We start from the raw sequence: 55646 nt of genomic DNA, 5'->3' as shown, positions 1-55646 counted from the left end.
CTGGCCTTCATGACCTTTCCCAAGGAGCACCGCGCCAAGATCCACAGCACGAACCCGCTGGAGCGGCTGAACGGCGAGATCAAGCGGCGCACCGAGGTGGTGGGCATCTTCCCCAACGAGGCGGCGATCACTCGGCTGATCGGCGCCATCCTGCTCGAACAGAACGATGAATGGGCAGTACAGCGGGCGCGCTACATGACCCTGGAAACCATCGCCCCCTTGCGCGATGATCTCGCCCTCACGTTGCCCGCTACGGCTGCGTGACTGCCCCGGCTAGGCCTGCCGGAGACCAGATGAGCCCCCCGGCTCCTACACCACGCCTCGGGACACGACCGGCGGTGGTCGCGACGGAGATGGAACAGGTTGGCGATCGGGTCGTGAATGGCGAGGAAACGCTGGACTTGGCCGGGGTCTTTGAAGCGCTTTCTTTGCCGTTCGCGCCGACGGGTGGTTGGTGGGAGTTCTCGGCCCGGTTGTTCAGACCCTTGTGCTGGCGATGCTCCCCGCCCATTCCCAGTTCCCGCTTGGCAGCGGCATAGGATTTCAGCTTGTCGGTGCCAGCACGCGCGCCCGGCCCTGCTTCTTCAGCAGCTTGCGCAGCAAACGCTTGGCCGCCTTGGTATCCCGGCGGCTCTGAACCAGCACGTCGAGCACGAAGCCGTCCTGGTCGACGGCCCGCCACAGATAGTGTTTGCGACCACCAATGGTCAGAACCACCTCGTCGAGGTGCCATTTGTAGCCTCGCCGCGGCGCCCGCCGACGCAACCGGGTGGCGATCTCGGGACTGAACTTCCGGGCCCACTGGCGCACCGTCTCCTAACTCACCGTGATGCCGCGGGCCGCCAGCAGCTCCTCGACCATGCGCAGGCTGAGCGGAAAGCGGAAGTACAGCCACACACCGCCGCCGAAATGATCTCAGCGGGATATCGGTAACCGGCATAGCGGGGAACTGGGCGCGTCGTCATGCCGTCCCATACCCTGCCATCGCCGATCACGGCAACCACCGATCAACAAGTTGACGATGCCCTCGCGGCCCGTGCCGGATCGAAGGCGTAGGGTGCAAGGCCGAGGTCGGTGTAGGGGAAGTTCGCGGCGAACAGCGTGTCCGCCCGCGCTTGAACCGGAGTTCACCCCCCGTTGGAAATCCTTCCCGATTCCGTCAGTGCGGCAAATGCCCCCGCCTCGAAGTGGCGGGCGAAGGCGGCGCCATCGCACAGTGGCGAGGCTTGCAGACGCGCCCGCAGGCCGGCACGAATATCGGACAAGTCCCGGGGGACAGCCGTCAGCGCCACCGCTTTCGCCACGAAATCGTCGGCTCCGGCAGCGATCCAATCCGTCAGCCCGGCCGCCGTCAACAGGCTCGCCCCCACCCGCGCGGCATGGACGTTGCCGGGAAGGGTCAGCACCGGCACCCCCATCCACAGCGCCTCGCAGGTGGTGGTGGTTCCGTTGTACGGCATCGGATCAAGCGCAATGTCGATGTCGCCATAGGCGTCGAGATGGCCGAAATGATTGTTGATGTGGGACAGCAGCGTCAGCCGCTCCGGAGCGACGCCATGCCCGGCGAACAGAGCCGTCACCCGATCCCGGATAGCCGGATCGATCAGAACCTTGCTCTTCAGGACCAGCCTGCTGCCCTGTACCGCGCGCAGGACCCGTGACCACAGCGCCGCCGTGGCGTCGTTCAGCTTGCTCAACGCGTTGAAGGAGCCGAATGTGACATGGTCACGCTCCAGCATCGGCAGCGGCAGCGGGTCGGGCGTCGGCCCAAGCGGGCCGTAACAAAGGAAATGCTCCAGCCGCTCCAGCCGCTCGACATGCCAACGGTTGGTCTCTCCTGGAGGGTCGGCCACGGCGTCGGTGAAACGCACATCCACGGTCGCCAGCCCGGTGGTCGCGGGGTAGCCCAGCCAAGTCGCCTGCACCGGCGCCGGGCGCCGGGCGAACACGTCCAGACGGTTGCGTCCGGTGTGTCCCGCCAGATCGATCAGCAGGTCGATCCCGTCTTCACGGATCAGATCCGCCACCTTGTCGGCGGTCAGCCCGTTGATCGACCGCCAATGCTCCATCTGCTGCAGGATCTCCTCGGTGATGAAGTCCGTCTTCTCCACATGGGAATAGGCGAACAGCTCGACCCGGCTGCGATCATGGTTCCTCAGCAGCGGCAACAGGAACATCGCCACCGAATGCAGACGAAAATCGGGGGAGACGTACCCGATCCGCAGCCGCCGGCCCATGAGCAGCTGCGCCGGAACCACGGGCGCCGGCAGGCCACCGCGCCTTCGCAAAGTCTCGTCCCCCCAACGGCGATGACGATCGTAGATCTCCTCCGGGCTCAGAGTGTCTGAATAATTCAGCGACATCAGAATGTTGCTGTCGATCTCCACGAATTCCGGAACAAGGGCGCGGACCTGTTCGTAGGTCTCCAAGGCCCGCTGCTCCTGTCCGGCAGCCTGATAGCTGGACGCCATGCCGAACAGGGCATCGAGATAGTCCGGCCGGATCTCCACCGCCTTGGCGAAGGCTTCGATCGCTTCGCCCACCAACCCCCTATGCGCCAGCGTCAGGGCCAAGTTGTTCCAGGCCGCCGCATCGCGCGGCTGACGCAACAAGACCCGGCGCAGGTAGGTCTCCGCTTCCGGCAGGCAATCCGCCATCAGCGCTGCCGTGCCCGTCAGAAAGATCAAACGCTCGTTGCCGGGATCGCTGTCCAGCCAGTCCCGGTAGAGGACGAAGACTTCATCGTGACGCCCGCAGTTCGTCAGCATCGACGCCAGATTGTGCCCGGCATCGGCATGGCGCGGCTGTTCGGCGACCGCCCGCCGGAAGGCGGCGATGGCGTCCTCGACCCTGCCCACAGCGGCCAGCGTGACGCCCAGGCCATTGTAGGCATCGGCGAAACCGGGCGCCCGGAGGATGGCCGCCAGATAGGCGCGCTCGGCCCCGGCGTGATCGCCCGTACGATGCAGCGCCTGGGCTAGATTGTAATGGCACTCCGGCGTGCCGCCTCCGGCGGCGATGCTGGCCTGGAACAGCGCGACGGCGGATGCCGGATTCCCGGCCATGGCCGCCGCGGTGGCCTTCAGGTAAAGCGCCTGGGGCTGGCGCGACACCACAGCCAGCACGGCGTCGGCCTTGTGGTTGGCGGTCTCCAGCTCCCCGGCGATCAGCGCCCGGCGCCCGTCGTTCAGCAGGGTGTCGAGAGTGTCTGTGGAGGTCATGGCTGCGCTCGGTCGAAACGGGGAAGCCTGGACGGGTCGAGGTCCGCGAGCCTGGCGGCGATCTCCGCGATCACGCCGTCCCAATCGCCCGGCCGTTGTTGACGGAACAGGGTCATGGTCGGATACCAGGGGCTGTCGCTCCGCCCCAGCATCCAGCGCCAATCCGGGCTGAACGGCAGCAGCGTCCACACCGGAACCCCCAGGCCGCCGGCCAGATGCGCGGCCGCGGTGTCGACCGAGACGATCAGGTCCAGATTGACCGCGGCCGCCGCCGCATCGCCGAAATCGTGGAACAGCGATCCCAGCGGGACCACGCCCGGCGGATCGTCGGGTGGCCGTCCCGGCGGGTCCTTGTGCAGGGAGAAGAAGACGGCGCCCGGCACCGCCAGCAGCGGGGCCAGCCGGGCGGGAGAGAGCGATCGGTCGCCATCGCGCCGGTGGCTGGGGCGTCCGCGCCAGACCAGCCCGATCTTGAGGCGCCGCCCTGCGGCGGTATCCAGGCGGTCGCGCCACAGCCGCCGGCGCAGCGGGTCGGCATGGAGATAGGGAATGGCGGCGGGAATGCTGTCCGGACCGGTCGCGAACCGTTCGGGCAGGCTCATCAACGACACATGCGCGGCGAACGGCAGCTCGTCATGCACATGGGCGGGCGACAGCGAACGCGGCACCACGCGGACGCCCGAACCGCCCAGGCTTGACCACAGCAGGGTGAACAGGGGCGACTGCACCTCGAACGCGACGTCATGCCCCCGTTCGGCCAGCAGGGGCAGATAGCGGGCGAATTGCAAAGTATCCCCCAGCCCCTGTTCGGCCGTGACCAGGATGGTGCCGTTGACGGCGGCGGGCGGTTCGCCCCGCCAGACCGGCTGGGGGAAAGGCCGCGCCTCCTCGCCGAATCCCGGCCAACGCCAGCGCCATTCGTATTCCGCCCATCCACGCTCGAAATCGCCCGACAGCAGCAGGCACAGCGAGCGATTCCAGCGGGCCGCCGCGAAATCGGGCTGAAGGATCAGAGCCCGGCGATAGCAGCGTTCGACCGGCCCGGATCGGCCGGCGATCTCCTCTTCACCATCCTCGCCCTGCCAGGCCAGGGCCAGCCCCAGATTGCTCTCCGCCTCGCAATAGCCGGGGTCGAGCGCCAGCGCCCGGCGGAAGCTGGCAGCGGCGGCGCGGTAATCGCCGGCCCCCAGCAGGGCATTGCCCAGATTGCCGTGCAGATCCGGCCTGTCGGGATACTCCCCGACCAGGGCGGACAGGCGCGCGATGGACTCGGCATGGCGGCCCAGAGCCTGCAACATGGAGCCCAGGGCGATGGCCGCGGCGCGGTTGCCGGGAAACCATCCCAGCGCCCGGTCGAATGCGGCCAGCGCCCCGGAGGGATCGTTGCGATCGGACAGGATTCGCCCGAATTCCACGGAGCGGTCGGCCGCCTGCTCCATCAGCCCGGCGCCGGCCAGGGCGTGGGACAGGTTGTGGAGGGTCTCGGGATTGCCGGGATCCAGACGCAGGGCCTGCTCCAGAAAAGGCAGGGCCTGCTCCCCGCGCCCCATCTGGGCCAGCACCGTGCCGACCAGCGCGCTGAGATTGGGATCCTCGGGGCGGGCAGCCTGAAGCTGGCCATAGAGCGACAGGGCCTCGTCGAGTTGCCCCAGCCGGTGGCAGGCCGCCGCACGGCGGATGGCATCCTCGAAGGACAGGGTTTGTCGGGGGGCAGCGGTCACGGGCGGATGTGCTTTCGTCAATCAGTAGGCCAGGGTCAAGCCGACATGAAGACGGTCGCTGGCGCTGTTGCCAAGCCCGGTGCCCGGCATGGCGTGACCCCAGTCGAACCGGAGGGAGCCGTACGGCATCTGGTAGCGCATCCCCAGCCCGACGCTGGACAGGGTCCAGGAGCCCTTGGCCCCGGGAAGCGGACGCCGTTCGGCCACGTGACCGTAATCCCAGAACGCGAAGGGCTGGAGGCTGTCGTCCTCGGCGCTGCCCAGCCCCAGGAGTTTCGCAGGGGAAATGGCTGGGGCGTACAGTTCGTTGGACAGCAACACCCCGTTGTCGCCATTAGCCTCACGCTCGCCATAGCCGCGCACGCTGTCGATGCCGCCGGCTCCGAGCTGCTCGGACGACAGCAGGTTGGTGCTGGCCCATTGTCCCTGGAGCCGCGCCAGCCAAGCGAACCCCTCCGGCAGTTCGGTGCGCCGCTGCAAGCTGGCGCGCAGGTAGGCGTAGCGGGCGTCTGCGTCCGAACGCCCGATGTGGCTGGCGGAGGGGCGGAAGGCCGCGGTGGTGTTGTCGCCGGACAGGTCGCCGGGGCTGAACACCAGATTGACCGCCAGCCCGCTGGCTCCCAGCGAATCCGGGCGGGTCAGGACGTAGCCAACGCTCCCCTGGATGACATCGGTGAAGCCGGAGGACACGCTGTCGCCGCCGAACTCCAGGTCGTTGTTGGTGCGCTTGAAATCGGCGCCGAATTCAATGCTGTGGGTGATCTCGTCCAGCTTTGGCAGGCGCAGGGCGTAGCGTGCCGACATTTGCAGGCTCTTGCCATCCTGGCGCAGCCCGTCGCCCAGCGAGGGCAGGCTGCGCGAATGGCTGCCCATCAGCGTCAGCGTATCCCGCCAAGGCAACGGTATCTGATAGGTCAGGGCGTAGGCCGTATAGCGCCTGCGTTCGGGACGCAGCACGGCGTCGGGGCTGGCCGTGTACTGGACCGACATCTGATGCCCCAGCCCCAACACATCGCCCCAGTTGAAGCCGGCCAGCACCCGGTTCTCGCTGGTGGTCTTGGTGCCGGTGTTCTCATATCCGCCGAACAGCCGGAGGGGCATCCGGTCGCGGGTGCGCAGCACGATGTCGCTTTCGCCCGGATTGCTTCCCCGCTGATAGACCAGGTCGGTGCGGCGGAACGGATTTTCGTTGAGCCAGTTGATGTCCTCCAGCAGGCTCTGCGCGCTGATCGGATCGCCCCGCCGGGTGCGCACGGCGGAGAGCAGCAGGTCGTCGGAGAACCATTCGTTGCCTTCGGCGGTGATGGCGCCGGCGACGAACGGCACCACCACGATCTGTACGGTGCCGGACGCGATCTTCTGTTCCGGCACCACCACATCGACCAGCGGCCGGTCGTGCTCGCGGAAATACAGCACCGTCCGGCGCACGATCTCGTTGAGCAGGTCGAGCGATACCGGCCGCCCCAGATAGGGGGCCAACAGGGCGGCGAACGCCTCCGGTTCCATCACCGCGCCATCGGCGACGGTGATTCCGGGACGGGTCAGGCCGGTCTTCACCACCCGGTCCGCGGCGCCGACGAAGACCAGACCGTTCAAGGCCGGAACCAGCACCTTGCTCCCCTCGGGCAGCGCCGGAGCCACGGGGGGCGCCGGCAGGCTGGATTGCGGGACCGGGGTCGCGGGCTGCTGCGGGGCGATGCGGTCGAAGTTCTGGGACAGCCCTTCTGATGCGGAGCCGGTCAGCATCGCGGCGGCAAGAAGCAGGCGGCGCAACGGCACGGGGGCAAGCATGGTCGGTATTCCGATTGAAAGAAGACGTGACGGTGGCTGGTGATGGCCCGGATCGGGCCATCCGCTCAGGGCGCTTCCTGCCGGCGGGGGTCTCCGCTGTCCGCCCCCCCGGGCGCGCTTCCGGCGCCGCCGCTAACGACCACGCTGCTCCGAACCGCGTCGTCGGCCCGGAAGGTGGTGAAGCTGGAGGCGAAGCTCAGCGCCCCGCCATCGGTCGCTCCTGAGGAGGCGACGCTCGCCTGGCCACCGCTCTGGCCGCCATTGCCGACAGCTGGGGCCGGCTGACGGAAGACGACGGTCACGCCAGCGACCGGCAGGGTGTTCTCCATCACGCCCCCGATGGTCGACGCGGCGGACCCCACCACCACCGGCGCTCCGGACGTGGCGGAACCGCTCGGCCCAACCGTTGGCGCCGTCCGGGCCGTGGGCAGCCCTTGGGTGGCCGTGCCGGTCGATCCGGCCGGCTCGCCTCCCCGTGCCGACGGCAGCACCGCGTTGACCGGCGCCACTGGCGGCAGCGGAAGCACGACCGGCGTGACCGGCAGCTGGGGTGTCGTCGTGGACGGAGGCGCGACCACCACCGGCGGCGGCGTGTCCACCGGCGGAGGCGGCGGCGGAGGCAGCGGCGTGACCACCGGCGGAGGCGGCGGAGGCGGCAGCGGCGTGTCCACCGGCGGAGGCGGCGGAGGCGGCAGCGGCGTGACCACCGGCGGAGGCGGCGGCGGAGGCGGCAGCGGCGTGACCACCGGCGGAGGCGGCGGCGGAGGCGGCAGCGGCGTGACCACCGGCGGCGGAGGCGGCGGAGGCAGCGGCGTGACCACCGGCGGAGGCGGAGGCGGCGGAGGCGGGGGCGGAGGAGGAGGAGGCGGCGGCGGCGGCGGCGGCGGCGGCGTGGCGTCGCTGTAAAGCAAACGGTTGTCCTGCCCCTGGATCGAGGATGGCAGGTTCCCGGCGTAGTCGGTGCCGTACTGTTCAGTGCCGGTCAAGCCGTTCAGCGTGCTGGATGTGGAATTCTTGGAATAGACCAGCCAACGGCCGTTGGCGGCGCCGAGCGCGCCGGACCCCGCGTTGTTGACGAAGTTGCCGCCCGAGGCGGTGGCCAGCACAAGGGCGGCACCCGAACCGGACGCGGTCAGGACGGCGTTGGGGTTGAGAACGACGTTGCCCTTCCCAGGCCCCTGGTTCACCACCGAGATCTGGCCGGCGGTGATGCCGTCCAGCGTGATGTCGCCGCTGTCGCTGTTGGTGTTGTCGGCCCCGTCGTCGAGGATCAGGGTCACCGTGCCGGTACCGGCGTCGATGTGCGTTCCCGCCGCCATGGTGATCACCGCGGTGCCGGATTGGCGGTAGGCGTCCTTCACGCCGAATTGGCTGCCGGCGTTGGCGCGGATGATGAAATCGCCGTTGTCGGTGGTGATGCCGGCGTTCAGCAGCAGCGAGCGGCCGGCCATGAGCGTCAGGGCGCCGCCGTTGCCGGCGGGATTGTCGACGGCGATGGCGCTGTTCACCGTGATGTCGTTGCTGGCCTGCAACGTCAAGTTGGAACCGGTCTTCAGTACCGCCTCCAGCGCGGCGGGGGTCAGCGTCATCGTCTGGCTCTCGCCCCGGTCGAAAGTCAACGCGGTTACCGGAACCCCGACCGTCACCCGACCGCTGGTGTAGTCGTTCGAGGAGAAGACGGCGAAAACGCCGCCGCCGAGGTCAGCCAGGTTGCCCCCGAAAGAAGCAAACTCCTTGGAACCGACGATGCTGGTGCTGGACGACATCGCGCCGGTCACGCCCCGGCTCCCGTCGCCCCACGTCACCGCGCCGACGTAGAACGCCGTGCCGTTTGTCCAAGAGGTGCTCCGGATGACGTAGTCGCCATTGCTCAGAACCGTAACGAGCATTCCGACCCTATCGCCGGTCGATGTTCCGACCAGGCTGTTGCTCGACGACACCGCGCCGGTCACCCCGGCGCTCCCGCTGCCCCAGGTCGCCGCACCGGCGCTGCTCGCCGTACCGTTTTTCCAGGCGTAGCTGCCGACAACGTAGTTGCCGTTGCTCAGCGCCGTCACGCTCGATCCGACCTGATCGCCGGCCGAGGTTCCGACCAGGCTGTTGCTCGACGACACCGCGCCAGTCAACCCTGCGCTCCCGCTGGCCCAGGTCGCCGCACCGGCGCTTGTCGCCCGGCCGTTGCTCCAACCGCCACTCCCGACAACGTAGTTGCCGTTGCTCAACGCCGTCACGGTCCATCCGACCTGATCGCCGGCCGAGGTTCCGACCAGGCTGTTGCTCGACGACACCGCGCCGGTCACTCCGGCGCTTCCGCTGCTCCAGGTCGCCGCACCGGCGCTGCTCGCCGTACCGTTGTTCCAACTGCCACTCCCGACAACGTAGTTGCCGTTGCTCAACGCCGTCACGGTGCCGCCGACTCGGTCGCCGGCCGTGGTTCCGACCAAGCTGTTGCTCGACGACACCGCGCCGGTCACGCCCCGCGTCCCGTCGCCCCAGGTCGCCGCCCCGACATTGGCAACCGTACCGTTGCTCCAACCGCTAGTCCCGACAACGTAGTTGCCGTTGCTCAACGCCGTCACGGTGTTGCCGACTCGGACGCCAGTCGAGGTTCCGACCAAGCTGTTGCCCGACGACACCGCGCCGGTCACACCCAGCGTCCCGTCGCCCCAGGTCGCCGCACCGGCGCTGCTCGCCGTACCGTTTTTCCAAGTGTAGGTCCCGACGAGGTAGTTGCCGTTGCTCAACGCCGTCACGTTGGTGCCGACCAAATCGCTGGCCGAGGTTCCGACCAGGCTGTTGCTCGACGACACCGCGCCGGTCACGCCCCGCGTCCCGTCGCCCCAGGTCGCCGCACCGGCGCTGCTCGCCGTACCGTTTTTCCAGGAGGTGCTTCCGACGACGTAGTTGCCGTTGCTCAACGCCGTCACGTTGGTGCCGACCCGATCGTTGAGCGAGGTTCCGACCAGGCTGTTGGCGGACGACACCGCGCCGGTGACGGCCCGCGTCCCGTCGCCCCAGATCGCCGCACCGGCACTGATCACCGTGCCGTTGCTCCACGCAGGAGCTCCGACAACGTAGCTGCCGTTTGTCAACGCCGTGATGCGCGATCCGATCTGGTCGCCGGACGTGGTTCCGACCAGGCTGTTGGCGGACGACACCGCGCCGGTCACGCCCCGCGTCCCATCGCCCCACGTCACGGCACCGGCGGCGATCGCCGTACCATTGGTCCACATTGGAGTTCCGACAACATAATTGCCGTTGCTCAACGCAACCACGCCCGGTCCGACCTGGTCGCCGGCTTTGGTTCCGACCAGGCTGTTGCTCGACGACACCGCGCCGGTCACGCCGCGCGTCCCATCGCCCCATGTCGCCGCACCGGCGGCGGCGGCCGTACCGTTGCTCCACGGTCGACTCCCGACAACGTAGTTGCCGTTGGTCAACACCGTCAACTGCGTTCCGACCTGATCGTTGGCCGTGGTTCCGACCAGGCTGTTGCTCGACGACACCAGGCCGCTCACGCCCCGCGTCCCGTCGCCCCACGTCACAGCCCCGGCGCTGGTCGCCGTGCCGTTCGCCCAACTGTTGCTTCGGATGACATAGTTGTTGTTGCCGGTCAGCGCGATCACCGCCCTACCGTCGTACCCGCCATCGCCGACTTTATCGTTGGCCTGCCCCCCGGTCAGCGCGCTGAGGAGGGCACCGGTGGTGCCGTTGAACAGATAGACCGCGCCGGCGTTGGTGCCGCCGGCGTCATCCTGCGGGGCGTTCACCACCACATTGCCGTTGCCCAGCGCCACGACGTTGAGGCCGAACTGATTGCCCGCCGTGCCGGCGTTGGGATCGACCAGATCATATTGCGGCTGGCTGCTGCCCGCGGCGGCGATCACGATGTTCTGTGGATCGAGCAGCAGTGTCCCGGCCGCCCCGGCGGCGCTGCCGGCGTCGCCGCTGCCGCCATAGGTCAGCTGGCCGCGCGACGACAGCTCGATCAACCCGCCGGCCCCGCGACCCGCTCCGCGCGCCGAGGCGTCGCCGTAGAAGCCGGTCCGATCCTCCGACCACACAATGATCCGCCCGCCGTCCGCACCCGCACCGCCGCCATCGGTCCCGTCCGCGCGCAGGCTGGTGGTCGCGCCGACCTTCACCGACCCGGCCTTCAGCATGGCGCCGCCGCCCTGGTAGTCGCCGCCGATCCGGATCGCGCCACCGCGCGTCGCCCCCGACGCCGTCACCGCCGCATCGACCAGGTTGATCGTCGAGGCGAACAGGTCGACGCTCCCGCCGCTCCCCGCCGCGGAGTCCGCCCGCTGGCTGCCCGAGGTGAACAGCGACGATCCGGCCTCGCCGCTCGCCACCGTCACCGAACCGCCCGCCGCCGTCCCACGCGCCGAAACCTGCGACCCGGAGGTCGCGACATAGCTGCGCTCGAACCCGACGGCGACCGCGCCGCCGGACCCGGCCGCGCCATCGGCCGCGATCGTCCCGGCGTTCATCACGCTGCGCGCCGAAACGCCCACCGAACCGCCCCGCTTGCCGCTGGCCGACAGCGTGCCGGTGTTGACGACCATCCGGCCGTTGCCGGCCGTCACGCCAACCCGGCCGCCGCTGCCGTCCGCATTGACCGCGCTGACCGTGCCCGTGTTCTGAACATGGCCGTCGCCAGCCGACAGCCAGACCTCGCCTTCGCGCGTCTCGCTGCCCGTCGCCCGGATCACACCGCCATTGTTCCCGGCGAGCGCGTAGATGTTGCCGCCGGCCGCCTTCAGTTCCGCACGCGCCGCCTGGATCGTCCCCTGGTTGTCAGCCTTGCCCGGACCGACCCGCACCATCACCCGGCCGCCATCCTTGCCGCCGCCACTCTCGCTCAACAGAACCTCATGGCCGCCGGCCAGCGCCGCCGTGCCCTGCGGCGCCGACAGCGTGCCCTTGTTCGACACCTCCCGCGCCACCAGAAGAACGTCGCCCCCGGACGACGAGATCGACCCGAGATTCTCAACCGTCGCCGTGCTGTCGCCCTTGAAGGTCAGCGCCCGTCCGTTGAGAAAGTCGTCGTTGGTCACGTCGTGGGTGCTCGCCACGAAGCTGCCGCCGGTGTTCACCGTACCGGTCGGACCGACCACGATCCCGTTGGGATTGATCAGATACACCGAACCGCTGGCGCTCAGACGGCCATGGATCGCCGACGGATCGCCCCCGGTCACCCGGTTCAGCGTCGCCCCCGCCCCGTTCTCGAACCGTACCGTGCCGCCCTGCCCGATCGAGAAGCTGTCCCAGGTCACGATGCCGCGCGCCGAACTCTGGGTCACGGTCAGCCCCGATCCGCCGCCGGCGATGCTGCCGCTGCCGGCGACGAAGCCGCCGCCTTGCGGCAGGACCTGTCCCGACACCGGGGCCGCGGCCAGCAGCAGGCTGGTCAGGCAGGTCGTTCCAAGCACGGCTGTCCGCCAGATCATCGGCTTCATTCCGGTCATCCTCATTCCAAATGCGGCAACGGTCAGGCCCGCCCGAAAACGGCGAACCAATCAAGGTGCACTCTTCAGCGGTACACCCACAGGATCTCCCGGATCCGGCGGACCCGGTTCAACCCACAAATTTCTGATGAAATTCCGACATGATTCCGACATTCGCGGTCGCCACCATCGCCGGAGCCGTCTTGCGGGAGAGGCCGGCTCCGTGTTGAAGGTCCGGCTGTCGGAGAGGAAAACAGCAGACGAGCAAACTCAAGGCTCTCCCGGAACACACAGAACATCTCGAGACTTAATCGGAATTTTTGTAAGGTTGCTTTGGTGTGATTTCTCGAAAAACCGGAGATTATAAAAATATGCTGGATATTCTAACTCCGGACGTGCGCACGGTCATGACGGTGCAAATGGTGCTGCTGCTGCTGTTCACCGGCATCTTCGCCATCGTCTGGCGTCAAAGCGACGGAAACCGCGCGGCGGGTCTTCTGGCGCTGGGAGTTGGGCTCGGGGTCGCCGGAAACATACTCTGGGTGTTGCGGGGAGCGGCGTCACCGCTGTGGTCGATAATCGCGGCGAACGTCCTGATGCATTTGGGAACGCTGCTGGTCTGCTGGGCTGCCGGCCTGTTGGCGGGGCGGCGCTTTCCAGCCTGGATCATCGCTCCGGTCATTGCCGCCGATACCCTGTTCTTTGTTTATTTCACCCTGTTCCAACCGGATTTCCAGATACGCCTGATCGCCGCGAGCGGACTGTTCGGGATCATGTATCTGTCGGCCGGTTCGATGCTTTTCGGCGAGCGGCGGCCCTGGCGGCTGGTCGCCGTCCGTTGCGCCGCGATATCGATCTTCACGCTTGGCCTCATCCATTCGGCACGGGCAGTTCTCGTCTTGACCCAGGATGGCTCGGTCGCCGAGCAGAGCGAGGTTCAGCGCGGTGGTCTGTTGCTGCTGTTTCTCAGCCTTCTCATCGCCGGGCTGGTCAGCCTGCTGTGGGTGCACATGGCGGACGCGCAGAACGCGCTGCAGGAGGAGGTGGAGAATCGGCGGGCTTCGGAAGCGGCGCTCGCCCGTGCCAAGGAGGAGGCGGAACGGGTGGCGGACGCCAGAACCCGCTTCCTTGCCAACATGAGCCACGAGATCCGGACGCCGATGAACGCCGTCGCCGGTTTGGTGAACCTGCTGGGACAGACATCGCTCGACATCCGCCAGCGGACCCATGTCACCCGCATCGCCGCCGCCGCCGGCCTGCTGTTGCGGCTGACCGACGGCGTCCTCAACGTGACCCGCATGGAGGCCGGACAGAGCTCGCTCGACGAAAGCGATTTCGACCTTGGCAGATTGCTCGATGATGTCGCCGGGGCCATCGCCCCGGCCGCCGAGGCAAAAGGCCTGTGCTTCGCGATCGACCGCTCCGGCGATGTGCCGACCGCGTTGCATGGGGATGCCGGACGGCTTGCCCAGATTCTTCTCAACCTCGCCGGCAATGCGGTGAAGTTCACCGAGTCCGGTTCGGTCCTGGTCTCGGTCGAACCGCGCAGGACATCCGGCGGGATGGCGGGCCTGCGCATCACCGTGCGCGATACCGGTCCAGGCATCGCACACCATCATCTCTCGGACATCTTCGAACCGTTCCTGCAACCCGATGCGGCATCCGCCCGCAAACATGGCGGCAGCGGGTTGGGGTTGGCGATCGCGCGGCAGGCGGCGACCTTGATGGGGGGAACGATAGCGGTCGACAGCAAGCCCGGTCGGGGAAGCATCTTCACGGTCGATCTGCCCTTCGGGATCGCCGCACACCCCATCGTTCAGCAGACCACCTCGATCCGGCTGAACGGGGTTCGCATCCTTGTCGTCGACGATGACGAGATCAACCGCGAGGTGGCGCGGGAAATTCTGGAACAGGTGGGGGCTTCGGTCGAAACGGTCATGGACGGCCGCGAAGCGGTGGCCCGGACCATCGATCGCAGCTTTGGAATAGACGCGGTTCTGATGGATGTCCGCATGCCGGGAATCGACGGGTTTACGGCAACCGCCTTCATCCGGGAACAGCGCAGCTTCTCCGAATTGCCGGTGATCGCGGTGACGGCCCACGCCTTCGAAGAGGAGAGGCGGCAATGTCTTGCCGCCGGCATGAACGACTTCGTCACCAAGCCGGTCGCTCCGGAGCGGTTGCTGGCCATCCTCGCCCGTTGGCTGCCCCAGAGAGTGGGGGACTCCGCGCATCAGGCATCAAGGGACGCGGACAGGCTTCCCGAGGCGATCGACGGCTTCGACCTGGCGGCGGCGGTCGAAAGATTTTGCGGCAATACCGCTCTGGTCCGGCATCTGCTGGAAAGATTCTCCATACGCTGTGCAGAGGCGGTTGACGTGCTCGCGGCACCGGACGACAGTGGGTTGCGGCGCTATCTGCATCGCCTGCAAGGGGCCGCCGCCACGTTGGGCGCCGAACGGATCGCCGGTCATGCGGCTCACCTGATCCGGCTTCTGGATGAGCCGAATTCCGAGGCGATGAAAGCACAGATGACGATGCTGACGAACGAACTTTCGGCCGCCGCCGCCGCGATCCGGGCATCGGGCTTTGTCGCAACGCGGCTCGCCCCTTCCCATGGCGGCGACGTGGATGAGCGGAACATGGCATTGCAAGAGGTGGTCGGATGAAGGGGGATGCTGGGCTCACCGATCAGGTGCGGGCCGTCCTGGTGGAGGACGACGACGATCAGCGGGACGCGTTGGTTGTGACGTTGCGCCAACTCGGGATCTCGGTGGACGGCATCGGTGGTGTCTTGGATCTGTACCGCCAGCTTTTGGAACGGAGCTACGATGTGGCGATCGTCGATCTCGGTCTGCCGGATGGCGACGGCCGGGCGGTCGTGCGCTTTCTCGCCGAGCAGTCGTCAATGGGCGTCATCATCCTGTCAAGCGAGAGTGACGTCGAGGAACGTATCGGCGGGTTCAGTGCCGGAGCCGATCTCTATTTCGTGAAGCCCGTGGATTGCCGCGAACTCGCCTCGGCCATTCGCCGGCTCGCCGCCCGCCGTTCTCTCGGCAAGGTGCCGGCGCAGGTGCCAGCCAACACTGATCGGTCGGAGACTTGGCGGCTCATTCCCCCGCTGTTTCAACTGGTCGCCCCCAATGGCAGGGACATGATGCTGACACCGAAGGAATTGCTGTTCGTCGAAGCGTTCGCGAAGCAACCAGGGGGGATTGCCTCGCGCAATAGTCTCATCAAGCACCTGGGTTATCCGGATGACAATACCGGAAGCCGCCGACTTGAAGCTTTGATCCGTCGTTTGAGGGGAAAAGCCGACGAAGTTTTGGACTATCAGATGCCGATCGTCACGGTTTATGGCCTCGGCTATCGTTTCTCCCAGAAGCTGAAGATTGATACATCTGTTGAGAGTAAGGTTTTGCACCCATTTCCAGACGTCTAGCCCGGATCATCCGTCGTTCGGCCATGTCGAGCGGCACCGTCAACTTGTCGACAGCCGGGCAGAGCGAGGGCGCGGCGGGCGGCAGGGTTTGCGGATTACGCCGCCAGTGGCGCGCCGGTGACCTCGGCCCAGACCTGGAACGCCTGGGCGCGGGCCTTCCGATAGTCGGCGACGGGGCGGTGGTCGCGAACGGTGAGCTGGCCCCCGTTTCCCGGACAGTTTAGCGGCTGGAATAAGCTTGGTTCAGGTCCGTGTCATGCCGCCACTCCGATTCGGTCCGGTGTGCCCTCGTAGGCCTCCGCCGGGGTTCGGCCGCCGAGCGCCGAGTGCGGGCGGTCAATGTTGTAGTAATCGATCCACCGGCCAATCCCGGCCCTGGCCTCGCTGCCGGTTTCGAACGCGTGGAGGTAGACGCATTCGTATTTCATCGATCGCCAGAGCCGTTCGATGAACACGTTGTCCATCCAGCGCCCCCGCCCGTCCATCGACACCCGAATGCCGGCCGCGGTCAAGAGGCCGGTGAACCGTGGGCTGGTGAATTGGCTGCCCTGGTCGGTGTTGAAGATGTCCGGCCGGCCGTGGCGCGCCATCGCCTCCTCAACGGCCTTGATGCAGAAGTCGACGTCCATGGTGTTCGACAGCCGCCAGCTCAGGACCTTGCGCGTCGCCCAGTCCATCACTGCCACCAGATACAGGAAGCCTCGACGCATCGGAATGTAGGTGATGTCAGCGCACCAGACCCGGTTGGGTCGGTCGATGGTCATGTCACGCAGCAGGTACGGCCAGATCTTGTGCTCGGGGTGCCGCACCGTCGTCTTCGGGCGCTGGTAGACCGCCTGCAAGCCCCATCCGCGCCATCAGGCGGCGAACCCGCTTGCGGTTGACCTCATGGCCGTGCCGGCGCAGATGCCGGGTCATCTGCCGGCTGCCGGACCAGGGCGTTTCCAGGAACTGCCCGTCGATCAGCCGCATCAACTCCAGATTCGCGGCCGGCTCGCCCTTGGCCGCCCCGTAGTCGCTGGACCGGCCGATCGAAACCAGCTCGCATTGCCGCCGGATCGTCAGGCGGGGATGGTCCGGCTCGATCAGTTCCCGCCTCCGCCCGACACTCATCGACCGGAGGCCTTGCGCAAAAAATCCCGCTCCACCACCAACTGGCCGATCATGGCGTGCAGCTTTTCCACCTCCCCCTGATGGCTGGTTTCGGCCGCTTCCGCCTTGCCGGAGAACACACCGGCCAGTCCCTCCATCGCCTGCTTCTTCCAGGTGTTGATCAGCGTCTGATGCACGCCGTGCTCGGCCACCAGCTGCGACACCGTCAACTCGCCTCGGATCGCCTCCAGCGCCACCTTCGCCTTGAACTCCGCCGAATACCGTTTCCGTTTTCCCGTCATCGGGTCCGTCCTTCTTCCTGGGCGAACCAAGCTTATTCGACTGCGGGAAATGGGGACCAGCTCACTGGTGTCACGTCCCTCTCTGCCAGTGACATCATCCTTCGCTGAAACCGCCCTCCGTGCTCGGGCCCGCAATCGATTCCGGTTCCGAGCGATTCGATTTGGGATGGGGACATCGACAATCGATCGTCCCCCGTCCCAGGGCCACCCTCACACCCGCGGCGCGGCCTTGCGGGCGTCCTTCATCAGGGCGGCGCCGCGCTCGGCGATCATCACGGTGGGCGTGTTGGTGTTGCCCGAGGTCAGCGTCGGCATGATCGAGGCGTCGATCACCCGCAGGCCCCCCAGCCCCTTCAGCCGCAGTTCCGGATCGAGCACCGCCTCGGGGTCGTCGGCACGGCCCATGCGGCAGGTGCCGACCGGGTGGAAGATCGTCGTGCCGATGTCGCCGGCCGCCCGCGCCAGCTCCTCCTCGCTCTGGAAGGAGGGGCCGGGCAGATACTCCTGCGGGTGGAAAGGGGCGAGCGCCGGCTGGGACACGATGCGGCGGGTCAGCCGCAGCGCCTTGGCCGCCCGCGCCCGGTCGGCCGGGTCGCTCAGGTAACGGGGCGCTATGGCCGGCGCCACCGCCGGGTCGGCCGAAACGAGGCGCACCGAGCCGCGCGAGGCCGGGCGCAGGTCGCAGACGCTGGCGGTGAAGGCCGGGAAGGCGTGCAGCGGATCGCCGAACTTCTCCAGCGACAGCGGTTGCACATGGTATTCCAGATCGGGGGTCGCCGCCTCCGGCCCGGAATGAGCGAAGACGCCGAGCTGGCTCGGCGCCATGGCCAGCGGCCCGCGGCGGAACAGTGCGTATTCCAGCCCCATCATCGCCTTGCCGAACAGGCTGCCGGCCCGCTTGTTCAGCGTCACCACCCCATCGACCTTGTAGATCATGCGCAGTTGCAGATGGTCCTGCAAATTGCCGCCGACGCCGGGCGCGTCGAGCACCACCGGGATGCCCAGGCTGCGCAGATGCGCGGCCGGGCCGATGCCGGAGCGCTGGAGGATGGCCGGCGAACCGATGGCGCCGGAGGCCAGCACCGTCTCGATCCGCGCCGAGGCGCGGGCCGGCTGGCCCTTCACCGAGAACAGCACGCCGGTGACGCGGCCATCGGCGATCTCCAGCCGGTCGATCGACGCCTCGATGGCGAGCTTCAGATTTGGCCGGTCGAGCGCCGGGCGCAGGAAGGCCTTGGCGGCGCTCCAGCGGATGCCGTTCCTCTGGTTCACCTCGAAGGCGCCGACCCCGGCGTTGTTGCCGCGGTTGAAGTCGTCGGTCGCCGGGATGCCGGCCTGCTGGGCGGCCTCGGCGAAGCGGTCGAGCAGGTCCCAGTGCAGCCGCTGCCGCTCGACCCGCCATTCGCCGCCGGCGCCGTGCAGGGCGTCGGCGCCGCGCCAGTAATCCTCGCTGGCCTTGAAGACCGGCAGCACACGGTCCCAGCTCCAGCGCGGATCGCCGGTCATCGCGGCCCACTCGTCGTAATCGCGCGCCTGGCCGCGCATGGCGATCATGCCATTGATCGAAGAACAGCCGCCCAGCACCTTGCCGCGCGCGTAATGGATGCTGCGGCCGTTCAGGCCCGGCTCCGATTCGGTCTTGAAGCACCAGTCGGTGCGAGGGTTGCCGATGCAGAACAGATAGCCGGCGGGGATGTGCAGCCAGACCCAGTTGTCCTTGCCGCCGGCCTCCAGCAGCAGGACGGTGACGTCGGGATCGGCCGACAGCCGGTTGGCCAGCACACAGCCCGCCGTGCCGCCCCCGGCGATCACGTAGTCGAAGTTTCCGAAATCGAGCCTGTCCGCCATCGCCTGAACGTCTCCCGCCGGTTCGTTTTTGTGGGAGCATTAAATTGCCGGACAGGCCAGCAATTCAATGATTTATCGCAAGCGACCGGAAGATGGGGCCGGGCCGTCCGTCGCCGACCGCAACGCCGTCGACCGCCACCAGGGGACGCAGGCCGAGGCTGTTGGTCAGGAACGCCTCGTCGGCCCCGGCCAGATCGGCCAGGGTCAGAGGATGCTCCTCCACCGGCAATCCGGCGGCGCGGTTCTCCAGGACCAGGGCGCGGGCGATGCCGGGCAAGGCGCCCTCCGCCACCGGCGGGGTCAGCAGGCGGTCGCCACGGCGCAGGAACAGGTTGGCCGCGCTCGCCTCGGCCAGCCGACCGGCGGTGTTGAGCAGCAGCGCGTCGTCGGCGCCGCGCCGCGCCGCCTCCTGCCGGGCCAGGATGGCGTCGAGATAGTTCAAGGTCTTCAGGCGCGACAACGGGGAGTGCTCGTTGCGGCGGGTGACGGTGGCGACGACCGCCCGCACCGGCCCGTCGGGCGGCAGGCCGCCCCGGGTGATCAGAAGGCTTGGGCTGGGGGCCGCCGGCGGCAGCACGCCGCGCGTGGCGACCCCGCGCGTCACCGTCAGCCGCAGCGAGCCCTCGCGCGGACCGGTTGTGGCGGCCAGCAGCCGTTCCATCGCCGCCGCGAGTTCGGCGTCGCTCCAGGGCAGCGGCAGGTCGAGCAGCGCCGCCCCCGCGCGCAGCCGGGCGAGATGACGGCCGAGGTGGCGGGGGGTGCCGTCGGACACCCGCAGCGTCTCGAACAGCCCGTCGCCGAGCGTGAAGCCGCGGTCGGCCGGATCGACCCGCGCCGCGGATTCCTCCAGCAGCGCGCCGTTCAGCCACAGGATTGCCGACGTCATGGGCGGTTCTCTTCCGGTCGTTTCGCAGGGAATCATACAGTGCCTCACGATAGCGTCCGTCAAGGTGGTGGAAATTCTGTGAGTGAACCGCGCCGGTTTTCCCGGAGACTGATTTTGTTGAGTCACGCCGCCATGGCGACGTGCTCGGCTTGGGCATGGCAGCGTGCTTCGGCCTCGGCGGGGGAGTGTTGCCGATGGGTTCGAGCAGGCGCCGGTGGTTGAACCAATCCACCCATTCCAAGGTGGCGAACTCGACGGCTTCCGGGGTGCGCCATGGTCCGCGGCGCCGGATCGCCTCGGTCTTGCGGAGACCGTTGATCGTCTCGGCCAGGGCGTTGTTGCCGCGCTGCCCCTTCGGGGGCGTCGGAATCGCCGACGCTGCCGACCGACGGTTCGACGTCGGCGTCCGTGAGACGCTCGGTGCACCGGACAGCGACATATTGGGCGGATTCAAGCGGTCGGAATGGTGGATGAGGCCGCTGCCCTTGGCCGGCCGGAGGTTCGGGGCCTGCGGCCGGCGAACCGGGGCGGCGCATGCTGAAAACGGTCTCCCGCTCAGTGCCGTGCGTCTTCGCAGGAAGAACCTTCGCCTCACACCTCGATCAGGGCGTAGGGGCGGCCGGTGTCCTTCGGGATGGTCTGCGCCACGTTGTAGACCGGCGTGCCGCGCAGCGTGTGGCCGCTGTAGGTGCCGTGATGGGCATGGCCGTGCACCACCGCGCGGACCGTTTCGAAGCGATCGATCGTCTCGGCCAGCCGCGAGGAGCCGAGGAAGGGGAAGATCTCGGTCGGCTCGCCCTCCACCGTCGCGGCGATCGGGGCGTAGTGCAGCACGACGACGATGCGCTCGGTCTCCAGCTGGCGCAGCGCGCTTTCCAGCCGCATCGCCTCGTTCACCGACTCATGGACGAACTGCTTGATCGCCGGCTCGCCGAAGCTGTCGAGCATGCGGTTGCCGAAGCCGCCGCCGAAGCCCTTCACCCCGGCGAAGCCGACGCCGTGGATCTCCTGCGGCGCCCCGTCGAGAAAGCGCACGCCGGCCTGCTCCAGGATGCGCTGGCTCTCCTCCGACTGGCCGCACTCGTGGTCGTGGTTGCCCAGAACGGCGACCACCGGGATGCCGATGGCGCGCAGATCCTCGGCCAGGATCTCGGCCTCGCGCGGCTTGCCGTGGTTGGTGAGGTCGCCGGCAAGCGCCAGCACGTCGGCCCGCCCGGCGATCTCGTGGAACAGCTCGCGGTAGGGGTGGGCGGTTGTCTCGCCGACATGGATGTCGCCGATGGCGGCGACGGTCAGCCTCTCCTTATGCATGGCCCGGCTCCTCCCCGACGACGTCGGCAAACCCCCATTCGGTCACGTCGATCCGGTAATCCTCGCGCGAGAACAGGCGGCCCCGGCAGATGCGGGTCTGCGCCACCGGCAGCTTGGCACGCTCCTTCATGCGGTCGACCAGCTCGTCGATCAGCCAGTCGGGGATGCGGTCGCGCTCCGTCGGGTAGATGAAGCGGAAGTTCAGGGCGTGGATCAACAGGACCTCCCAATGCTGTTCCATGTGGGCGAGCAGGCGTTTCCAGTCGATCTGGTCGTGCTGCTTCAAGATCAGGTGGACGACGTCGGGGCCGTCGTACTTGTGGCGCATCTGCACGAAGGACTTGGAGAAGATCATCTCGGTCGGCGCCACCAGCTGCACGTCGGCGCCGCAGATCAGCGCGCGGTGCTCCTCCTTGAACCAGCGGTCGGTGACCGGGTTGATCGCGGCGGCGGAGTTGAAGATCACGTCGAAGAACAGGTCGCCGTGCTTGACCTTGCCGATCCAGCGCTCGTCCTCGATCTCGGTGGCGAAGCCATGGTCCTGGAAATGGCCGAGGATGCGCGGAAAGTCGCCGCCCCGGCAGAAGACGTCGATGTCCTTGGTCGGCCGGGTGATGCCGGTGTAGGCGCTGACCGCGTAGGTGCCGCCGAGCAGGAAGGGGATGCCCGACTCGACCAGCAGCCGCATGCTCTCTGTGTAGAAGGCCTCGGCCTCCGGGCTGACGGTGGCGCTTCCCACGCGGGGGTCGGTCATGGCGGTCTCCCTTGTTTCATCCCCTTGCACAACAGGCGAAACGGCAAAAAAGCCTCCCCGCAAGACGGTGGTACTATCCCGGAACGGAGAGACGGAAAGGGTGGGTTGCCGCGCGCGGCAAATCTGATCATCCTTTGTTCCCGGATTCGGTCCGGGCCGGCCGGCCGGAAGCCGGCGTGCGGGGGAGGGGATGATCGTGAACGGATGGGTGACGCGACGGGCCGTCGCTGCGCTGACGCTGGGCCTGATGCTGGGGATGGGAGTCACGACGGGACCGGCGCGGGCCGCCGACCCGGTGCGCGTCGGCTCCAAGCTCGACGCGGAGAGCGGGCTGCTCGGCACCATGATCCTCCAGGTGCTGGAGGCCAACGGTGTGGCGACCGTCAACAAGATCCAGCTCGGCCCGACCAAGATCGTGCGCGGCGCCCTGCTCGCCGGGGAGATCGACCTCTACCCGGAATACACCGGAAACGGCGCCTTCTTCTTCAACATCGACGGCGACCCGGTGTGGAAGAACGCCGGCGCCGGCTACGAGAAGGTGAGGCAGCTCGACCAGGAGAAGAACGGAATCGTCTGGCTGAAGCCGGCGCCGGCCAACAACACCTGGGCCATCGCCGTGCGCCGCGACGTGGCGACCGCCAACAAGCTCGCCACCATGGAGGATTTCGCCAAGTGGGTGGCGGGCGGCGCGGCGAAGATCGCCGCCTCGGCCGAGTTCGTCGAAAGCCCGGCGGCGCTGCCCTCCTTCCAGGGCACCTACGGCTTCGCGATGAAGCCGGAGCAGATCCTGGTGCTGGCCGGTGGCGACACCGCCGCCACCATCCGCGCGGCGGCGGAGGGGACGTCGGGCGTCAACAGCGCGATGGTCTACGGCACCGACGGCGCCATCGCGGCGCTCGATCTGGTGGTGATGCGCGACACCAAGGGCGCGCAGATGGTCTATGAGCCGGCTCCGACCGTGCGGGCCGCCGCGCTGGAGACGAATCCGACGATCCGCACGGTGCTGGAGCCGGTCTTCGCCTCGCTGGACGCCGAGACGCTGCGTGGGCTGAACGCGAAGATATCGGTGGAGGGCCAGGACCAGAAGCAGGTCGCCACCGCCTATTTGAAGGCGAAGGGCTTCCTGAAGTGAGCGGGTGGGGTGGGGCATGCTGTCCCTCTCCCGTCCCGGGAGAGGGAAGGGGCCCGCGAAGCGGGAAGGGAGAGGGGCGATCGGTGGCGGGACGCGATCCATGTCCCGATAGCCCCTCACCCTCCCCATGCTGACGCATGGGTCCCCTCCCTCTCCCGGGGCGGGAGAGGGACATGTCCGCAACCGGGTGGCGCTGCTGCTGGCGCTGGTCGGCGTCGCCGCCGCGCTCGCGCTTCCCTTTCTCGGCTTCGCGCCGAACCGGCTGCTGTCGGGGAAGCCCGTGCCGCTGTGGGATGTCCTGCACGCCGCCCCGGCCTCGGCCTGGACGGCACTGCTGCCCGGCGTCCTGCTGCTCGCCGCCCCCTTTCTGCCGCCGTCGCGCCCGGTCCTGACAGCCTCCGCCGTGGCCGGCGGGCTGTTCACCGCCGGGCTGGTCTGGCTCGCCGGAACCCACGCCGGGACGCTGGCCGCCACCGCCTCTCCCGCCGCGCGCACCTCGTTCGGGGCGGGGTTCTGGGTGCTGGCGGCAACCGGCCTGCTCGCCATGGCCGACGCGCTGCGGCGGCTCCACCTGGGCGCCTGGACCGGGGCCTGGGTGCGCTTCGCCGCCGGCGGGGCGGTCGCCGGGCTGGTGGCGCTGGAGCTGGCGGCCGGCCGGCTCGACCAGCTCTCGATCCTCAAGGAATACGCCAATCGCAGCGACGTCTTCGCCGACGCGGTGCTGCGGCACGGCGCGCTGGTGCTGGCGGCGCTGCTGCCGACGCTGCTGATCGGCGTGCCGCTGGGGATCCTGGCGCAACGCTCGCCGCGCGTCGGGCGGTTGGTGTTTCCGGTGCTGAACCTCGTGCAGACCATCCCGTCGATCGCCCTGTTCGGGCTGCTGATGGCGCCGCTCGCCGCCCTCGCCACGCTCCTGCCGGGGTTGGGGATCAGCGGGGTCGGGCCGGTGCCGGCGGTGATCGCGCTGACCGTCTATTCGCTGCTGCCGATCACCCGCAACATGGCGGTCGGGCTGGAGGGCGTGCCCGACGACGTGCGGCAGGCGGCGCGCGGCATGGGAATGACGCCGCGCCAGATCTTCCTGCGCGTCGAGCTTCCGCTGGCCTTGCCGGTGTTCCTGACCGGGCTTCGGGTGACGCTGGTGCAGGCGGTCGGGCTGGCGGCGGTGGCGGCGCTGATCGGGGCCGGCGGGCTGGGGGCGATCATGTTCCAGGGGCTGTTCGCCAACGCGCTCGATCTGGTGCTGCTGGGGGCCGTGCCGGTCATCCTGCTCGCCGTCGCCGCCGACGCGCTGCTGACGCTCGCCGTCGCCCTGACCGCTGGGAACCGGGACCGGGCCATGACCGGGGGAGCCTCCGCATGATCGCGCTGGAGCGGGTGACCAAGCGCTTCGGGTCCTGGACCGCCGTCGATGCCGTGTCGATGACGGTGGAGGAGGGCGAGTTCCTCGTCCTGGTCGGCCCGTCCGGGTCGGGCAAATCGACGCTGCTGCGGATGATGAACCGGCTGATCGCGCCGGATTCGGGGATCATCCGCGTCGACGGCGCCGACATCGCCGGGCTGCCGCCCGAGGCGCTGCGGCGGCGCATGGGCTACGTCATCCAGTCGGTCGGGCTGTTCCCGCACTGGACGGTGGAGCGCAACATCGCGACGGTGCCGGACCTGCTCGGCTGGCCGAGGGCGCGGGTGCGCGACCGCGTGACGGAGCTGCTGGAACTGCTGAAGCTCGACCCACGGCGCTTCCGCACCGCCTACCCGCACCAGCTCTCCGGCGGGCAGCAGCAGCGGGTCGGCGTCGCCCGCGCGCTGGCGGCCGAGCCGCGCGTCCTGCTGATGGACGAACCCTTCAGCGCGCTCGACCCGATCACGCGCGGCGCCTTGCAGGGCGAGATGGCGGCGATCCACCGGGGGACCGGGACGACGATCGTCTTCGTCACCCACGACATGGACGAGGCGTTGGCGCTGGCCGACCGCGTCGCGGTGATGGACCATGGCCGGCTGGTCCAGTGCGCGCCGCCGCTCGCCATCCTGACCGACCCGGCGAGCGGAATGGTGCGCGATCTGGTCGGGCGCGAGGAGTGGGGGTTGAAGCGGCTGGCGGTGGAGACCGTCGCCCGGCGCGTCCGGCCGGAACCCGCCATTCCCCCCATCCCCGGCCCGCCGGTGTCCAGCGCCACGCCGCTGCACCGCGCCCTGTCGGAGATGGTGGCGCGCGGCGCCGACCGCCTGCCGGTGGTCGATGGCGAGGGGCGCCCCGCCGGGGTGCTGCACCTTGCCGACCTCGTGCGCGATCCTTCGGCGCCGCCCCCCGTATCGCCCCCGGTGTCGCCCCCGGTGTCGCCCCCGGTGTCGCCGTGACGACCGGCGTTATGCGTCTCGATCCGCTGACCGGGCGGCTGATGCTGGCCCTGCTGGCGCTGGCCGCGCTGGTGCTGGGCATGCCGGCGCTGAAGCCGCTGTTCGCCGCGCTCTACCCGGCGCTCGACCGGCCGCTCTATGAGGCGGAGACCTTCCTCACCCTGACCCTCGACCATATGGCCTTGGTCGGCGCGTCGAGCCTGATCGCGGTGGCGGCCGGCGGCCTCGCCGGGATCGCCGTCACCCGGCCGTGGGGCGCGGAGTTCCGTGGCCTGCTGGAGGCGGTGGCGACCATGGGCCAGACCTTTCCGCCGGTGGCGGTGCTGGCGCTGGCGGTGCCGTCGATCGGCTTCGGCCCGCTGCCGGCGCTGATCGCGCTGTCGCTCTACGCCCTGCTGCCGGTGGTGCGGAACACCATCGCCGGGCTGGAAGGCGTGTCCGACGCGGTGCGCGAGTCGGCGCGCGGCCTCGGCATGGGGCCGTGGGAAACCCTGTTCCGGGTCGAGCTGCCGCTGGCGGCGCCGGTGATCCTGGCCGGGGTGCGGACGGCGGTGATCGTCAACACCGGCACCGCCGCCATCGCCTCGACGGTGGGCGCGAAGACCCTGGGGCTGCCGATCATCGTCGGGCTGAACGGCTCGAACCAGGCCTACGTCATCCAGGGCGCCCTGATCGTCGGCGCGCTGGCGCTGGTGCTCGACGCCGGTTTCGAGCGGCTGGCGGCCTGGAGCGTGCGCTGGCGGACGGAGGGCTAGGGGGAGCTACCGCCACTCCCCGTCGCGCGTCAGCCCGGCCAGCAGGTCGGTCAGGATGGCGTGGACGGCGCGCGCCGCCGCCGGCATCGGGCGGCCGGTGGCGTGGGCCAGCAGGATCTTGCGGTCGATTCGCGGATCGGCGATCGGCAACCCGGCGAGCCGCTCGGCGACCGGACCGTAGCGCGCCACCCGCTCCGACAGCACGGTGTAGCCGCAGCCCTCGGCGACCAGCGCCTTGATCTGCTCCAACGCGTCGATCTCCATCGCCACCGTCACGGCGCCGCGCGCCAGCAGTGCCGCGTGCTCGACCTCCTCGCGCACGCCGTGAGGGCGGCCGGGCAGGATCAGCGGCAGGGCCAGCGCCTCGCCGAAGGGGATCGACTCGCGCCCGGCGAACAGCGGGTCCTCGGCCGGTCCGACCAGATGCAGCGATTCCCGAGCCACGAACTCGGCGGTCAGCCCGCCCATGTCCTTGGCCCCGAACACCAGCGCCACGTCGAGCTGTCCCGACAGCACCCACTCCAGCATGTGGCCCGACAGCCCCTCGACCACGCGCAGGCGGATCTGCGGGTGGGTGCGGCGCACCGCCAGCGCCAGCGGCACCGTCAGCACCGGCCCCAGCGAGGTCGGGATGCCCACCGTCGCCGGGCCGGCCGGCACCGCCTCGACCGCGCGGACCTCGTCGCGCAGGCTGTCCATGGATTCGATCAGGGTGACGGCGCGCTGGGCCAGCCGCCGGCCGCTTTCCGTCGGCACCACGCCGCGCGCCGTGCGCAGCACGAGCTGGCAGCCGAAATCCTCCTCCAGCCGCTTCAGGTGCAGGCTCAGCGCCGGCTGCGCCACCCGCAGGACATCGGCCGCGCGCGAGATCGAGCCATGCTCGACGATGCCGAGGAAATAGCGGAGCTGCCGCAGATCCATCGCGCCTGATTCTCCCGCCGATCAAAAAAGCCCTATCGAATCAAACCTAACGATAGCTTGGCATTATGACCTATACCCCTCAATCTGGCCGCCCGCCACTCTTCATCCGTATCCCTTCCTCCCCCTCTTGATCGGGGCTTTTTCGTTAACCATTTGAGTCCCGAGGCGCCGGATGGCCGCGCATGAGGCGGGCCGGCAAGGGCGCTCCCCGCGCCTGTGGACAGGGCGGGACACTGGAAACGGAGTGCCGAATGGACTTCGGTCAATTCACCGACCGTGCGCGCGGCGTCATCCAGGCCGCGCAGATCGCCGCGCTTGCCGGGCGCCACCAGCAGCTTCTGCCCGAGCATCTTCTGAAGGCCCTGATCGACGACGCCAACGGCGTCGCCGCCCGTCTGGTGCGCGACACCGGGGGCGACCCCGACCTGCTGAAGAGCGCCACCGAGGAGCAGCTCGCCCATGCCGCCGTGCAGAGCGGCGACGGGCCGCACCCGATCTACATGTCGCCGGCGCTCGCCGCCGTGCTCCAGGGCGCCGTGGAATCCGCGCGCTCCGGTGGTGACCGTTTCGTCAGCGCCGAACGGCTGCTGGAGAGCCTCGCCCGCCAGAGCGGCCCGATGCGCGCCCTGTTCCGCCGCGCCGGGGTCGACGCGTCGGCCCTGGCCGACGCCGCCGACGCCCAGCGCAAGGACCATCCCGCCGCCGCGGAGACCGAGACGACCGGCGGTGAGGCGCTGGCCCGCTACGCCCGCGACCTGACCGAGGAGGCCCGCCAGGGCCGGCTCGATCCCGTCATCGGCCGCGACGACGAGATCCGCCGCACCATCCAGGTGCTGGCGCGGCGCACCAAGAACAACCCCGTCCTGATCGGCGACCCCGGCGTCGGCAAGACCGCCGTGGTCGAGGGGCTGGCCCAGCGGCTGGCGTCGGGCGACGTGCCGGAGGGGCTGAAAGACCGCCGGGTGCTGGCGCTCGACCTGACGGCGCTGCTCGCCGGGGCCAAGTTCCGCGGCGAGTTCGAGGAGCGGCTGAAGTCCGTTCTGGCCGAGGTGCAGGAGGCTGCCGGCCGCATCATCCTGTTCATCGACGAGCTGCACACGCTGATCGGCGCCGGCCGCACCGACGGCGCGATGGACGCCGCCAACATGCTGAAGCCGGCGCTCGCGCGCGGCGAACTGCGCTGCGTCGGCGCCACCACGCCCGACGAGTACCGCCGCTACATCGAGAAGGACGCGGCGCTGGCCCGCCGCTTCCAGCCGGTGACGGTGGACGAGCCGTCGGTCGACGACGCGGTGTCGATCCTGCGCGGCATCAAGGGCAAGTACGAGGTGCACCATGGCGTGCGCATCGCCGACGCGGCGGTGGTCGCGGCGGTGAGCCTGTCGGCGCGCTACATTTCCGACCGCCGGCTGCCCGACAAGGCGATCGATCTCGTCGACGAGGCGGCGAGCCGCCTGCGCATGGCGATCGACAGCAAGCCCGAGGCGCTCGACGCGGTGGACCGCCGCGTCGCCCAGCTCAAGATCGAGCGCGAGGCGCTGAAGAGCGAGCCCGACGCGGCCTCGCGCGAGCGGCTGGGCGTGCTGGAGCGTGAGCTGGCCGAGGCGGAAGGCCGCCAGACCTCCATGGAGGAGGAGTGGCGCGCCTCGCAGTCGCGGCGCACCGAGGGCCGCCGCCTGAAGGAGGAACTGGACCAGGCCCGCACGAAGCTGGAGCGCGCCCGGCGTGACAACGACTGGGCCAAGGCCGGCGAGCTGGCCTACGGCGTCGTGCCGGACCTGGAGAAGCGTCTCGCCGAGGCCGAATCGCGCGCCAGCACCGAGCGCGAGGAGGTGACGGCCAAGGACATCGGCGCCGTCGTCACCCGCTGGACCGGCATCCCGGTCGAGCGGATGCTGGAGGGCGAGCGCCAGCGGCTGAAGGGCATGGAGGACAAGCTGGCCGAGCGCGTCGTCGGGCAGTTCGACGCGGTGCGCGCGGTGTCCAAGGCGGTGCGGCGGGCGCGGGCCGGGCTGAAGGACCCGACACGGCCGACCGGCTCCTTCCTGTTCCTCGGCCCGACCGGCGTCGGCAAGACCGAGCTGGCGAAGGCGCTGGCCAAGTTCCTGTTCGACGACGAGACGGCGATCACCCGGCTCGACATGTCGGAGTACATGGAGAAGCACGCGGTCAGCCGGATGATCGGCTCGCCGCCGGGCTATGTCGGGTACGACGACGGCGGCTCGCTGGCCGACCGCATCCGCCGCCGGCCCTATCAGGTCGTGCTGCTGGACGAGGTCGAGAAGGCGCATCCGGACGTGCTGAACGTGCTGCTTCAGGCGCTCGACGACGGGCGGCTGACCGACGGGCAGGGGCGGACGGCCGACTTCCGCCACGCCATCCTCATCATGACCTCCAACCTCGGGGCGGATGCCTTGAGCGCCTTGGGCGACGACGAGGACGTGCGGGGCGCGACGGTCGAGGTGATGGACGCGGTGCGCAAGGCGTTCCGGCCGGAGTTCCTCAACCGGCTGGACGACGTGCTGGTCTTCCGCCGGCTGGGCCGCGACCAGATGGCGCGGATCGTCGACATCCAGCTCGCCCGCGTCAACGAGCGGCTGGCCGAGCGCGGCCTGACGCTGGTGGCCGACGAGGCGGCCAAGCGGCGGCTGGGCGATCTCGGCTGGGATCCCGCCTTCGGCGCCCGTCCGTTGAAGCGGGCGGTGCAGGGGCTCGTCGAGGATCCGATCGCCGAGCGGCTGCTCGACGAGGAGGTCGAGGCGCGGACCACGCTGGCCCTGTCGGTGGTCGACGGCCGTCTGGCGCTGGACGGCGTGCCGGTCGAGGAGGACCGCCCGCACGGCTTCAAGGCGCCGGAACGCCCGCCGCTCGGCTTCGCCCTGCCGGCGGCGGCTCCGGCGGCGGTGCGGCAGGAGGCGTCGGTGCATTGAGGGTGGCGGTGATGCGCTGACCCCTTGATGCGCTGAACGGAGTCCGCGAGGATCGGGGGGAGCGCGTCCGGCCGGGCGCGTTCCCCTTGTCGTTTGGGTGTTGTCCTTGGGGTGGTGGACGGGATGGACAAGCGATCCGTTGCGGCGATGAGCTTCAGCACGCCGCGCCTGGAGCTTCGGCCGTTGGCCCTGCCCGACGCCCCGGCGATCCAGCGCCATTTCCCGCATTGGGAGATCGTGCGTTTCCTGAACGACCGTGTTCCCTGGCCCTACCCGGCGGACGGCGCCCTCGTCTTCATCCGCGATGTCGCCCTGCCGGCGATGGAGCGGGAAGAGGCGTTCCACTGGACGCTCCGCCTGCGGGAGCGGCCGGAAGAGGTCATCGGCGTGATCAGCCTGATGATCGAGGAGGACAACAACCGCGGCTTCTGGCTCGGCCTGCCCTGGCAGGGACGGGGGCTGATGGAGGAGGCCTGCGGGCCGGTGACCGACGTCTGGTTCGACGCGCTGGGCCATGGGGTGCTGCGCGTGCCGAAGGCGGTCGCCAACGAGGGCTCGCGGCGCATCTCGGAGCGCAGCGGCATGCGCGTCGTCCGCACCGACGTGCGCGGCTATGTTTCGGGTCGGCACGAGAGCGAGCTTTGGGAGATCACGCGCGCCGAATGGCATGCGCATCGATCCGCTGGCCGGGGCGCGTGAGCACGGCTCAGCCCGCCCTCGCCCCCGGCCCCGCCCCCGCTGCCGTCCCCGCCGTTCAGGTTGCCGGTCGCCAGCCGGCCAGCGTTTCCAGCAGGGGGACCAGCACGCGTTGCAACCGCTCGGCCCGGTCGGGGCGGTAGGCGAAGGCGGGACCGTGCCCGGCGCTGCCCCCCTGGTCGTCCCCCTGGCCGTCCCCCTGGCCGTCCTCGTCCTCCTCGTTCATGTAGCGGTCCTGCGTCAGTTCCATTTGCAGGGCGTGGATGTTCTCCGCCGGGCGGCCGTAATGGCGGGTGATGTGGCCGCCGACGAAGCGGCCGTCGGCGACGCAGCTCAACCCCTCCCTCGCCGAGGCGCTCTCCATGACGGCGACCGTGCGGGCGATCAGATCCGGGGCGGCGCTGGCGCCGCGCGCGGTGCCGAGGTTGAGGTCGGGCAGCCGGCCCTCGAACAGCCGGGGCACCCGGCTGCGGATCGAATGGGCGTCGTAGAGGATGGCGAAGCCGTGGCGCGCCTTCACCCGCTCCAGCTCCGCCGCCAGCGCGTCGTGGTAGGGACGCCAATAGGTTTCGACCCGTTCGGCGGTCTCCGCCGCGTCCGGCGCCGTGCCGTCGCGGTAGAGCGGGCGGCCGTCGAACAGGGTTTCCGGGCACAGGCCGGTCGTCGCCTGTCCGGGATAGAGGCTCTCGCCGCCCGGCGGCCGGTTGAGGTCGACGACGAAGCGCGAGAAGCGGGCGCTGAGCAGCGTGGCGCCGAGCCCGCCGGCGAAGCCGTAGAGGCGGGGGATGTGCCAGTCGGTATCGCACAGGGTGCGCGCCTCGGGCGTCAGCCGCTCGGCCAGCCCCGGCGCCAGTTCCGTGCCGCAATGGGGCATGCTGACCACCAGCGGGCCGTCGCCGCGCGTCAGCTCGAAGACGGGAGAGCGGGCAAGGGCCGTCATCGCGCGGCCTCCAGGTCGAGCGGGATCAGGTCGTCGAGCGCGCCGCCGCGCACCAGCGCGCCGATGGCCGCCAGATCCGGGGCGAAGTAGCGGTCGACCTCGTAGCGTGGCACCACCGCGCGCACGGTGGCGATGGCGTCCTCCAGCCGCGCCGAGGTCTTGAGCGGCCGGTGGAACTCAAGCCCCTGGATCGCGGCCAAAAGCTCTATGCCGACGATGTCGGCGACGTTGCCGGAAATCTCGCCGAGCCGCCGCGCCGCGAAGGTCGCCATGCTGACATGGTCCTCCTGGTTGGCGGAGGTCGGCAGGCTGTCGACGCTGGCCGGGTGGGCGTGGCTCTTGTTCTCCGAGGCGAGCGCCGCCGCGGTGACGTGGGCGATCATGAAGCCGGAGTTCAGCCCCGGCTCGGCGACCAGGAAGGGCGGCAGGCCGCTGATGGTGGTGTCGATCAGCATGGCGATGCGGCGCTCCGACAGCGCGCCGATCTCCGAGGCGGCGATGGCGAGCTGGTCGGCGGCCATCGCCACCGGCTCGGCGTGGAAGTTGCCGCCGGACAGCACTTCGCCCGTATCCACCAGCACCAGCGGGTTGTCGGTGACGCCGTTGGCCTCGATCACCAGCGTGCGCGCCGCCTGCCGCATCTGGTCGAGCACGGCGCCCATCACCTGCGGCTGGCAGCGCAGGCTGTAGGGATCCTGCACCCGGTGGCAGTCGGGTCCCTGGTGGGCGGCGTTGAGCGGGCTGCCGGCCAGCGTGTCGCGGAACAGCGCGGCGACGGCGATCTGGCCGGGCTGGCCGCGCAGCGCGCTGATGCGGGCGTCGAAGGGGCGGTGGCTGCCCATGACGGCTTCGACCGACAGGGCGCCCGCCACCAGCGCCGCCTTGAAGCCGCGCTCGATCTCGAACAGCCCGGCGAGCGCCAGCCCGGTCGAGACCTGGGTGCCGTTGATCAGCGCCAGACCCTCCTTGGCCTTCAGCTCGATCGGCGCGAGGCCGGCGATGCTCAGGCCCTCGGCGGCGGTGACAACCTTGCCCTCGACGCGGGCATGGCCGATGCCGAGCAGGATGCCGCAGAGATGCGCCAGCGGCGCCAGATCGCCCGACGCGCCGACGGAGCCCTTGGACGGGATCATCGGCAGCACGTCGGCGGCGTAGAGCGCCAGCAGCGCGTCGACCAGCTCCGGCCGCACGCCCGACGCGCCGACCGCGAGGCTGGCCGCCTTGATGACCAGGATCAGCCGCACCACCGCGTCGGGCAGCGGCTCGCCGACGCCGGTCGCGTGCGACAGGATCAGGTTGCGCTGGAGCTTCTCCAGGTCGGCCGCCGCGATGTGGGTGTGGGCCAGCTTGCCGAAGCCGGTGTTCACGCCATAGACCGCCTCGTCGCCGCCGGCGATGGCGTCGATCAGGTCGCGCGAGCGGATCATGCGCGGGTAGGCCGCCGGGTCGAGCGTCAGGGCCGGGCGGTTCCGGTAGACCGCGCGCAGCGTGTCGAGCGGCAGCGCGCCCGGAACCAGAGTGATGGAGGCGGTGTCGCTCATCCCAGAAGTCTCCCCAAGGTGTGTGTGAAGCGTTCGGCGATCGCGTCCTCCCGCGGGTGGCGGCGGTCGCGGACGATCGTCCGTCCGGCGATCACCACGTCGCGCACGAGGTTGGCGTTGCCGGCGAAGATCCAGCCGTCGAGCAGCGCGTCGCCCTGGCGGGCGGCGAGCAGCGGGTGGGCGGTGTCGAGCACGACGATGTCGGCGCGCATGCCGGGCGCGAGGCGCCCGGCCTCGAAGCCGGTGGCCTGGGCGCCGCCGGCCTGGGCGTCCTCGACCAGCCGGCGGGCGGTGGAGCGGCGGGGGCCGCCGGCCAGCACGGTGCGCCGCCCGCTGGTCAGCCGCGCGCCGTATTCGAGCCAGCGCAGATCCTCGACCGGGCTGACCGAGATGTGGCTGTCCGAGCCGATGCCCCAGCGTCCGCTCCGCGCCATGTAGGATTCGGCGGCGAAGAAGCCGTCGCCGAGGTTGGCCTCGGTCGTCGGGCAGAGGCCGGCGACGGCGCCGCTGGCAGCCACGGCGGCGACCTCGGATTCCGTCATGTGGGTGGCGTGGATCAGGCACCAGCGGCCGTCCAGCGCGTGGCGCTCCAGCAGCCACTCGACCGGGCGGCGGCCGGAGAAGGCGAGGCTGTCGTCCACTTCCTTGCGCTGTTCGGCGATGTGGATGTGGATCGGGCCGGCCGGGCTGGCGGCGCGGTGGGCGGCGACGGTCTCGGCCAGCAGGGCTTCGGGCACCGCGCGCAGCGAATGCGGGGCGATGCCGAGCCGCACGTCGTCGGCCTCGCCGTAGGCGGCGCGCAGGCGCTCGGTCAGCCGCTGGAAACCCTTCCCGTCATGGATGAAGCGGCGCTGCCCGGCGGTCGGCGGCGTGCCGCCGAAGCCCGACGCGTTGTAGAGCACCGGCAGCAGTGTGATCGGCAGCCCGGCGGCGCGCGCGGCGGCGACGGCGCGGTGGCTCGTCTCGGCTGGATCGGCGTAGGGACGGCCGTCGCGGTCGTGGTGCAGGTAATGGAACTCGGCGACGGCGGTGAAACCGGCCTTCAGCGCCTCCACATAGAGCTGGGCGGCGACCGCCTCGAAATCGTCGGGGTCCATGCGGTCGAGCGCACGGTACATCACCTCGCGCCAGCTCCAGAAGCTGTCGGAGCCGTCGCCCGAGGACTCGCCCAGCCCGGCGATGGCGCGCTGGTGGGCGTGGGAGTGCAGGTTGGCGATGCCGGCGACGGCGGCGCCGGCGAAGCGCTCGGCGTCGGACGGGCAGGGGGCGCCGGTCCCGATCGCGGCGATGCGGCCCCGGCCGTCGAGGCGGACCAGCACGTTCTCGGCCCAGCCCTGCGGCAGCAGCGCCGAGGCAAAAAACAGGTTGCTCATGCAAGCGCCCTCGTTATTATAGACAACACTATACAAGTATAGGCAACCCGCTGCCAAGCGCCTTCGACGTTTCCGATGGCACCCGCTCTTCCGCCTCTCCCCCCTGGGGAGAGGTCGGCCGGCACCAGCCGGCCGGGTGAGGGGGGCGGACTTCATAACCCTCTCCTCCCCCGGGGAGAGGCGTGGAACCGACGGCCGCAGGCCGGCTGGGCACCGAAGGTGACCAGAGGTGGAGCGCGGTCGCGAGACTTGCGAGCGACCTCTGGCCCGAAGGGCCGGTGAGGGGGCGTTACGGCCGGAAGGCCGGAAAAAAAGATGGCTCAGCCATTGGCTTCCGGTTCGCGGCACGCCATGCGTCCCCCTCACCCTAACCCTCTCCCCGGGGGGAGAGGGGATGGGAGTCGGGACGGGTAGGGGAGGGACTGTTGGGAAAGGACACGCCGATGCCGACCGCCGCCGCAACGACGCCTTGGGACACCCTGTGGATCGACCTGTCCGTCGCCACCATGACGGCTCCCGAAGGCCATGGCGCCGACGGCTACGGCGCGATCACCGACGCCGCCATCGGCGTCAAGGACGGCCGCATCGTCTTCGTGGGCCCGCGCGCCGATCTGCCCGGCCCCATGGAGTCTTTGGCCGCGGATGTCCGCTCCGGCGGGGGCGGCTGGATGACGCCGGGACTGATCGATTGCCACACCCATCTCGTCTACGGCGGCAACCGGGCGCGCGAGTTCGAGATGCGGCTGAACGGCGCCAGCTACGAGGAGATCGCGCGGGCCGGCGGCGGCATCGTCTCCACCGTCGCGGCGACCCGCGCGGCGGACGAGGAGTCGCTGCTGGCCGCCACCCTGCCGCGCCTCGACAGCCTGCTGGCGGAGGGCGTCACCACGGTGGAGGTGAAGTCCGGCTACGGGCTCGACACCGAGACCGAACTGCGCATGCTGCGCGTCGCCCGCCGGCTCGCCAAGGTCCGTCCGGTCGCCATCCGCACCACCTTCCTCGGCGCCCACGCCCTGCCGCCGGAGTTCAAGGGCGACCCGGACGGCTACATCGACCAGGTGGTCGGCACGACGCTGCCGGCGGTCGCCGCCGCCGGGCTGGCCGACGCGGTGGACGCCTTCTGCGAGGGCATCGGCTTCTCGGTGGCGCAGACGCGCCGGGTGTTCGAGGCGGCGCGCGCCCACGGCCTGCCGGTGAAGCTGCACGCCGAGCAGCTCAGCAACCTCGGCGGGGCGAAGCTGGTCGCCGAGTATGGCGGCCTGTCCGCCGACCACATCGAGCATCTCGACGAGGCCGGAATCGCCGCGATGGCGGCGGCCGGCACGGTGGCGGTGCTGCTGCCCGGCGCCTTCTACGCCCTGCGCGAGACGACGATGCCGCCGGTCGACCTGCTGCGCCGCCACGGCGTCGCGATGGCGCTGTCGACCGACAACAACCCCGGCACCTCGCCGGTCTGCTCGCTGCTGCTGATGCTGTCGATGGGCTGCACCTTCTTCCGGCTGACCCCGGCGGAGGCGCTGGCCGGGGTGACGCGCCATGCCGCCAAGGCGCTGGGCTTGGCCGACCGCGGCGTGATCGCGCCGGGGATGCGGGCCGATCTGGCGCTGTGGGGGATCGACCATCCGGCGGAATTGTCCTACGCCATCGGCCTCAACCCCTGCCGGGCGGTGGTGAACGCGGGCGTCGCCCGCGCGCCCCGCGCCCTGTCCTGAAGACGAGTCCGCCGATGAGCGTCCCGTTATGACCGCCGTCTCCGTCGCGCAGCCGCGCTATGCCCAGATCAAGGAGACGATCCGCCGCCGCATCCGTTCCGGCGACTGGCCGGAGGGATTCCAGATCCCGTCGGAGCACAGGCTGCTGGAGGAGTTCTCGGTCAGCCGCATGACGGTCCACCGGGCGCTGCGCGACCTGACCGACGAGGGGCTGCTGACCCGCGTGCAGGGGCTCGGCACCTTCGTCGCCGAGCGGCCGCCGAGCATGGAGGTGGTGGAGCTGCGCAGCATCGCCGACGAGATCGCGGCGCGCGGCAACCGCCACTCGTGCAGCGTGGAGCGTTTGCTCGCGATTTCCGCCGATTCCGGCTTGGCCCGCCGCTTCAACCTGCCGGTGGGGGCCACCCTGTTCCATTCCGTGGTGGTCCACCGCGAGAGCGACGTGCCGGTGCAACTGGAGGAGCGCTGGGTCAACCCGGCGGTCGCCCCGGCCTATCTGGAGCAGGACTTCGCGCGCCAGACTCCCGGCGACTACCTGATCCGGTTGGAATCCGCGCCGCAGGTCGAGCACGTCATCGAGGCGGTGGCGCCGACCCCGGAGATCGCGGCGCTGCTGGAGATCCCGCCGACCGAGCCCTGCCTGCGCGTCACCCGCCGCACCTGGGTCAACACCCATGGGACGCACAATCAGGTCGTGACGGTGGCGATGCTGGTCCATCCGGGCAGCCGCTACCGGCTCGGCGCGCGCTTCCAGATGCCGCCGGGCCAGGACCGATGAGCAAGCCTCCCAACCCTTGATCCCGCCCACCAGGAGTCCATCGTCATGCCGTCCGCCATGCCGCCGTCCCGTCTCGACAACCAGCGCGTCATCCGCGCGCCGCAGGGCACCGAGCTGAGCTGCAAGAGCTGGCTCGCCGAGGCGCCGCTGCGCATGCTGATGAACAACCTCGACCCCGACGTCGCCGAACGGCCGCAGGAGCTGGTCGTCTATGGCGGCATCGGCCGCGCCGCGCGCGACTGGGACAGCTACGACCGCATCGTCGCCGCCCTGCGCGAGCTGAACGACGACGAGACGCTGCTGGTGCAGTCGGGCAAGCCGGTCGGCGTCTTCCGCACCCATGCCGACGCGCCGCGCGTGCTGATCGCCAACTCCAACCTGGTGCCGCGCTGGGCCAACTGGGAGCATTTCCACGAGCTGGACCGCAAGGGGCTGGCGATGTACGGCCAGATGACCGCCGGCTCCTGGATCTACATCGGCAGCCAGGGCATCGTGCAGGGCACCTACGAGACCTTCGTCGAGGCCGGGCGCCAGCATTACGACGGCGACCTGAAGGGCAAATGGATCCTGACCGGCGGGCTCGGCGGCATGGGCGGCGCGCAGCCGCTGGCCGCCACCATGGCCGGGGCCAGCATGCTGGCGGTCGAATGCCGGCCGAGCAGCATCGAGATGCGGCTGCGCACCGGCTACCTCGACCGCCACACCGTCGATCTCGACGAGGCGCTGGGCTGGATCAACGAGGCCTGCGCCAGGGGCGAGGCGCTGTCGGTCGGTCTGCTCGGCAACGCCGCCGACGTCTTCCCCGAACTGGCGCGCCGCGCCGCCAGCGACCTGACCGCCCGCCCGCACATCGTCACCGACCAGACCTCCGCCCACGATCCCGTCAACGGCTACCTGCCGCAGGGCTGGACGCTGGCCGAGTGGGACGCGGCGCGCGAGAGCCAGCCGGCCGCCGTCGCCGCCGCCGCCCGCAAGTCGATGCGCGTGCAGGTCGAGGCGATGCTGGCCTTCCACGGCATGGGCGTGCCGACCGTCGATTACGGCAACAACATCCGCCAGATGGCCAAGGAGGAGGGGCTGGACAACGCCTTCGACTTCCCCGGCTTCGTCCCCGCCTACATCCGGCCGCTGTTCTGCCGCGGCGTCGGGCCGTTCCGCTGGGCGGCGCTGTCGGGCGATCCCGACGACATCCGCAAGACCGACGCCAAGGTGAAGGAGCTGATTCCCGACGACGCGCACCTGCACAACTGGCTCGACATGGCGGCCAAGCGCATCCAGTTCCAGGGCCTGCCGGCGCGCATCTGCTGGGTCGGCCTGGGGCAGCGCCACCGGCTGGGCCTCGCCTTCAACGAGATGGTGCGGACGGGCGAGCTGAAGGCGCCGATCGTCATCGGCCGCGACCATCTCGACAGCGGCTCGGTCGCCAGCCCGAACCGCGAGACCGAGGCGATGCGGGACGGCTCCGACGCGGTGTCGGACTGGCCGCTGCTGAACGCGCTGCTCAACACGGCGAGCGGGGCGACCTGGGTCAGCCTGCACCATGGCGGCGGCGTCGGCATGGGCTTCTCGCAGCATTCCGGCATGGTCATCGTCTGCGACGGCAGCGACGACGCGGCGCGGCGAATCGGCCGCGTGCTGTGGAACGACCCGGCGACCGGCGTCATGCGCCATGCCGACGCCGGCTACGACATCGCCATCGACTGCGCGCGCGAGCAGGGCTTGAACCTGCCCTTCCTGAAGTAACGGCGCGCACGCGCGTTCTTCCGGTTGCGAAGGCCGCCCATCCGCCGTGGGGGATGGGCGGCCTTTTCATTTGAAAGATGACGCCGGTATCGTTGGTGTGCCTATGGATTGACCGCGTCAAAATTTATACCCGTGATGCGATACCCGGTTTTAATTTTGCCCTGCTAGACGGGATTTGGTGCAACCGTCCGACGAAGGGCAGAATCATGACCAAGTACAAGTACGGGACCAGCGGCGCCGATACCATCTTCAGCGACTCCCAGTATTACGACCTTGAAGCCACCTATGTGTTTGGCGGGGCGGGCAACGATTCCATCTTCGGAGGAACGGGGACCGATTACCTGTACGGCGAGGATGGAAACGATTACCTGGACGATCATTCCGGCACCGGCGCTTTGTTCGGCGGAAACGGGAACGACACGCTGGTCGCCGGAATCGGGCACACCACGCTGAACGGCGGGGACGGAAACGACCTTTTCGTCTTCACGAACGGCAGCACCGGCTACTTCCATCTTCAGGGCGGCGCCGCGGCCGACACCGACCGGATCGTCGCGCTGACGAGCAACACCCGGATCGGGCTGAAGTCGATCGCCAACATCGACAGCATCGAAGGCGGCGGCTACGGCAACGTCACCATCGAGACCTATTCCGACGGCGGCCTCTTCGATTTCTCCAACGTCACCCTGACCGGCATCGCGGCGATCAACGGCGGCAGCGGTTCCGACACCATCATCGGCTCGGCGGGCGACGACCTGATCTTCGGCGGCTGGGTGGGCGACGACGTCCTTCAGGGCGGGGCCGGCAACGACACCCTGAAGGGGGATGGCGGCACGGTCATGACCGGCGGCATCGGCGCCGACCTGTTCGTGTGCTCCGCCAGCGGGCTGGTCGTCACCGACTTCAACGCGGCGGAGGGCGACCGCATCGGGCTGCCCTCCGGCGCGGCCTGGACCGCCACCGACGTCGCCGGGGGAACCCGGCTCGTCGCCACCTTCGGCACCAGCTCGATGCGGTTCATGACGCTGAACGGCGTCACGGCCGATCAGGTCCAGTCGAGCTGGTTCGTCACCGCCACCTGACGCGGCGGCCGGGAATTCGCGGGTTCGCCGCAGAACGTCCTTGGCCCCGGCGGGCGGGTCCGCCACCCTGCACGGATCCGCCCCCATTCCGTCCGGCGCGACGATCATGTCCGCGATCTATCTTGACCATCTCGCTTCCACGCCGCTCGACCCGCAGGTGCTCGACGCCATGCTGCCCTGGTGGGCGCCCGGTGCGGCCGGCAACCCACAGGCCGCCCACCCCGCCGGCTGGCGCGCCGCCGACGCCATCGAGGAGGCGCGCGGCCACATCGCCGCCCTGGTCGGGGCCCGGCCCGGCGCGGTCGTCTTCACCTCCGGCGCCACCGAGGCGAACACGCTGGCCCTGCTCGGCACGCTGGCGCCGGGGGCGGCCTGCCTCGTCTCGGCGGTCGAGCATCCCAGCGTGCTCGGCTGCCTGCCCGAACTGCGGCGGCGCGGGCACCCCACGACCATCGTCCCGGTGGACGCGGACGGGCGTGTCGACCCGAACGCCCTGGAGCGGGCGCTGGCGGTGGGGGCGGCGGCCGGCACCGGCCCGGCCCTGGTCTCCGTCATGGCGGCGAACAACGAGGTCGGCACCATCCAGCCGCTGGCCGGGATCACCGCCCTCGCGCGGCGCCACGGCGCCCTTGTCCACAGCGACGCGGTGCAGGCGCTGGGCACGCGGGCGCTGGACATGCCGGCGTTGGGGCTCGACCTGCTCAGCCTGTCCGGCCACAAGCTGAACGGCCCGATGGGCATCGGCGCCCTGCTGGTGCGCGACGGTGTGCGGCTGGCCCCGCCCTCGGCGGGTGGCGGCCAGCAGGGGGGGCGGCGGCCGGGCACCTTGCCGACCGCGCTCTGCGTCGGGCTGGGCGCCGCCTGCCGGCTGGCGCGGGCGCGGGCGGAGGAGGACGGGCGCCGCATCGCCGCCCTGCGCGACCGGCTGTGGGCGCGGCTGGAGGCGGAGCTGTCGGGCATCCGGCGCAACGGCGCCGCCAATGGTCTGGCCGGCTGCCTGAACGTCACTATTCCCGGCATCGACGCCGCCGACCTGCTGCTCGGCCTGCCGGAGCTGGCGCTCGCCACCGGCTCGGCCTGCCGCAGCGGCGACGCGGAGCCGTCGCACGTGCTGCTGGCGATGGGCCGCTCGGCGGAGGACGCCCACGCCAGCCTGCGCTTCGGCCTCGGCCGCACCACCCGCGCGGAGGAGGTCGACGAGGCCGCCGCCCGGCTGGTGGCAGCGGTCAGAACAGCAGGCGGGTGCCCACCGTGACCACCGCCTCCGGTGATCCGCCGGCGGCGGCGATGTCGGTGTCGGCCACCAGCTGCCAGCGCGGGGTGAGCTGGTAGGCGGCGTCGGCCCGGTAGAGGCCGGCCACCGGCTCGCCCTCCACCCAGCTGCGCCGGAGGTTCAGAGACAGGGTGACGTTGCCGGCGCCATAGGCCAGCGCCGTGTTCCAGACCCGCGAGGCGGCGCCGTCGGCCGTCACCTGCTGGCGCAGGTCGCTGTCGAGCCGGACGGCCTCCCAGCCGATCTGCGCCCCGGCCATCCAGGATTGACGGGGAACCCGCCGGGAATCAGCGCGCACCCGCGCGCGGCTGGTGCCGGCGGTCAGGCGGACGGACGCCTTGCCGATGCGGGTCTTCTTGCGGATGGCGGCCTCGACCATGTGGCGGGCCTCGCGCGGGTCGGGCAGCGCCTCCGTGCCGCGCGGCATCGGGGTGTAGCTTGCCCCGACCTCGAAACCGCGCACCGGTGGCGTGTAGTAGGTCAGCCGGGCGGATTCGTCGCCGGGGCCGCTGGCCATGATGGAGCCCAGCGCCGCCAGCCGCCGCCGCGCGCCCTCGGTCTGGCCGAGTTCCAACTGGCCCCAGCCGCCGCCGACCTGCAAGACCGGCTTGGCATCCGGATCCAGGTCGCGGTTGTAAATGACGTCCGCCGACGCCGAAACGGCGGGAAACGAGACGACAAGCGCCAGAAGACGCGCGAGGAAAGGCCGCTTCATCGGCTACACCTTTGGTCGTTTGTCCAGGATCGACTGTGCGTCCGGTCGATGGCTCCCATCTTGTCTTGGCGGGTTCGAGGGATGTTCGGCGAAATTTTCGACAAAATTGTGGCTTGGTGAAAAAAGGCCGGATGCGGGGGCGTCCGGCCTTGTTCGCGGCGAAGGAAGACGGGGGACGAATCAATAGCCGACGGTGAAGCGGCGGCGGCTGTGGCGCGCGGTTTCCAGCTCGTCCACCAGGGCGATGGCGTAATCCTCCATCGAGACGTGGCTGTTGCCGGCGCCGTCGACGAGCAACTGGTCGGTGCCGAGACGGAAGCGGCCCGTGCGCTCGCCGGGGGCGAACAGGGCCGACGGCGACAGGAAGGTCCAGTCGAGGCTCTCCGTCCCGCGCAGCGCGTTCAGCGCGTCGCGGCCGGCCGAGGCCTCCGCCTTGTAGGCGGCCGGGAATTCCGGCGTGTCGATCAGGGCGACGCCCGGCGCCACCTCCAGGCTGCCGGCCCCGCCGACCATCAGCAGGCGCGGCACGCCGGCCGTGGCGATGGCATCCAACAGAACCTGCGGGTCGGTCGACTGGAAGCGGGTGCTGCTGATGACGGCGTCGTGGCCGGCCAGCAGCGGCGCCAGCGCGGCGGCGTCGTTGACGTCGCCGCTCTTGACGGTCAGGCCGCCGCGCGGGGCGAGCGAGGCGGTGTTGCGGGCGATGGCGGTGACGCGGTGGCCGCGGGCCAGCAGTTCGGCGAGGATGCGCGAACCGGCGTTGCCGGTGGCGCCGAGCAGGACGACGTTCATGATGAGGCTCCGGATAAGTCGGGTTGGTTCGGATGGAGGGTCAGGCGGACGCGGCTTGGCGAAGCGCCGCGATCAGCCGGTCGGTGTCCCGGTAGAGCCCGTCGCTGGGCAGGGCGGTGGCGCCGTCGGCGGTCCGCAGCACCAGGGTGGGGACGCCGTTGGCGCGGGTCTCGGCCATCAGCGCACGCCCTTCGGCCAGCCGCCGGTCGAGCGCCTCGTCGTCCACGCCGGCCGCCGCCGCCTCGGCGAGCCCAAGGCCGGCCAGGGTTTCGGACAGCACGGCGGGGTCGGTGATGTCGCGCCCGTCGACGAAGCGCGCGTGCTGGATGGCTTCCAGCGCCTCGGCCTCGCGCGTCGGGGCGAGACGGTGGACGGCGGTGAGCGCCCGGGTCGCCGGTGTGGAATCGAAGGGCCGGTCGAACCGCGCCAGCGCACCGTCGCGGTAGGCGTCGCTGAAGATCTGGCCGGTCAGTTTGGCGATGCGCTGGTCGTTGCTCCAGGCGTAGGCGGCGAAGGCACGGTCCATCGGCCGGGCGCCGCGTCCGGCGAACAGGCCGGTCGGGTGCAGGGTCAGCGGCGGCAGCCCCGCCGCCGTGGCCAGCGCGCGCAGACCGGGTGCGGCGCCGTAGCACCAGCCGCACAGCGGATCGTAGAGATAATGGAGGGTGGCGGTCATGGCGGGCGGCGCCTCGGCTGGTTTGCTGGACGGCTTCACTCTGCGCCATCGCCATCGTCAGGCAAAGCCGCCGCGATTTTGACAAACCGTCAATTCGATCCATACAATCGGCGAGCGGCATCCGATGGGCACCCTTGATGAGCCATGGCCTGAACCTGAACCGGATCGCCCATTTCGTGGCGGTGGTGGATTGCGGCTCCTTCACGGCGGCGGCGGAACGGCTGGGCGTCACCAAGGCGGTGGTCAGCCAGCACGTCGCCCGGCTGGAGCAGGAACTGCGGACCACCCTGCTGGTCCGCACCACCCGCCGGCTGACCCCGACCGAGGCCGGCGCCGCCTTCCACCGCACCTGCGCCGCGATCCTGCAACAGGCGGAGGAGGCGGTCGCCTGCCTGTCCTCGGCGTCGGGCGCGCCGACGGGGACGGTGCGGGTGACGGCGCCCTTCGACTATGGCACGGCGATCCTCGCCCCGGCGGCGGTGCGGCTGGGCCGGCTCCATCCCGGTTGCCGCGCCGAGCTGGTGCTGACCGACCACAGCCTGGATCTGGTGGCCGAGAAGCTGGACATGGCGATCCGCATCGGCTGGCTGGCCGACAGCAGCCATCAGGCCCGGCGGCTCGGCGGCTTCCGGCAATGCCTGGTCGCCGAGCCCGAACTGGCCGGCCGGCTGGCGCTGCGCACGCCCCACGACCTCGCCGCCGTGCCGTGGGTCGCCCAGAGCACCCTGCGCACCCCGCTGCGCTGGACCTTCACGCACGCCGACGGCGGCACGGCGACGGTGGAGGTGGCCGCCGCCATCGCCGCCAACGCCACCCCCGCCGTGCGCGCCTGCGTGCTGGCCGGGGCCGGCGTGTCGGTGATCCCCGATTATCTGGTCGGGCCGGACATCGCGGCCGGGCGGCTGCGCGCCCTGCTGCCCGACTGGCGCCTGCCGGAAGGCGGCATCCACGCGGTCTTCCCGGCGGCGCGCTTCCGCCCCGGCATCGTCCGCGCGCTGGTCGATCTGCTCGTCCAGCCCGACGCGGCGGCGGGCGGCTGGCCGGGCTGACGCGGGCTGGGCTGACGCGGGCGGGGCCGCGAAGAAGACGCTTGAGAAGCGCGGCGTATCCTGTCGTATCGTTTCTCCGGCTGGGGCGAGTGGCGTGAACGGCAATCGGGGGACGGCGCGACATGAGCGGATTCGGTGGGGGGAGGCGGGCCGCCGGCCGCCGGGGGCGGCGCTGGGCGGGGTTGGCGCTGGCCGCGACCGTGCTGTTCACGCCGGCCAGCCTGCCGGCCGTCGTCATCCTGGACAGCACATGGCGCGAGGAGGGCGGCACGCGGGGCCGCGAGGCCGACGGCTTCGGCGCCCACGTCCGGCTGGCCGGCGAGCCGCAGTTCCGCTCGCTGATGACCCTGTCCTACGACGGGGGCGAAACCTGGGGCGACGGTTCCGCCACCTGGATCGGCAACGACGAGTCGCATGGCTACGCGCTGACCTCGGCGCACAATTTCGACGAGGCCACCGCCCGCGATGTGCTGTTCCGCACCGACGGCGGCGCCGTGATCCGGGCCGACCGCGTCTGGCTCCATCCCCGCTACGACCCGGATCCCGACGGGGACCGCACGGGCGTCGACGCGGCCATCGTCCGTCTGGTCCGCCCGGTCCGCGACTCCGGTCCGGTGCCCCTGCTCTACGCCGGACGGGCGGAGCAGGGGAGGACCATCACCTTCGTCGGATTCGGGACGCGCGGAATCGGCTCCGTCGGCGAGGACGAGCGCTACAACCGGGGCAGCGGCAAGGCCGCCGCCCAGGGCGTGGTCGAGGAGGCGGTGGCGTTGCGGCGCTCCAGCGCCGCGGAGGATGTCGGCAACTATCTGACGGTCTTCCTGCCCCGCGAGGACGGCCGCATCGAGAACCCGTTTGGCGGCGCCCGGCGGCCGGCGTCGCGGCTGGCCGGACTGCTCGGCGCCGGCGACAGCGGGGGGTCGGCCTGGATGCCGCTGGGCGATGCACCGGACGACGGCTGGGCCGTCGTCGGCATCAACACGTCCGGCGACGGAAAGGCGCAGTACGGCGACAGCTCGTGGTTCGTCCGGGTGTCGGGGCTCCGCTCCTGGGTGTCGTCCGTCTTTCCCGGCGCCCGCTTCGCCGCCGAGCCCGAATCGGCGCCGCGGAGCCGGGAGCCCGAGCCGGCCGTCGCCGCGTGCGAGCCGCGCGCGCGGGTCTTCGCCTTCTCGGACGGCGCCTGGTACCCGGCGCGGGTGCTCGGCCCCGATGGCCGGTCGAAGGGTGGGGCCGATGGTTGCCGGGTCCGATTCGACGGTTATGCGTCCGACATGGACGAAATCGCCGGGCGGGACCGGCTGATCCCCTGGACGGCCGACGGTCCCGGCGCCGAGCTCGACGGCTGCCGTCCGGGCGCGGCGGTGGTCGCCGAGGAGGACGAGGTCTGGTACCCCGCGACCATCCGCAAGGCGGGCGGCAAGGCGTGCGTCGTGCGGTACCGCGACGGGGATTACGACGACGAGGCCCTGCCGCTGGCCCGGCTGCGCCTGCTGCGCTGACGCGGGAACGTCGCGAAAAGCGGATAGTGGCGTCGGAGAAGGCTGTCGAAGCGGACGGTTGCTGCTATTGTCGGGCGAAGATGTCGGCGTTCCGCTCGCACCGTTCGAATCGCGGCACGCTCCGGCGCAGATTCACCCCGCCGATACGGAGAGGACCGATGGTCAAGGAGAGTTTCGAGAGCGCGTCCACGGGCGCGTCCACGACGGCCGAGGAGCCGGCGGCCTCCACCACCCTGGTGGAGGAGAGCATCGCCGTCGGGCTGACCGCCGACAACGTGATCAAGGATCACGTGATCGCGTCGGTGGCCGTCGCCACGGTTCCGCTTCCCCTGGTGGACGTCGCCGGCATCGCGGCCATCCAGCTCCGCATGATCCAGAAGCTGTCGCAGCTCTACGGCAAGCCCTTCAGCGACTCGCTCGGCCGCTCGGTGATCGCCTCGCTGGCCGGCAGCGTCGGCGGCCTGACCGCCGGTGCGCTGGCGAGCAGCCTCGTGAAGGTGATCCCGGGCGTGGGCTGGGCGCTGTCGGTCGCCACCCTGCCGCTGGTGGCCGGCTCCTCGACCTACGCGATCGGCCGGGTCTTCGTGAAGCATTACCAGGCCGGCGGTTCGCTCGCCGATCTGGACGCCGCGAAGTTCAAGGCCTTCTACCGCGAGCAGTTCGAGAAGGGCAAGGAACTGGCCAGGCGCGCCAAGGACGAGGCCAAGCTCCGCGCCGCCGCCGTCAAGGACGCGGCCTCCGGAGCCACGCCGGCCGGCGCCTCCTCCACCGCGACCCCCTGAACCGGGCGCGCTCGCAAGCCCTTCTCCTCTTGTGGGAGAAGGGCTTCTGTCGTTGCGCCCGCTTGTCGGATCACCCCGCCTGCGGGTGCTCCATGGCGACGAACTCGCCGTAGTCCAGCTTCACCAACTGCTGGCACTGGCCGAAATAGCGGTCGTCGTGGGTGACGGCGATGATGGTTTTCCCTTCCGCGCGCAGGCCCGGCAGGATGACGTCGTAGAAGCGGGCGCGGAATTCCGGATCCTGGTCGGCCGCCCATTCGTCGAAGACATGGATCGGCTTGTCCTCCAGCAGGGCGGCGATCAGCGCCAGCCGCTTGCGCTGGCCGGTCGACAGGTCGAGGTTGGTGAAGCGGCCGTCGCGGTATTCGGTCTTGCCCCCCAAGCCCATGTCGGCGATCAGCGCGTTGATCCGCGCCGGGTCCGTGCCCTCCAGCCCGTACAGCCGGTCGAACAGGTGGAAGTCGGCGAAGATGCAGCCGAACAGTTCGCGGTAGGACGGCAGCGCCGCCGGCGCCACGTCCTGCCCGTCGATGACGATTCGGCCCGACTGCGGCTGGTAGAGGCCGGTCAGCACCTTCAGCAGGGTGGATTTGCCGCAGCCGTTGCCGCCGACGATGAAGGTGGTCTGGCCGCGTTCGATCGTCAGGTTCAGCGGGCCGATCTGGAAGGTGTGCTCGTTGCCCGGATAGCGGAAGACGACGTTGCGCAGCTCCAGCGTCCGGAAATCGGCGAAGCGCGCCGGGTCGGGATCGGCGGCGAGATCCTCGCGGTCGAGCGCGCGGTCGAGCGACCGCTCCAGCGCCTGGATGCTGCGCAGCGAAACCTGCGCCTTCATGTGGAAGTGCGAGGCGAACTGCACGTTCTCCAGCGGCGCCACCAGGAAGAGGACGGCGGCCGTCAGCTTCATGATGGTTTCCGGCTTCGACCATTCCAGGCTGGGCAGCACGAAGACCAGCACGGCGAGGATCAGGTAGATCAGCGTCTGCGACACCACCAGGTGGTTGGTGTAGCGCCTGACCACCCGGACCATGATCGCCTCGGTCTCGCGGGCGACGTGGCTGATCCGGTCGAACACGTCGTCGTTCTTGCGGTGGTTGATCTTCACTTCCTTGAAGCCGTCGACCAGATGGCCGAGCGCGTCGAAGAACTCCGTCTCCTTCGCCACCGCGACCTCCAGGTCGCGCATGGTGGTGCGCTGGCGTTGCAGGAAGCTCCAGGCCGCCGCCATCAGGAAGGCCAGCGTCATCAGGAAGGCGTCGAGCGAGATCGTCAGCACGTAGCCGAGCCCGGCCAGCACGATGACCAGCGATTGCAGGCCGTTGAAGATGACCGGCATGCTCTGCGAGATGGTGCTCGTGTCCTGGGTCAGCCGGGCGTAGATGTCGCCGTGCCCGGTGTGCTCGACGAACAGCAGCTCCGAGCGGCGCAGCTTCTCGGCCATCTCGATGCGGATGTCGCAGATCGCCCGCTCGGCGGCGACCGAGGCGTCGGTCATCGACTTGCGCTTGGAGACGACGAACAGGGCGAGCGCCGCCGCGAACAGCACGACGATGCGCAGCTCGACCTTGCCGTTCGACGCCATTTCGGCGGCGGTGTTCACGACGCTCAGCATCAGGCCGCTGCTGAGCCCCGACAGGAGGACCAGCGCGATGACCGCGCGCTGCGAGCTGCGGCTGCGTTCGATCAGGAAGCGGTAGAGATCCATGCGTCGGAACCGGCCCCCGTCAGAACCGGCCGGCCGGTCGCGGCCGGTCGTCGGAGGCGAGAAGCACGATGATCCCGACCAGCGGGCTGAACAGGAAGGACACCAGGAAATTCCCGATGAAGCCGAAGCGCTTGTTGCGGCCGAGCAGCCCGATGAGGACGCTGAGCAGAAGCCAGAGCAGCAGCAGGAGCGGGTGCACGAGGAACATCAGTTCGCCTCCATCGGCTGGCGGAACGTGGGAATGACCGCACCGGTCTCCGGCTCCGGCGTCGAGGCGCTGGGAGTCGTGGTGGTGTGGTTGTAGCCGGCGACGGTGCGGAAGACGGTGCCGTCGTGGCGCAGGATGAAGATGTCGGTGTCGGTCGCCTGCCCCGCGGCGTTGAAGACGACCCTGCCGGTGGCGCCCTGCAACGGGTTGCCGTAGCGCATGATCCGGATGGCGTCGGCCATCACGCCGGCGTCGAGGTCGTGGGTCGCCGCCGCCGCGTGGGCGACCAGCATCACCGCGTCGTGGCCGAGCGCGGCGGTCGGCGACGGCGCCGTGCTGAAGCGGGCGCGGAAGCCCTGGTCGAACGCCCGGACCTCCGGCGCGTCGCCCCGGACGTCGAAGGCGGAGACGGCGATCACGTCCAGCATCGCCGACCCCGCCTGGGCGCTGACCGCGACCGAGGTGAGGGTGTCGGTGCCGAGGATCGGGATGCGGACGCCGAGCTGGCGGGCCTGGAGGATGAAGGCGGCGTTGTCGGCCGGGTTGACCGAGGACAGGAAGATGCCGTCCAGGTCGCCGATCGGGAAGAGCGTGTTGTCGAGCAGGAACAGCAGCAGCGCGTCGATGCTGCGCTTGCCGCTGTTCAGCATCCCATGGTGCAGGATGGCGCCGCCGCCCTGGGTGACGGCCTGGGCGAAGAAGCCGGCGCTCTCCTGGCCGTAGGAGGTCTCGTCGTTGAAGATCACGAAGCGGCGCATGCCCCGTTCGGCGGCGTAGCGGGCGAGCAGCAGCGTCGCCTCGCGGTCGTTCGGCAGCATGGCGAAGACGCGGGAGAATCGGGTGGCGGTCAGCAGCAGGCTGCTGGCGTAGGTCGCCAGGAACAGCGTGTTGGCCTGCTCGTAGATCGGCGCGGCGGTGATCGCGGTGGTCGAGGAGGGGTGGCCGATCACCGCGACGACCCGGCCGTCGTCGGCGATGCGCGACGCGGTGTCCAGCGTGCCGGCGACCACGCGGGTCAGCGTGGCGCGGCTGTTGAAAGGCGGCTCCTCGACGAAGCGCAGGGTGACCGGCCGGCCGAGCAGGCCGCCGTCCGCGTTCACCCGCTCGACCGCCAGGGTGACGCCCTCGAAGAACAGGTCGCTGGGGATGCCCGGCCGCTTCTGCCGGCCGACGGCGACGATGACCGGCGGGCCGTCGGGCCGCCGTCGCGTCAGGATGGTGGCGCCGGCCGCCGCCGTGCCGGCCAACGCGGCGCACAGGGCCAGGAGCCGGCGCCGGGAGGGGCGGAAGCGCAAGGAGGGGAGGCGCATCGGGAACCGCGCGCCGGTCAGCGGTCGTTGCCGAGGATGAGCGGCAGCCCGTCCTTTCCGGCCCCGACGATGATGGTCTTGGTGTTGGGCGACTGGGCGAGGTCGCGCGTCGCCTCGACCCCCTGCCAGCGCAACAGGTCCGGCGTCAGCGTCCGTGCCAGCGTGCTCTGGTAGGCGGCGATGCCGGCGGCCTCGATCTCCTTGCGCTCGGCCTCCTTGCGCTCGATGCCCAGGCGGTGGACGTAGGCCTTCTCCTGCTCCTGGAGGACCAGCTTGCGCTCGACCTCCTCGCGCAGGGCCTGGGGCAGCTCGATCGACTTGACCAGCACGTCGTCGATGATGACGAAGCGGCTCTCCGCCTGGGTCAGGCTGCCCATCAGCACCGATTCCAGGAAGCCGCGCTTGCTGGTGTAGACCTCCTCCGGGTCGTACTGGCCGACGTAGCGGCGCAGCACCGCCTCGGTCTCCGGGAAGACGACCTTGTCGAGGTAGTTGGGGCCGACGGCGACGTGGAGCTGCGGCAGCATGCGCAGGTCGGGCTGGTAGCGGATGGCGACCCGCAGCGTCAGCGGCAGCCCGGTGCGGGTCAGCAGGGTGTACTCGCGCTCCTGCGTCTGGAGGCGGATGTCGTAGACGACCATGCTGTCCCAGGGGAGGGTGACATGGACGCCCTCGTCGAAGACCCGGCCGCGCTCGGTGCCGCTGAACCAGCGGAACAGGACGCCGGCCTGCCCGGAGCCGATGTTGACCACCATGCGCGGCCACAGAATGGCGGCGACGATGACCAGCGACAGCACGAGGACCAGGAGGGTGGGGCCCTTCCGGCGCAGCCAGCTCTCGGTGGCGTCCTCCTCCGGTTGAGGGATGTCACGCTTCACGCTTGCCTGCGCCATGTGGTTGTCATCTACCCCTTTTGGAACGCGCCGCATTATGCCGACGGGGCGGCGGGGACGCCAGCGGAGATGCTTGGAGCGTTCCGACAACCAGCGCGCCGGCATGACCGCGGGCCGGGCCGATCAGGACTCCATCGCGGCGCGCATCCTGTGGCATAAGGGGCCCCGACACGCCACGGGAAGCCAGCCGGACATGATTCGTTTCGACAACATCAGCAAGCACAACAGCCACCGGATCCTCTTCCTGGACGCCTCCGCCGCGCTGAACCGGGGCGAGAAGGTGGGACTCGTCGGCCCCAACGGCGCCGGCAAGACGACTCTGTTCCGGATGATCACGGGCGAGGAACTGCCGGACGCGGGCCAGGTGGCGATCGAGAAGCAGGTCACGATCGGCTACTTCAACCAGGACGTCGGCGAGATGTCCGGCCGCAGCGCGGTCGCGGAGGTCATGGACGGGGCCGGGCCGGTCAGCCTCGTGGCGTCGGAGCTGGCGGAGCTGGAGGCGGCCATGGCCGACCCCGGCCGCGCCGACGAGATGGACGCCATCATCGAGCGCTACGGCGAGGTGCAGGCCCGCTTCGAGGAGCTGGGCGGCTACGAGCTGGAGGGCCGGGCGCGCGAGGTGCTGGCCGGGCTCAGCTTCAGCCAGGAGATGATGGACGGGGATGTCGGCGGCCTGTCGGGCGGCTGGAAGATGCGCGTGGCGCTCGGCCGCATCCTGCTGATGCGGCCCGACGCCATGCTGCTCGACGAGCCGAGCAACCATCTGGACATCGAAAGCCTGATCTGGCTGGAGGGATTCCTGAAGGGCTACGAGGGCGCCCTGCTGATGACCTCGCACGACCGCGAGTTCATGAACCGGATCGTCACCAAGATCATCGAGATCGACGACGGTTCGCTGAGCAGCTACTCCGGCGACTACGAGTTCTACGAACGGCAGCGGGCGCTGAAGGAGAAGCAGCAGGAGGCCCAGTTCGAACGGCAGCAGGCCATGCTGGCCAAGGAGCTGAAGTTCATCGAGCGCTTCAAGGCGCGGGCCTCGCACGCCAGCCAGGTGCAGAGCCGGGTGAAGAAGATCGACAAGATCGAGCGCGTCGAGCCGCCCAAGCGCCGGCAGGTCGTGGCCTTCGACTTCCCCCCGGCGCCGCGCTCGGGCGAGGACGTCGCGGTGCTCAAGAACGTGCACAAGGGCTACGGCGGCCGGATCATCTACCAGGGTCTCGACCTGACGATCCGCCGCAAGGAGCGCTGGTGCGTCATGGGCGTCAACGGCGCCGGCAAGTCGACGCTGCTGAAGCTGATCGCCGGCTCGACCCAGCCGGATTCCGGGACCGTCACCGTCGGCGGCAGCGTGAAGATGGGCTATTTCTCCCAGCACGCCATGGAGCTGCTCGACGGCGACCAGACGGTATTCGAGTCGCTGGAGGCGTCCTTTCCGCAGGCGAACCAGGGGGCGCTGCGGGCGCTGGCCGGCTGCTTCGGCTTCTCGGGCGACGATGTGGAGAAGAAGTGCCGGGTCCTGTCCGGCGGCGAGAAGGCCCGGCTGGTGATGGCGATCATGCTGTTCAACCCGCCGAACTTCCTGGTGCTCGACGAGCCGACCAACCACCTGGATCTCGACACCAAGCAGATGCTGATCTCGGCGCTGGCCGCCTACGAGGGCACCATGCTGTTCGTGTCGCACGACCGTCACTTCCTGGCGAAGCTGTCCAACCGGGTGCTGGAACTGACGCCGGACGGCATCCACCAGTATGGCGGCGGCTACACGGAATACGTGGCGAGCACCGGGCAGGAGGCGCCCGGACTGCATGGCTGATCCGGCGTAAGGCGGCGCGGCGTAAGGTTGCGCGGCGGGCGGCGGGAGACCGGGCCGTCCCGTCCGCGTCCGGCCGGCCTCGTCACGGCCTTGCCGGAACGGAAGGCGGGGCGGCCATTTCCCGCCGGGCGTGGGCGAGGCAATCCTCCCGGCTTGGCCGGAAATCCTCGGCGATCCACCACGCCTCGACCGCCTTCAGCAGCCGGCCGACCTCGGGGCCGCGCCCGAGCCCCAGGGCCAGAAGGTCGCGCCCGGCGACGGGCAGCCGCAGCGCCGGCAGGTCGGCGGCGGTGGCGAGGGCGGCGCGCAGCAGCGTCAGGTCGAGCGGCCCAACCACCGTCCCGACTCCGGTTCCAACCCCGGCCACCGCCGCCATCAGCATCAGGTCGCGGTAGAGGTCCGCGTCGCCGATCCGGTAAAGCGCCTGCCGCCGCTTCACCAAGTCGTCGGACACCGCCAGCGAGATCGGCGGCTCGACCAGGGCGGCCAGGCGGTCGCGCTCGCCGTTGGACAGGCGCAGCGTCTCCGCCACCGCCAGGGCGCCGGCGCGGTCCGCCTCCAGCACGGCGGCGAGGCGGCGGGTCGGGTCGGGCGCGATCTCCAGATCGTGCTCCAGCCGGGCCAGACGCTCCAGCCGGTCGGTCGCCGACGCCGACGGCAGCAGATGCGCCATCACCCCATGGGCGATCATCAGCCGCCAGATCGAGGCGGCGCCGGGGGCGGTCAGCAGGCGGAACAGCTCGCCGCGCACCCGTTCGCCCGACAGGGTCGGCAGGCGCGGCGCCAGCGCGACGCAGGCGGCCAGCGCCTCGGCGTCCGGCTCGCCGCGCCCGTAATGGGCGTGGAAGCGGAAGAAACGCAGCAGCCGCAGCACGTCCTCCTCGATGCGCCGCCGGGCGTCGCCGACGAAGCGCACCCGTCCGGCCGCCATGTCGGCGAGACCGCCGAACGGGTCGTGGACCAGCCCGTCGGGGGTGCAGCTCAGCGCGTTCATCGTCAGGTCGCGCCGCGCCGCGTCCTCGATCCAGTCGTCGGTGAACTCGACCCGCGCGTGGCGCCCGAAATTCTCGACGTCGCGGCGCAGCGTGGTGATCTCGTAGGGCTTGCCGCCGGACAGGGCGGTGACGGTGCCGTGGGCGATGCCGGTCGGGATGGCGCGGATGCCGGCGGCGGCCAGCAGCTCCATCACCCGTTCCGGTTCGGCGTGGGTGGCGATGTCGATGTCCTTGACCGGGCGGCCGAGCCACGCGTCGCGCACGCAGCCGCCGACGAAGCGCGCGTCGGCGCCCCCGGCGGCGAGCGCCGCGATCACGGCGCGGCTTTCGGGGGCGGTCATCCAGGGTTGCGGCGCGAGGCGGGCGGCGACGGTCATGGCGCGACGCTACCCGATCGGCGGCGGCACGGCACGGGAAACATCGGCACGGGAAACTAGCCTTCCTGCCCGGCCGCCCGGTCCGCCACCTGATCCGCTCCCAGTTCCGCCCCCAATTCCGCCCCCAATTCCGAAGACGCCCGCTCCAGCGCCGCCCCCAGCACGTCGCGCAGGTTGACCAGCATGCCGGCGGTCGCTCCCCAGATGTAGCGCTGCTCATAGGGGAAGGCGTAGAAGAAGCGTGGCTTGCCGAGGAGCTCCCGGCTGTGGCGCTGCGGGTTGGCCGGGTCGAGGATGAAGGACAGCGGCACCTCGAAGACCTCCGCCACCTCGGTCGGGTCGGGGGTGAGGATGAAGGGCGGCGTCACCACCCCGACCACCGGCGTCACCCGGAAGCCGGTCCGTGTCACGTAGGTGTCCAGCCGGCCGACGATCTCGATCCGCCCGCGCTCCAGCCCGATCTCCTCGGCGGTCTCGCGCAGGGCGGTGTCCTCCGGGCTCTCGTCCTCCGGTTCCATGCGGCCGCCGGGGAAGCTGATCTGCCCGGCGTGCGCGGTCAGCGTCGCGGTGCGCTGGGTGAAGATCACCGTCGGCCCGTCGGTCCGGTCGACCAGCGGCACCAGCACGGCGGCCTCGCGCAGGCCGCCGGGCGGCGGGCCGAAGCCCGGGTTGAGGTCGTGGTCGCCCCGGATCTTGATCGGGTGCGGCGCCCCGCCCGGATGTCCCTTGGCCTGATTGGCCGGGAAGCGCCGCCGGACATCCTCCAGCGTCAGTCGCCAGGCAGCCTGCCCAGCGCGAAGAAGACCTTGTTGCTCCATACACCCACCTCGGTCTCGCCGGTCTCGGTTCGCCGCGTCTCCCCGCGTTCGACCATGTCGTAGAACACGGGCCGCAGGATGCGCGCGTCCAGCCGGCTCTTGATTTCTATGTAGGGGGACGGCTCTCCGGTTTCAGGATGGTCGGCGACGCGGATCGGGTGGTCGGGACCGGCCTCGACCCAGTGGTCGAGGTTGGTGCGGAAGGCCAGGATCTGGTCGGCGCCGCTGCCCGACACCGTCATCTCCACGGCGACGAAGGGTGAATCCTCGACCACGATCCGGCCGCGCTCGGCCGGGGTGATCAGCCAGTAATCCCCCGCGTCGTCCCGTTTCAGGACGGTGGAAAACAGCTTCGCCAGTTCGATCCTGCGGATCGGGTCGCCATTGTGGAACCAGGTGCCGTCACGCGCAATGCGTATGTCGTACGATTCCTCCGTCGGTATGCGCGGGGGTAGGGGGATCGTTCCCTCTGCGCCATCTGCGCGCTTGCCATTCGTGCCTTCGCCACCGACCTTCATGGAACTGACCCGTTTTGCCGCTTCACCGTTACGTATTTTCGCCACACTCGGCCGTTAGGTCCACTAGAGTTGGCTTTTCTGGATTTGGTTATCGGACCCCGCCTCGAACAGTCTTCAGTGACAACAGGCCCAACCGCCAAAAGGCCCAACAGACAGGGAGCTGCGGATCGTGAGCGCACAGGACAGCCTGCGGGGCCATTCCCCCACCTCCGCCGTCACGGCCGTCACGGAGGACCCCCAGCGCCTGATGGCGGAGATCGAGGCGCTCGGCGACCGGCTGGGGTTGGTCCGCGAGCGCATCGGCCGCATCATCTTCGGCCAGCGGGAGGTGGTGGACCGCACGCTGGTCACGCTGCTGGCCGGCGGCCACGTTCTGCTGATCGGCGTTCCCGGCCTTGCCAAGACGCGGCTGGTCGAGACGCTCGGCACCGTGCTCGGGCTGGC

General features: G+C 70.1%; 41 protein-coding genes and 3 pseudogenes (1 of these 44 cut by a window edge). 19 read left to right on the top strand and 25 right to left on the bottom strand.

The window, feature by feature from the left end:
• Positions 1-264: transposase (locus J2847_RS11700; RefSeq protein ID WP_209779133.1), on the top strand; the 264-nt coding region annotated here is incomplete at its 5' end.
• Here the strand turns inward: J2847_RS11700 and J2847_RS11695 are convergent.
• The 5 genes and pseudogenes from J2847_RS11695 to J2847_RS11675 form a co-directional block, all read right to left on the bottom strand.
• Positions 192-965 (bottom strand): annotated as a pseudogene (locus tag J2847_RS11695) (IS6 family transposase). The gene J2847_RS11700 and the pseudogene J2847_RS11695 overlap by 73 nt on opposite strands.
• Positions 966-1127: 162 nt before the next feature.
• Positions 1128-3221, bottom strand: a complete 2094-nt coding sequence (locus J2847_RS11690) for an O-linked N-acetylglucosamine transferase, SPINDLY family protein (protein ID WP_209779132.1) — start codon at positions 3219-3221, stop codon at positions 1128-1130.
• On the bottom strand, positions 3218-4942 hold the full coding sequence (locus tag J2847_RS11685) for a tetratricopeptide repeat protein (RefSeq protein WP_209779131.1): 1725 nt from the start codon (positions 4940-4942) through the stop codon (positions 3218-3220). The genes J2847_RS11690 and J2847_RS11685 overlap by 4 nt, the downstream gene beginning before the upstream one ends.
• Positions 4943-4963: 21 nt before the next feature.
• Complete coding sequence (locus J2847_RS11680) at positions 4964-6733, bottom strand: ShlB/FhaC/HecB family hemolysin secretion/activation protein (protein WP_209779130.1); 1770 nt, start codon at positions 6731-6733, stop codon at positions 4964-4966.
• A gap of 65 nt (positions 6734-6798) precedes the next feature.
• The gene (locus J2847_RS11675; protein ID WP_209779129.1) at positions 6799-12195 is read right to left on the bottom strand and encodes a beta strand repeat-containing protein; all 5397 of its coding nucleotides are present in this window, start codon (positions 12193-12195) and stop codon (positions 6799-6801) included.
• A 359-nt stretch (positions 12196-12554) separates the two neighbouring features.
• Here J2847_RS11675 and J2847_RS11670 point away from each other — a divergent pair, with 359 nt between their 5' ends.
• Together J2847_RS11670 and J2847_RS11665 are read left to right on the top strand one after the other, a co-directional pair.
• Positions 12555-14852 (top strand): ATP-binding protein, encoded by a 2298-nt coding sequence (locus tag J2847_RS11670; protein ID WP_209779128.1) that lies wholly within the window; start codon positions 12555-12557, stop codon positions 14850-14852.
• Complete coding sequence (locus J2847_RS11665) at positions 14849-15625, top strand: response regulator transcription factor (protein ID WP_209779127.1); 777 nt, start codon at positions 14849-14851, stop codon at positions 15623-15625. Before J2847_RS11670 ends, J2847_RS11665 begins: the two co-directional genes overlap by 4 nt.
• 254 nt (positions 15626-15879) lie before the next feature.
• On the opposite strand, the pseudogene J2847_RS11660 reads toward J2847_RS11665, so the two are convergent.
• From J2847_RS11660 to J2847_RS11635, 6 genes and pseudogenes are all read right to left on the bottom strand, one after another.
• Positions 15880-17019, bottom strand: a pseudogene (locus J2847_RS11660) (IS3 family transposase).
• A 210-nt stretch (positions 17020-17229) separates the two neighbouring features.
• Positions 17230-18867, bottom strand: a complete 1638-nt coding sequence (locus J2847_RS11655) for a GMC family oxidoreductase (protein ID WP_209779126.1) — start codon at positions 18865-18867, stop codon at positions 17230-17232.
• Between the two features lie 64 nt (positions 18868-18931).
• Positions 18932-19753, bottom strand: a complete 822-nt coding sequence (locus J2847_RS11650) for an aminotransferase class IV (RefSeq protein WP_209779125.1) — start codon at positions 19751-19753, stop codon at positions 18932-18934.
• 122 nt (positions 19754-19875) lie between these two features.
• Positions 19876-20249 (bottom strand): annotated as a pseudogene (locus tag J2847_RS11645) (IS3 family transposase); the annotation flags it as partial.
• 95 nt (positions 20250-20344) lie between these two features.
• Positions 20345-21064 (bottom strand): metallophosphoesterase family protein, encoded by a 720-nt coding sequence (locus J2847_RS11640; RefSeq protein ID WP_209779124.1) that lies wholly within the window; start codon positions 21062-21064, stop codon positions 20345-20347.
• Positions 21057-21818, bottom strand: coding sequence for a nucleotidyltransferase family protein (locus tag J2847_RS11635; protein WP_209779123.1), 762 nt, complete (start codon positions 21816-21818; stop codon positions 21057-21059). Before J2847_RS11635 ends, J2847_RS11640 begins: the two co-directional genes overlap by 8 nt.
• Before the next feature lie 190 nt (positions 21819-22008).
• On the opposite strand from J2847_RS11635, the gene osmF reads away from it, so the two are divergent.
• The 4 genes from osmF (at position 22009) to J2847_RS11615 (ending at position 26063) form a co-directional block, all read left to right on the top strand.
• Positions 22009-22950: a glycine betaine ABC transporter substrate-binding protein OsmF gene (gene osmF, locus J2847_RS11630; protein WP_325169382.1), complete on the top strand. Its 942-nt coding sequence runs from the start codon at positions 22009-22011 to the stop codon at positions 22948-22950.
• A 187-nt stretch (positions 22951-23137) separates the two neighbouring features.
• Positions 23138-24313 (top strand): ABC transporter permease, encoded by a 1176-nt coding sequence (locus J2847_RS11625; RefSeq protein ID WP_325169381.1) that lies wholly within the window; start codon positions 23138-23140, stop codon positions 24311-24313.
• Entirely contained in the window at positions 24310-25308 is a 999-nt protein-coding gene (locus J2847_RS11620) for an ABC transporter ATP-binding protein (protein ID WP_209779121.1), read from the top strand. Before J2847_RS11625 ends, J2847_RS11620 begins: the two co-directional genes overlap by 4 nt.
• Entirely contained in the window at positions 25305-26063 is a 759-nt protein-coding gene (locus tag J2847_RS11615; RefSeq protein ID WP_325169380.1) for an ABC transporter permease, read from the top strand. The genes J2847_RS11620 and J2847_RS11615 overlap by 4 nt, the downstream gene beginning before the upstream one ends.
• Before the next feature lie 6 nt (positions 26064-26069).
• Here the strand turns inward: J2847_RS11615 and J2847_RS11610 are convergent, their stop codons facing one another.
• On the bottom strand, positions 26070-26984 hold the full coding sequence (locus tag J2847_RS11610) for a LysR family transcriptional regulator (protein ID WP_085557748.1): 915 nt from the start codon (positions 26982-26984) through the stop codon (positions 26070-26072).
• Between the two features lie 251 nt (positions 26985-27235).
• Between J2847_RS11610 and clpB the strand changes: the two genes are divergently transcribed.
• Together clpB and J2847_RS11600 are read left to right on the top strand one after the other, a co-directional pair.
• Entirely contained in the window at positions 27236-29914 is a 2679-nt protein-coding gene (gene clpB, locus J2847_RS11605; protein WP_209779120.1) for an ATP-dependent chaperone ClpB, read from the top strand.
• 123 nt (positions 29915-30037) lie between these two features.
• Positions 30038-30613, top strand: a complete 576-nt coding sequence (locus J2847_RS11600) for a GNAT family N-acetyltransferase (protein ID WP_209779119.1) — start codon at positions 30038-30040, stop codon at positions 30611-30613.
• Between the two features lie 55 nt (positions 30614-30668).
• Here J2847_RS11600 and hutG read toward each other — a convergent pair whose 3' ends face one another.
• Genes hutG through J2847_RS11585 form a run of 3 tightly spaced genes read right to left on the bottom strand, consistent with a single transcriptional unit; the run spans position 30669 to position 34464 of the window.
• Positions 30669-31550 carry an N-formylglutamate deformylase gene (gene hutG, locus J2847_RS11595; protein ID WP_209779118.1) on the bottom strand — a complete coding sequence of 294 codons (882 nt, stop codon included), beginning with the start codon at positions 31548-31550 and terminating at the stop codon, positions 30669-30671.
• The gene (hutH, locus tag J2847_RS11590; RefSeq protein WP_209779117.1) at positions 31547-33091 is read right to left on the bottom strand and encodes a histidine ammonia-lyase; all 1545 of its coding nucleotides are present in this window, start codon (positions 33089-33091) and stop codon (positions 31547-31549) included. The genes hutG and hutH overlap by 4 nt, the downstream gene beginning before the upstream one ends.
• Positions 33088-34464, bottom strand: coding sequence for a formimidoylglutamate deiminase (locus J2847_RS11585; RefSeq protein ID WP_209779116.1), 1377 nt, complete (start codon positions 34462-34464; stop codon positions 33088-33090). Before J2847_RS11585 ends, hutH begins: the two co-directional genes overlap by 4 nt.
• A gap of 443 nt (positions 34465-34907) precedes the next feature.
• On the opposite strand from J2847_RS11585, the gene hutI reads away from it, so the two are divergent.
• The 5 genes from hutI to J2847_RS11560 all read left to right on the top strand — a co-directional run bounded on the left by hutI (position 34908) and on the right by J2847_RS11560 (position 41031).
• On the top strand, positions 34908-36176 hold the full coding sequence (gene hutI, locus J2847_RS11580) for an imidazolonepropionase (protein ID WP_209779115.1): 1269 nt from the start codon (positions 34908-34910) through the stop codon (positions 36174-36176).
• Positions 36177-36204: 28 nt separating this feature from the next.
• On the top strand, positions 36205-36954 hold the full coding sequence (gene hutC / locus J2847_RS11575; protein WP_209779114.1) for a histidine utilization repressor: 750 nt from the start codon (positions 36205-36207) through the stop codon (positions 36952-36954).
• A 57-nt stretch (positions 36955-37011) separates the two neighbouring features.
• On the top strand, positions 37012-38697 hold the full coding sequence (gene hutU, locus J2847_RS11570) for a urocanate hydratase (protein WP_209779161.1): 1686 nt from the start codon (positions 37012-37014) through the stop codon (positions 38695-38697).
• Between the two features lie 206 nt (positions 38698-38903).
• Entirely contained in the window at positions 38904-39776 is an 873-nt protein-coding gene (locus J2847_RS11565) for a calcium-binding protein (protein ID WP_209779113.1), read from the top strand.
• 106 nt (positions 39777-39882) lie between these two features.
• On the top strand, positions 39883-41031 hold the full coding sequence (locus J2847_RS11560) for a cysteine desulfurase family protein (RefSeq protein ID WP_209779112.1): 1149 nt from the start codon (positions 39883-39885) through the stop codon (positions 41029-41031).
• Here J2847_RS11560 and J2847_RS11555 read toward each other — a convergent pair.
• From J2847_RS11555 to J2847_RS11545, 3 genes are all read right to left on the bottom strand, one after another.
• Entirely contained in the window at positions 41003-41764 is a 762-nt protein-coding gene (locus tag J2847_RS11555; RefSeq protein ID WP_233474450.1) for a porin, read from the bottom strand. The two genes, J2847_RS11560 and J2847_RS11555, sit on opposite strands and share 29 nt — an antisense overlap.
• Positions 41765-41944: 180 nt before the next feature.
• Entirely contained in the window at positions 41945-42556 is a 612-nt protein-coding gene (locus tag J2847_RS11550; protein ID WP_209779111.1) for an NAD(P)-dependent oxidoreductase, read from the bottom strand.
• A gap of 40 nt (positions 42557-42596) precedes the next feature.
• Complete coding sequence (locus J2847_RS11545) at positions 42597-43232, bottom strand: DsbA family protein (RefSeq protein ID WP_209779110.1); 636 nt, start codon at positions 43230-43232, stop codon at positions 42597-42599.
• 137 nt (positions 43233-43369) lie between these two features.
• Here J2847_RS11545 and J2847_RS11540 point away from each other — a divergent pair, with 137 nt between their 5' ends.
• The 3 genes from J2847_RS11540 (at position 43370) to J2847_RS11530 (ending at position 46562) form a co-directional block, all read left to right on the top strand.
• A complete protein-coding gene (locus J2847_RS11540) occupies positions 43370-44281 on the top strand; it encodes a LysR family transcriptional regulator (RefSeq protein ID WP_209779109.1) in 912 nt (303 codons plus the stop codon).
• Positions 44282-44403: 122 nt separating this feature from the next.
• Entirely contained in the window at positions 44404-45780 is a 1377-nt protein-coding gene (locus J2847_RS11535) for an agenet domain-containing protein (protein WP_209779108.1), read from the top strand.
• A gap of 158 nt (positions 45781-45938) precedes the next feature.
• Positions 45939-46562, top strand: a complete 624-nt coding sequence (locus tag J2847_RS11530; protein WP_179166318.1) for a YcjF family protein — start codon at positions 45939-45941, stop codon at positions 46560-46562.
• A gap of 70 nt (positions 46563-46632) precedes the next feature.
• Here J2847_RS11530 and J2847_RS11525 read toward each other — a convergent pair whose 3' ends face one another.
• From J2847_RS11525 to J2847_RS34580, 4 genes are read right to left on the bottom strand one after another with little or no spacing between them, the layout of a single operon-like run.
• Complete coding sequence (locus J2847_RS11525; RefSeq protein ID WP_209779107.1) at positions 46633-48267, bottom strand: cyclic peptide export ABC transporter; 1635 nt, start codon at positions 48265-48267, stop codon at positions 46633-46635.
• Between the two features lie 19 nt (positions 48268-48286).
• Complete coding sequence (locus J2847_RS11520) at positions 48287-48475, bottom strand: hypothetical protein (protein WP_085557732.1); 189 nt, start codon at positions 48473-48475, stop codon at positions 48287-48289.
• Positions 48475-49785, bottom strand: a complete 1311-nt coding sequence (locus J2847_RS11515) for an ABC transporter substrate-binding protein (protein ID WP_209779106.1) — start codon at positions 49783-49785, stop codon at positions 48475-48477. The genes J2847_RS11520 and J2847_RS11515 overlap by 1 nt, the downstream gene beginning before the upstream one ends.
• A gap of 17 nt (positions 49786-49802) precedes the next feature.
• Complete coding sequence (locus J2847_RS34580; protein WP_209779105.1) at positions 49803-50678, bottom strand: prohibitin family protein; 876 nt, start codon at positions 50676-50678, stop codon at positions 49803-49805.
• A gap of 193 nt (positions 50679-50871) precedes the next feature.
• Between J2847_RS34580 and J2847_RS11505 the strand changes: the two genes are divergently transcribed.
• The gene (locus tag J2847_RS11505) at positions 50872-52494 is read left to right on the top strand and encodes an ABC-F family ATP-binding cassette domain-containing protein (protein ID WP_209779104.1); all 1623 of its coding nucleotides are present in this window, start codon (positions 50872-50874) and stop codon (positions 52492-52494) included.
• Between the two features lie 82 nt (positions 52495-52576).
• Here the strand turns inward: J2847_RS11505 and J2847_RS11500 are convergent, their stop codons facing one another.
• Genes J2847_RS11500 through J2847_RS11490 form a run of 3 tightly spaced genes read right to left on the bottom strand, consistent with a single transcriptional unit; the run spans position 52577 to position 55202 of the window.
• Entirely contained in the window at positions 52577-53866 is a 1290-nt protein-coding gene (locus J2847_RS11500) for a CCA tRNA nucleotidyltransferase (protein WP_209779103.1), read from the bottom strand.
• A gap of 56 nt (positions 53867-53922) precedes the next feature.
• The gene (locus J2847_RS11495) at positions 53923-54684 is read right to left on the bottom strand and encodes a CoA pyrophosphatase (RefSeq protein WP_209779102.1); all 762 of its coding nucleotides are present in this window, start codon (positions 54682-54684) and stop codon (positions 53923-53925) included.
• On the bottom strand, positions 54636-55202 hold the full coding sequence (locus J2847_RS11490) for a DUF1285 domain-containing protein (protein ID WP_085557727.1): 567 nt from the start codon (positions 55200-55202) through the stop codon (positions 54636-54638). Before J2847_RS11490 ends, J2847_RS11495 begins: the two co-directional genes overlap by 49 nt.
• 247 nt (positions 55203-55449) lie before the next feature.
• Here J2847_RS11490 and J2847_RS11485 point away from each other — a divergent pair, with 247 nt between their 5' ends.
• On the top strand, positions 55450-55646 hold the 5' end (the start) of the coding sequence (locus J2847_RS11485) for an AAA family ATPase (RefSeq protein ID WP_209779159.1). The gene runs 769 nt beyond the window's last position; the window shows 197 of its 966 coding nt (coding positions 1-197); it begins with the start codon at positions 55450-55452; its stop codon lies beyond the right edge, outside the window.

Source organism: Azospirillum agricola, from assembly GCF_017876095.1.
GTDB classification, from domain to species: domain Bacteria; phylum Pseudomonadota; class Alphaproteobacteria; order Azospirillales; family Azospirillaceae; genus Azospirillum; species Azospirillum agricola.
This window is presented reverse-complemented; position numbering and strand designations above follow the sequence as displayed.

Excerpts from the sequence above, each read along its gene's own strand:
- J2847_RS11690 (WP_209779132.1), bottom strand. The coding sequence starts at position 3,221 with ATGACCTCCACAGACACTCTCGACACCCTGCTGAACGACGGGCGCCGG.
- J2847_RS11680 (WP_209779130.1), bottom strand. The coding sequence starts at position 6,733 with ATGCTTGCCCCCGTGCCGTTGCGCCGCCTGCTTCTTGCCGCCGCGATG.
- J2847_RS11675 (WP_209779129.1), bottom strand. The coding sequence starts at position 12,195 with ATGAAGCCGATGATCTGGCGGACAGCCGTGCTTGGAACGACCTGCCTG.
- J2847_RS11670 (WP_209779128.1), top strand. The coding sequence starts at position 12,555 with ATGCTGGATATTCTAACTCCGGACGTGCGCACGGTCATGACGGTGCAA.
- J2847_RS11665 (WP_209779127.1), top strand. The coding sequence starts at position 14,849 with ATGAAGGGGGATGCTGGGCTCACCGATCAGGTGCGGGCCGTCCTGGTG.
- J2847_RS11655 (WP_209779126.1), bottom strand. The coding sequence starts at position 18,867 with ATGGCGGACAGGCTCGATTTCGGAAACTTCGACTACGTGATCGCCGGG.
- J2847_RS11650 (WP_209779125.1), bottom strand. The coding sequence starts at position 19,753 with ATGACGTCGGCAATCCTGTGGCTGAACGGCGCGCTGCTGGAGGAATCC.
- J2847_RS11640 (WP_209779124.1), bottom strand. The coding sequence starts at position 21,064 with ATGCATAAGGAGAGGCTGACCGTCGCCGCCATCGGCGACATCCATGTC.
- J2847_RS11635 (WP_209779123.1), bottom strand. The coding sequence starts at position 21,818 with ATGACCGACCCCCGCGTGGGAAGCGCCACCGTCAGCCCGGAGGCCGAG.
- osmF (WP_325169382.1), top strand. The coding sequence starts at position 22,009 with ATGATCGTGAACGGATGGGTGACGCGACGGGCCGTCGCTGCGCTGACG.
- J2847_RS11620 (WP_209779121.1), top strand. The coding sequence starts at position 24,310 with ATGATCGCGCTGGAGCGGGTGACCAAGCGCTTCGGGTCCTGGACCGCC.
- J2847_RS11610 (WP_085557748.1), bottom strand. The coding sequence starts at position 26,984 with ATGGATCTGCGGCAGCTCCGCTATTTCCTCGGCATCGTCGAGCATGGC.
- clpB (WP_209779120.1), top strand. The coding sequence starts at position 27,236 with ATGGACTTCGGTCAATTCACCGACCGTGCGCGCGGCGTCATCCAGGCC.
- J2847_RS11600 (WP_209779119.1), top strand. The coding sequence starts at position 30,038 with ATGGACAAGCGATCCGTTGCGGCGATGAGCTTCAGCACGCCGCGCCTG.
- hutG (WP_209779118.1), bottom strand. The coding sequence starts at position 31,550 with ATGACGGCCCTTGCCCGCTCTCCCGTCTTCGAGCTGACGCGCGGCGAC.
- hutH (WP_209779117.1), bottom strand. The coding sequence starts at position 33,091 with ATGAGCGACACCGCCTCCATCACTCTGGTTCCGGGCGCGCTGCCGCTC.
- J2847_RS11585 (WP_209779116.1), bottom strand. The coding sequence starts at position 34,464 with ATGAGCAACCTGTTTTTTGCCTCGGCGCTGCTGCCGCAGGGCTGGGCC.
- hutI (WP_209779115.1), top strand. The coding sequence starts at position 34,908 with ATGCCGACCGCCGCCGCAACGACGCCTTGGGACACCCTGTGGATCGAC.
- hutC (WP_209779114.1), top strand. The coding sequence starts at position 36,205 with ATGACCGCCGTCTCCGTCGCGCAGCCGCGCTATGCCCAGATCAAGGAG.
- hutU (WP_209779161.1), top strand. The coding sequence starts at position 37,012 with ATGCCGCCGTCCCGTCTCGACAACCAGCGCGTCATCCGCGCGCCGCAG.
- J2847_RS11565 (WP_209779113.1), top strand. The coding sequence starts at position 38,904 with ATGACCAAGTACAAGTACGGGACCAGCGGCGCCGATACCATCTTCAGC.
- J2847_RS11560 (WP_209779112.1), top strand. The coding sequence starts at position 39,883 with ATGTCCGCGATCTATCTTGACCATCTCGCTTCCACGCCGCTCGACCCG.
- J2847_RS11555 (WP_233474450.1), bottom strand. The coding sequence starts at position 41,764 with ATGAAGCGGCCTTTCCTCGCGCGTCTTCTGGCGCTTGTCGTCTCGTTT.
- J2847_RS11550 (WP_209779111.1), bottom strand. The coding sequence starts at position 42,556 with ATGAACGTCGTCCTGCTCGGCGCCACCGGCAACGCCGGTTCGCGCATC.
- J2847_RS11545 (WP_209779110.1), bottom strand. The coding sequence starts at position 43,232 with ATGACCGCCACCCTCCATTATCTCTACGATCCGCTGTGCGGCTGGTGC.
- J2847_RS11540 (WP_209779109.1), top strand. The coding sequence starts at position 43,370 with ATGAGCCATGGCCTGAACCTGAACCGGATCGCCCATTTCGTGGCGGTG.
- J2847_RS11535 (WP_209779108.1), top strand. The coding sequence starts at position 44,404 with ATGAGCGGATTCGGTGGGGGGAGGCGGGCCGCCGGCCGCCGGGGGCGG.
- J2847_RS11530 (WP_179166318.1), top strand. The coding sequence starts at position 45,939 with ATGGTCAAGGAGAGTTTCGAGAGCGCGTCCACGGGCGCGTCCACGACG.
- J2847_RS11525 (WP_209779107.1), bottom strand. The coding sequence starts at position 48,267 with ATGGATCTCTACCGCTTCCTGATCGAACGCAGCCGCAGCTCGCAGCGC.
- J2847_RS11520 (WP_085557732.1), bottom strand. The coding sequence starts at position 48,475 with ATGTTCCTCGTGCACCCGCTCCTGCTGCTGCTCTGGCTTCTGCTCAGC.
- J2847_RS11515 (WP_209779106.1), bottom strand. The coding sequence starts at position 49,785 with ATGCGCCTCCCCTCCTTGCGCTTCCGCCCCTCCCGGCGCCGGCTCCTG.
- J2847_RS34580 (WP_209779105.1), bottom strand. The coding sequence starts at position 50,678 with ATGGCGCAGGCAAGCGTGAAGCGTGACATCCCTCAACCGGAGGAGGAC.
- J2847_RS11505 (WP_209779104.1), top strand. The coding sequence starts at position 50,872 with ATGATTCGTTTCGACAACATCAGCAAGCACAACAGCCACCGGATCCTC.
- J2847_RS11500 (WP_209779103.1), bottom strand. The coding sequence starts at position 53,866 with ATGACCGTCGCCGCCCGCCTCGCGCCGCAACCCTGGATGACCGCCCCC.
- J2847_RS11495 (WP_209779102.1), bottom strand. The coding sequence starts at position 54,684 with ATGGAGCAACAAGGTCTTCTTCGCGCTGGGCAGGCTGCCTGGCGACTG.
- J2847_RS11490 (WP_085557727.1), bottom strand. The coding sequence starts at position 55,202 with ATGAAGGTCGGTGGCGAAGGCACGAATGGCAAGCGCGCAGATGGCGCA.